We start from the raw sequence: 40402 nt of genomic DNA on the forward strand, positions 1-40402 counted from the left end.
CGGTGAATCGCGACGACCTCGCCGACGGCGGCGCCGCCCATTTCGCCACGACCACCCGAGCAATCCGCCGGCACGCGCCGCCCTGCCGGATCGAGCTCCTCATCCCGGACTTCCAGGGCAGCGCGGCCGCGCTCGAGACCGTCATCGAGGCGGGGCCCGATGTGCTCAACCACAACACCGAGACGGTGCCGCGGCTCTACAAGGTCGCCCGCCACGGCGGCCGCTACGAGCGGACGCTCGAGCTGTTTCGTCACGCGCGCCGGGTCGCCCCGTCGCTGGTGACGAAGTCGGGCATCATCCTGGGGCTCGGCGAGGAGCGGGAGGAGCTGCTGGCCACCATGGCCGACCTCCGCGCGGCGGACGTGGCCATCCTCACCCTCGGGCAATACCTCCGGCCCTCCGCGAAGCACCTGCCGGTCGCGCGCTTCTACCACCCGGACGAGTTCGCGGAGCTCGCGGAGCGCGGCCGGGAGATGGGATTCGCCCACGTGGAGTCGGGGCCGCTGGTCCGCTCCTCCTATCACGCCAAGCGGCAGACCGATCACGTGACGCAGCCGCAGGCGAGCCGAGCGGATAAGTAAATGGACTACGTCTCCATCCTGATGGTCTTCGCGGTCTCGGCGGTGGTGGCGGGCGCCCTGCTCGGCATCCCGGGCCTCATCGCGCCCAAGCGCATCAGCGCGGTCAAGCAGGCGCCGTTCGAGTGCGGCAAGGATCCGGTCATGCTCCCGGAGGGCCGGTTCGCCATCAAGTTCTCCACCATCGCGATCTTCTTCATCCTGTTCGACATTGAGCTGGTGTTCGTCTGGCCCTGGGCGGCGATGTTCCGGCATCTGGGCTGGTTCGGCTTCGTGGAGATGATCGTCTTCCTGGGCATCCTGATGCTCGGGTTCCTCTACATCTGGAAGAAGCGAGGGCTCGAATGGGAGTAGGAACCTTCTTCACCTCCAAGCTGGATGAGGCCATCGGCTGGGCTCGGAAGTATTCCATCTTCCAGTACCCGTTCGTCACCGCGTGCTGCGGCATGGAGTACATGGCGACGGCGTGCTCGCACTACGACGTCGACCGCTTCGGGGCCGGGCTGCCGCGCTTCTCGCCCCGCCAGGCGGACGTGCTCTTCGTCGTCGGCACGATCAGTCACAAGATGGCGCCGGTGCTCAAGCGAATCTACGACCAGATGTGCGAGCCCAAGTGGGTGGTCGCCTTCGGCGTCTGCACCTGCACGGGAGGGTTCTACGACAACTACGCGACGGTCCAGGGGATCGACACCATCATTCCCGTGGACGTCTACATTCCCGGCTGCCCCCCGCGTCCCGAAAGCGTCATCGACGGCTTGATGAAGCTCCAGGACAAGATCGCGGCGGGCACCCAGCGCTTCTGAGCGGATCGCTCGCCTCCATGGACGGAGCCGCCATTCTCGCTCGCCTGCGCGAGCACCTGGGTGACCGCGCACTCGCGACCCACGACTACCGGGGCGACCACACCGCGGTCATCTCGCGCGAGGGCATCTCGGCCGGGCTCGCGCTGTGCCGCAACGACGCCGCGCTGGGATTCGACCTGCTCGTGGACATCACCGCGGTGGACTACCTGCGCTTCCCGGGCCGGGAGGACGGGCCTCGCTTCGAGGTCATCTATCATCTGTATTCGGTCGCTCACAACCACCGGATCCGGCTCAAGGTGCCGCTCGAGCAAGACGACGCGGTGATCCCGACCGCCTGCGGACTCTGGCCGATCGCCAACTGGCTGGAGCGCGAAGCGTGGGACATGTTCGGCATCCGCTTCGACGGCCACCCGGACCTGCGCCGCTTGCTGATGTACGAAGAGTTCGAGGGCCACCCGCTGCGGAAGGACTACCCGATCAACCGCCGCCAGCCCCTGATCGGGCCGAAGGTGTAGGGCGAGGTGCAGCCGAAGGCGAGCCGAGCAAATACGAGGAAGGGGCGCGCGGAAGCGCGCCGGGGCGAGGTGCAGCCGAAGGCGAGCCGAGCGCACTGGAAAGAGGGCCCAGGGTCGTGATGGCCGACACGAGAGAGCTGTTCCTGAGCGAGGGCGCCACCGCCGGCAGTAGCAGCGGCAGCCAGCACCTCTACGTCAACATGGGGCCGGCGCATCCCGCGATGCACGGCATCGTGCGGATCTTCGCGGAGCTGGACGGCGAGACGGTGGTGAAGGCCGACGTGGAGATCGGCTATCTCCACCGGGCCTTCGAGAAGGACTGCGAGGCGGGCCCGTACAACAACGCGATTCCGTACACGGACCGGCTGAACTACGTCTCCCCGCTCATCAACAATTTCGGCTACAGCTCGGCGATCGAGAAGCTGCTCGGCATCGAGATCACCGACCGCTGCAAGTACATCCGGGTCATCATGAGCGAGATCTCCCGGATCTGCGACCACCTCACCTGCGTGGGCGCGGGGGCGATGGAGGTCGGGGCCTTCACCGTCTTCCTCTACATGATCAAGGCCCGCGAGTTCTTGTGGGAGCTGGTGGAGGACGTCACCGGCGCCCGGCTCACCATCTCCTACGGGCGGGTCGGCGGCGTGAAGGCGGACCTGCCGACCGGCTTCGACCTGAAGGTCAAGAAGGCGTTCGCGGAGACCAGAGAGGTCCTGCAGGAGGTCCACACCCTCATCACCGGCAACCGGATCTTCATGGACCGGCTGGTCGGCGTCGGCGCGCTCTCGAAGGAGGACACCATCGCGTGGGGCATCACCGGTCCGCTGTTGCGTGCCGCCGGCGTGCCCTTCGACCTGCGCAAGGCGCAGCCCTACTGGGCCTACGACCGGATCCCGTTCGAGATCGCGCTCGGCAAGAACGGCGACAACTTCGACCGCTATCTGGTCCGCATGGCCGAGATGGAGCAGTCCATGCGGATCGCCGAGCAGGCGCTCGACGGGCTGCCAGGCGGAGCCATCCAGGTGGACTGGGAAGGCCGCGCCATCGATCCGGCCACCTACGTGGACCTGGGCAAGCAAGGCAAGACCGAGGGCCTGCTGCTCCTCCCGATCAAGCTGTCCCCGAACCTGCTGGGCCAGGATCGGAGCGCCCACGATCGCGTCAACACTCAGGACAAGCGCGTGGTCCTCCCCCCCAAGTCGGACGCCTACGGCTCGATCGAAGGCCTCATGAACCACTTCATGCTGGTCATGGAGGGCTACGGGATCCGCCCGCCCGCCGGCGAGGCCTACTACGCCGTCGAGGGCGCCAACGGGGAGCTGGGATTCTACGTGGTGTCGGACGGCAGCGACCGGCCCTATCGCGTCCATTGCCGCCCGCCCTGCCTGCCTCCGGTGGCCGCGCTGCCGAAGATGATCGAGGGCGAGATGGTCGCCGACATCATCCCCACCTTCGGCTCGGTCAACATGATCGGTGGCGAGCTCGACCGCTAATCTCATGGCCGACGCCAGGCGTCCAGAGTTCAATTCCGACCAGCTCGCCGAGGTGCGGCGGCTGCAGGGACTCTACCCGGACAAGCGCGGCGCGCTCCTCCCGGTGCTGCGACTGGCCCAGGAAACCTTCGGCTACGTGTCGCTCGAGGTCGAGGAGTACGTGGCCGGTCTGTTCGACCTGTCGGCGGCTCACGTCCACGAGGTCGTGACCTTCTACACCCTGTTCTTCCAGCAGCCGCCGGGCCGCCACGTGGTCTCGGTCTGCCACAACCTCTCCTGCCATCTGATGGGCTCCAAGGCCATCGTCCAGCACCTCAGCCAGCGCCTCGGCGTGGCGGTGGGGGAGACGACCGCCGATGGCCGGGTCACCCTCCTCACGGTGGAGTGTCTCTGCGCGTGCGAGCAGGCTCCGATGATGCAGGTGGACGACCGTTACGAGGGGCTGCTCACCCCCGAGAAGGTCGACCACATCCTCGAGGGACTGCGCTGATGGCCGAGAAGGTCTTCACCCGCAACTTCGATCGGCCGAACTCGCACACCCTCGCGGTCTACCGCGAGACCGGCGGCTACACCGCGCTGCCCAAGGCGCTCGCGATGGAGCCGGCCGCGATCACCGAGGAGGTGAAGAAGTCGAACCTTCGCGGACTCGGGGGCGCCGCCTTCCCGACCGGGATGAAGTGGAGCTTCATCCCGAAGGGCTCGACGGACCCGAAGTATCTCGTGATCAACGCCGACGAGGGGGAGCCGGGCACCTTCAAGGATCGCTACCTGCTCGAGCGCGATCCCCACGCCCTGATCGAGGGCATGATCATCGCGGCCCGCGCCATCGATTCGCACCGAGGCTTCGTCTACATCCGCGGCGAGTACGTGCAGCCCTGGCGTGTCTTCAGCGGGGCGGTGAAGGAAGCCTACGAGGCCGGGCTGCTCGGCCAGAACATCCAGGGCTCGGGCTTCGACTTCGACATCGTGGTGCATCGGGGGGCCGGCGCCTACATCTGCGGCGAGGAGACCGGGCTCCTCTCCTCGCTCGAAGGCAAGAAGGGCTGGCCCAAGATCAAGCCCCCGTTCCCGGCGGTGAAGGGCGCCTTCGGGCATCCCACCATCGTGAACAACGTGGAAACGATCGCCGCGGTGCCGCACATCATCAACCGGGGGGCGGCGTGGTTCGCGGGGCTCGGGACCAAGACCCAGGGCGGAACCAGGCTCTACTCGGTGTCGGGCCACGTGGTGAAGCCGGGCGTGGTGGAGGCGCCGGTGTCGGTCACGCTGCGCTCCCTGATCCACGACCACTGCGGCGGCATCCGCCCCGGTCATCGCCTCAAGGCGGTGGTGCCCGGCGGCGGCTCGGCCCCGATCCTCACCGCCGACGAGATCGACGTCACGATGGATGCCGACGGCCTCAAGGCGGCCGGCACCATGATCGGGTCCGCCGGGGTCATCGTCATGGACGAGACCGTGTCCATTCCCGAGGCCCTGATGGTTCTGGCGCGCTTCTACGCCCACGAGTCGTGCGGGCAGTGCACGCCGTGCCGCGAGTCCACCGGCTGGATCTACAAGATGAGCGAGCGGATCGTGGAGGGGAAGGGCCGCAAGGAGGACCTCGACACGATCGTCGACGTCTCCAAGCGCGGGGCCGGCACCACCATCTGCGCCTTCTACGACGGGGCGGTCGGCCCCTACGTGAGCTACATCGAGAAGTTCCGCGAGGAGTTCGAGGCCCTGATCCCCCGTGACAATGAGCCCACATGCCCAAGCTGACGATCGACGGCAAGGAGATCGAGGTCGCCCCGGGCACCAATCTCATCGAGGCGGCTCGCCAGGTTGGCGCGGAGGTGCCCCACTACTGCTATCACCCGGGGCTCAGCATCGCGGGCCAGTGCCGGCTGTGCATGGTGGACATCGAGAAGAACCCACGGCCCCAGATCGGCTGCAACACCCAGGCCGCCGACGGGATGGTCGTCCACACCCGCACCGAGCGGATTCTCGAGACGCGCAAGTCGATCATGGAGTTCCACCTCGTCAACCACCCCCTGGACTGTCCGGTGTGCGACCAGGCGGGGGAGTGCTGGCTGCAGATCTACTACATGCGCCACGGGCTCTACGACCCGCGCATGGTGGACGAGAAGGTTCACAAGCCCAAGGCGGTGCCGCTCGGCCCCCACGTGATCCTGGACGCGGAGCGCTGCATCCTCTGCTCGCGCTGCGTGCGCTTCTGCGACGAGATCACCCACACCGGCGAGCTCGGCATCTTCAACCGCGGCGACCACTCCGAGATCGGCCTGTTCCCGGGCAAGACGCTCGAGAACAAGTACTCGGGTAACGTGATCGACATCTGCCCGGTGGGGGCGCTCACCGACCGAGACTTCCGCTTCCAGGTGCGGGTGTGGTATCTCGACACCGCGCGCTCGATCTGCAACGGTTGTGCGCGGGGTTGCAACGTCGAGGTCCACACCAGCCGCCGGCGCCTGCATCACAACGAGGGCCGGCGGATCGCGCGCATCAAGCCGCGCCACAACGCCGAGGTCAACCAGTGGTGGATCTGCGACGAAGGCCGCTACGGCTTCCGCTGGATCGATGACGACACCCGGCTGCTGACTCCGGTCCGGCGCGAGGGCGGCCGTGACGTCGCGATCGGCTGGGACGACTCGCTGGCCGCCATGGCCGCCGCGCTCAAGCGCTACCGGCCCGAGGAGATCGGCATCCTGGCTTCCCCGAAGATGTCCAACGAAGATCTGTTCGCCCTGCAGCGGATCGCGAGCCACCTCGGGGTGCGGGCGGTGGATCACCGCGTCCCGCCGCAGGCCCCGGGGGACCAGGACGATTTCCTGATCCGCGCCGACAAGAACCCCAATACGCGGGGTGCCGAGCTGATCGGGCTCGGCCAGGCCGAGGCCGCCACGATCCTCGAGGGCGCCCGGCAGGGGCGGATCAAGCTGTTGTGGATCTTCCAGCACGACCTCTTCGACTCGGCGCTGTCCGCCGCCGACGTGACCGCCGCCCTCTCCGGGGCGGAGATGGTCGTGTTCCAGGGGACCAACGCCAACGCCACCAGCGCGGGCGCGCATCTGGTCCTGCCGAGCGCGGCCTACGTCGAGCGCGAAGGCACCTTCACGAACTTCCAGGGGCGCGTGCAGCGGTTCCGCACCGTCGTCGAGCCGCTGGGGGAGGCGATGGCCGACTGGCAGAGCCTGGGCCGCCTGGGCCGCGCGCTGAGCGGCGCCGATCCGGCCTTCGCGGCCACGCGCGCCGAGCAGGTGTTTGCGAGCCTGTCGGGCCAGGTGCCGGCCTTCTCGGGCATGACCTATCGCGGGCTCGCGGACGCGGGCCTCGTCGCGAAGGCCTGATGAGCGGCCTCGCGCTGGACCTGCTGCTGCAGGCGATTCCGGTCGGGTTCGTCATGTTCGTGGTGTTGAACTTCGGCGGCCTGCTCACCTGGGTGGAGCGCAAGCAGTCGGCGATCATGCAGGACCGTATCGGGGCCAACCGGGCGTCGATCTCAATTCTGGGGCTTCGGATCCGCATCCTGGGGCTGCTCCACCCGCTGGCCGACGCGCTGAAGATGCTGACCAAGGAGGACTTCACGCCCGCCCACGCGGACCGGCTGATGTTCAAGCTGGCCCCGTTCGTGTCGGTGTTCTTCGGCCTGGCCGCCTTCGCGTCGATCCCGTTCGGCGACACCCTGCGGATCATGGGGCGCGAGATCCAGCTGCAGGCGGTCACCCTCAACGTGGGTATCCTCTACGTCCTGGCCATGATCTCGATGGGCATCTACGGGCTCATGATGGCGGGCTGGGCGTCGGCCAACAACTACGCGCTGCTCGGCGGGCAGCGGGCGGCTGCCCTCATGATCTCGGCCGAGATCGCGATCGGGGCCTCGATCATGGGCGTGGTCATGGTCTACGGCTCGCTGAACATGCAGGACATCGCGCGGGGCCAGGGACAGCCGCTGCTGCCGCAATACTTCGGCGCCTGGATCCCGGCGTGGGGCGTGCTCACCCAGCCGCTGGCCTTCGTGCTCTTCCTGACCGCGGGCATCGCCTCGACCAAGCGCATTCCCTTCGACACGCCGGAAGGCGAGTCGGAGATCATCGGCTACTTCGTCGAGTACAGCGGGATGAAGTTCGGCATGTTCGCGATGGCCGACTTCCTCGAGACGGTGGTGATCGCGGGCATGACCACCGCCCTGTTCCTGGGCGGCTGGCAGGTGCCGTATCTGCAGCCGACCGGTTTCGTGTTCCCGTGGGGCGCCACCCTCGACCTGCCGCACCTGGCCGTCGTGGCCTTGCAGGTGGGCGCATTCCTGACCAAGGTCGCGGTGATGATCTGGTTCCTGATGCTCATCCGCTGGACGCTGCCGCGCTTCCGCTACGATCAGGCGATGCGCCTGGGGTGGCTGGCCCTCTTCCCGCTGTCGGTGCTCAACATCCTGATCACCGCCGTCGTCCTGCTGACGGTGGGGAAGGCCTGAGCGGTGACGTCCTACCAGACCACCAACACGCCCGCCGATCCGCGTCACTCGAGCCGGCTGAGCCTCCGGCAGCGCTTCTACGTGGTCGAGGTGCTGGCGGGTCTCGCGCTCACCGCGGTGCACTTCTTCGGCAACATGTGGCGCCACACCCTGCGGGTGGTCTTCCGGGTGAAGAGCGCCCGCGGCGCGGTCACCATCCAGTACCCGGACGAGCGGCGGCCCTATTCTCCACGCCTGCGCAGCCTGCACCGGCTGGTCCGGCGCGAGGACGGCTCACCCCGCTGCGTGGCGTGCATGATGTGCGAGACGGTGTGCCCGGCCCACTGCATCTACATCGTGGCCGCCGAGCACCCGAACCCCGAGATCGAGAAGGTGCCCCAGCGGTTCGACATCGATCTCGGCAAGTGCGTGTTCTGCGGCTACTGCGTCGAGGCCTGCCCCGAGGACGCCATCCGCATGGACACCGGCATCCTCGAGTTCTCGGCCTACGACCGCCGCAGCATGATCTACACGAAGGAGACGCTGCTGGCCCTGGAGCCGGCGGGCCCCCACGGGGTGCCGACCTCCCCGATACCGATGCCCCCGTTGCGGAGGCCATCGTGAGCCTGGTCACCTTCTTCGTGCTGGCCGCGCTCGCGGTCGGCTCGGCAGCCGGGTTGCTGCTGCGGCGCAACCCGATCCACAGCGCGCTGTTCCTGGTGGTCAACCTCGGCACCATCGCGGCCCTGTTCCTGACCCTGCGCGCGGAGTTCCTGGCTGCGGTGCAGGTCATCATCTATGCGGGGGCCATCGCGGTGCTGTTCGTCTTCGCGATCATGGTCCTGATCCCGGGCAAGGTGGAGACGGGCCCGGACCCGCTGCGCGGCCAGCGCCTGCTCACGATTCCGGCGGTGGCGGCGCTCCTGATCCTCCTGGCCCTCGTGCTCGGCTCGGCCACCTTCCGGGGCGCGGTGAAGCCGCCGCTGCCCGGGGGGGCGGATGCGGTCGGACGGGTGCTCTTCACCGACTATTTGTTTCCGTTCGAGGTGACCTCGGTGCTCCTCCTGGCCGCCATCGTGGGAGTGATGGCCCTGACGAAGCGGCGGGCGTAGCATGGTTCCCGAGTCGTACTACGTCGCGCTCTCGGCGGTGCTGTTCAGCATGGGCGTGCTGGGGGTTCTGATCCGGCGCGATCCGCTCGTGATCTTCATGTCGATCGAGCTCATGCTCAACGCGGCCAACCTGGCGCTGGTCGCGCTCGGACAGCGGCACGGCACCATCGAGGGACAGGCGCTCGTCTTCTTCGTGATGTGCGTGGCCGCCGCCGAGGTGGCGGTGGGCCTGGCGATCATCGTGGCGATCTTCCGCCTCCGCCGGCGCCTCTCGGTCGACGAGCTCAGCACGCTGCGTGGATAGTCAGGCGGTAGCAAGGAGACAGCAGATGGCCCAGACCAAGACGGCGACTCCGCCGACCCGGCTCGATGCCGAGCTGGCCCGGCGGCTCCTCACCCAGATGGCCCTGATTCGGCGCTTCGAGGAGAAGGCGGCCGAGATGTACGCGCTCGGGAAGATCGGCGGCTTCCTGCACCTCTACATCGGGCAGGAGGCGGTGGCGGTCGGCGCGACGTCGATCCTTCGCCCGGACGACTACGCGGTCTCGTCGTATCGGGAGCACGGCCACTGCCTGGCCAAGGGATCGGACCCGCGCCGGGTCATGGCCGAGCTGTTCGGTCGCATCGACGGGCTCTCCAAGGGCAAGGGCGGGTCGATGCACCTGTTCGACAAGAGCGTGAACTTCCTGGGCGGCCACGGCATCGTGGGCGCGCACCTGCCGCTGGCCGCGGGCGCCGGCTTCGCGATCAGGTACCAGGGCGGCGACCAGGTCGTGCTGTGCTACTTCGGCGACGGGGCGGTGCCCCAGGGCGAGTTCCACGAGTCGATGAACCTGGCCGCGCTCTGGAAGCTGCCGGTGATCTTCATCTGCGAGAACAACCGCTACGCGATGGGCACCGCCATCCACCGGGCGCTCGCCCAGACCGAGATCTGGCGCTTCGCCGAGACCTACGGGATCCCGGGCGAGGCGGTGGACGGCATGGACGTGCTGGCGGTGCGCGAGGTGGTGGGCCGGGCGGTGGAGCGGGCACGCCGGGAGAAGATCCCGACCCTGGTGGAGGCGCGCACCTACCGCTTCCGCGGGCATTCCATGCGGGATCCGGCCGGGGCGGTGTACCGCACCAAGGAGGAGGTCGAGCGGGAGAAGCTTCGCGATCCGATCGCGCTCTTCACCGACCGCTGCCTGAAGGACGGCGTGCTCAGCGAGGCCGACGTCCGGAACGTGGAGAAGGCGGTGAACGACCTGGCCGACGAGGCGGTGGCCTTCGCCGACGCCTCGCCCGAGCCGTCGCCCGAAGAGTTGTTCACGGACGTCTACAAGGACTGACGCCATGGCGGTCATGACCTATCGCGAGGCCCTCAACGTGGCGCTCCGCGAGGAGATGCGGCGGGACCCCCGCGTGTTCCTGATGGGCGAGGAGGTCGGCCTCTACGACGGCGCCTACAAGGTCACCCAGGGGCTGCTCAAGGAGTTCGGCGACAAGCGGATCATCGACACCCCGATCTGTGAATCGGGGTTTACCGGGGTCGGCGTCGGCGCCGCGATGCTCGGGCTGCGGCCGGTGATCGAGATGATGACCTTCAACTTCTCGATCCTCGCTCTCGATCAGATCGTGAACTCGGCCGCGAAGATCTGCTACATGTCCGGCGGCCAGTACAATATTCCGCTGGTTGTTCGCGGGCCGGGCGGGCCGGCCGCTCAGCTCGCGGCGCAGCACTCGCAGTCGATGGAGACGTACTTCTACCACGTCCCGGGCCTCAAGGTGGTGCGCCCCTCCACGCCCGCCGACGCCAAGGGGCTGCTCAAGTCGGCGATCCGCGACGACAACCCGGTGATCTTCATCGAGGCCGAGACGCTGTACGCGGTGAAGGGCGAGGTTCCCGACGATCCCGACTTCCTGATCCCCCTCGGGCAGGCGGTGATCCGACGCGAGGGCACGGACGTGACGGTGGTGGCCTACATGGGCATGCTCTACCGCGCCCTCGAGGTGGCCGAGGAGCTGGCCAAGGAAGGGATCTCGATGGAGATCGTCGACCCGCGGACGCTGCGGCCGATGGACACCGAGACCATCATCGGGTCGGTGCGCAAGACGCACCGGGCCGTGGTGCTCGAAGCGGGCGCCGGCTTTGCGGGCATGGGCTCGGAGATCGCGGCCGAGATCCAGGAGGAGGCCTTCGACGACCTGGACGCGCCGGTCGAGCGGGTGACCGGCGAGAACGCGCCGATGCCCTACGCCAAGAACCTGGAGCTGCTCAAGACTCCGTCGAAGGCCAAGATCGCCGAGGCGATCCGCCGGGTGTGCAACGCATGATCACCAAGGTCTTGATGCCCAAGCTGTCGGACGCCATGGAGACCGGCAAGGTCATCAAGTGGCTCCGCAAGGAGGGCGACACGGTCAAGGGCGGCGACGTCATCGCCGAGATCGAGACCGACAAGGCCAACGTGGAGATCGAGGCGTTCGGCTCGGGTGTGCTCCGGAAGATCGTGGTTCCCGAGGGGGACTCCGTTCCGGTCGGCGACTTGATCGGGGTCATCGCGGATCCCTCCGACGACATCGCGAATCTCGCCGCCGCGCCGAAGCCGGCTGCGCCGAAGCCGGCCGCGGCGCCCCCGGCCACCGCCAACGCGCCGGCCGCCGGCCGGCCGGCGGCGCCCGCTGCCGCCACCGGCCCGCTGCCGGCCATGGAGAGCTATCAGTCGGTGCCGGCGACCACGCAGGTGGTGCCGATGGCTCCCGCGGCGGCCGCGACCGTCCAGCCCGCGGACGGACGCGTCAAGGCCTCGCCGCTCGCCCGCAAGATCGCCGGACAGACCGGCGTGGACCTCCGGCTGATCCAGGGCACGGGGCCGGGGGGGCGCATCATCCGTCGCGACGTCGAGGCCGCGCAGGCCGCCCCGCGTCCGGCCGCCGCGGCGGGCGTCTTGCGCCCCGCGGCCGCGCCGAGTCGCCCGGACGCCGCGGCCTTCGTCGTTCCGCCGCGGCCCGAGGCCGAGTTCGAGGACGTGGCGATGACGCCGATGCGCGCGGCCATCGCCAAGCGCATGCCGATGTCGAAGGCGCCGGTGCCCCACTTCTACGTCACCTCCGAGGTGGACATGGACGCGGCGTGGAAGCTGCGCGAGCAGCTCAACTCGCTCGAGGGGCAGCCGAAGATCTCGGTCACCGACATGGTGGTCAAGGCCACCGCGCTGGCCCTGCGGAAGAATCCGGGGGTCAACGCCCAGCTCAACGGCCAGGCCATCCGGGTGCACCATCGCGCCCACATCGGCCTGGCGGTCGCGCTGGAGCAGGGGCTGATCACGCCGGTGCTCCGGGACTGCGACGTCAAGCCGCTCGGCCGCATCGCGGTCGAGTCGCGCGATCTGGCCGAGCGCGCGCGCGGCGGCAAGCTCCGGGCGCAAGAAATGTCCGGGGCCACGTTCTCGATCTCCAACCTCGGCATGTACGACGTCGAGGAGTTCTCGGCCATCATCAACCCGCCCGAGGGCGCGATCCTGGCGGTGAGCTCGGTGCGGCAGACGCCGGTGGTGGCCGAGGGCGAGATCCGCGTCGGGCGGCGGATGAAGGTGACGATCTCGTGCGACCACCGGGTGATGGACGGGGCGATGGGCGCCCGGTTCCTGCAGGACGTCAAGCGGCTGCTCGAAGAGCCGCTGCGGCTGCTGGTCTAGACGATGGCCGCGCAGGCGTTCGACGTCGTGGTGGTGGGCACCGGTCCGGGCGGCTACGTGTCGGCCATCCGCTGCGCCCAGCTCGGTCTCTCGGTGGCCACCGTGGAGGACGACCGTCCGGGCGGCGTCTGTCTCAACTGGGGCTGCATCCCGACCAAGTCGCTGCTCCGCAATGCCGAGGTCGTGCACCTCTTCGAGCGGGCCGCGGAGTTCGGGATCGCGGTGAACGACTGGAAGGCGGACTACGCCCAGGCGGTGCAGCGCTCGCGCCGAGTCGCCGACCGCATGGCCAAGGGCGTCGAGTTCCTCTTCCGCAAGAACAAGATCACCCTATTCCGGGGCCGGGGCGCGCTCACGAGCGCGAAGGGGGTCGAGGTCACCGGCGGCGCGGACGGCGCCCACACCCTCGAAGCCCGCCGGGCGGTCATTCTCGCCACCGGATCCGAGCCCCGGTCGCTACCCGGCGTCACCATCGACGAGAAGCGGATCATCTCGTCCACCGGCGCGGTCACCAACGAGGGCCGGCCCGGCTCGCTCGTGATCATCGGGGCGGGCGCGGTGGGCATCGAGTTCGCCGACGTCTACGCCACGTACGGGGTGAAGGTCACCGTGCTGGAGGCGTTGCCGCGCGTGCTGCCGGTCGAGGACGAGGAAGTCTCGGCCCTCATCACCCGTCTCTTCTCCCGTCGGGACATCGCCATCCGCACCGGCGCGAAGGTGAAGTCGGTGACGCCGGGCGCCTCCGGGATCGCGGTGGCGGTGGAGGCCGAGGGCAAGACCGACACCGTCCAGGCGGATCAGGTGCTGATGGCGGTGGGACGCGCCGCGCGAACGAAGGGACTCGGGCTCGAGGCGCTCTCGGTCGCCACCGAGCGGGGCTTCGTGACGGTGTCGGCCGCCATGGAGACGTCGGTGAAGGGCCTCTACGCCATCGGGGACATGGCCGGCCACCAGATGCTCGCGCACAAGGCCATGGCCGAGGGCGTGGTGGCCGCGGAGGCGATCGCGGGCCAGAGCCCACGGCCGGTGGACTACGGCAACGTGCCGTCGTGCACCTATTGCCGGCCGCAGGTGGCCTCGATCGGCGTCTCGGAGGCCACCGCGCGCGCGGGCGGGCGCGAGATCGCGGTGGGGAAGTTCCCGTTCACCGCCAGCGGGAAGGCGGTGGCGCTGGGCGAGACCGACGGCTTCATCAAGGTGGTGGCGGACAAGACCACCGGCGAGCTGCTCGGCGTGCACATCGTCGGCCCCGAGGCCACCGAGCTGATCCACGAGTTCGCGGTGGGACGGACGCTCGAGGCCACGCTGGAGGAGATCGTCCACACCATCCACGCCCACCCCACGCTCTCCGAGGCGGCCCTCGAGGCGACGCTCGCCGCCCTCGGCCATCCGATCCACATCTAGCGATCTCTCGCCAGTCTCCCTCTCCCCACCGGGGAGCGGGCAGGGTGAGGGGAGGCCGAGACCATGGACTTCACGCTGACCCCCGCGCAGGAAACGCTGCGGCGCTCCGCGCGCGAGCTGGCCGATCAGGTCTTCCGCGCCCGGGCCGCGCGCTGGGACGCCGACGAGGAGTATCCCTGGGACAACGTCAAGGACCTGGTGAGCGCCGGCTTCATGGGGCTCACCATCCCGAAGCAGTACGGCGGACCGGGCGCGTCCATCCTCGAGGTGCTCCTGGTCGTCGAGGAGATCGCCCGCGTGTGCGGCGTGACCGCCCGGATCGTGGTCGAGGGAAGCCTCGGTGTGGTGGGCGCGCTGGCCGCCTACGGCAGCGAGACGCAGAAGCGCCGGTACTTTCCCTGGGTGCTGGAGGGCGACAAGCCGGCCATCGCGATCACCGAGCCGGAGGCCGGCTCCGCCGCGACCGATCTGGCGACCCGCGCCGACGAATCTCCGGAGGGCTACGCGCTCACCGGGGAGAAGCGGTGGATCACCGGCGCCGGTACCTCGCGGCTCTATCTCGTGTACTGCCGAATGAGCGGTGCTCCCGGAGCCGGCGGCATCGGGGGCATCCTGGTCGAGCGAGACACGCCGGGCTTTCGCATCGGAGAGCGGGACCGGACCATGGGATTGCGCGGCATCCCGGAGGGCCGACTCCACTTCGAGCGCTGCCACGTGGGCAAAGATCAGGTGCTCGTGGGGCCCGGCGACGGATTCAAGAAGCTCATGCAGGCCTACAACGGCCAGCGCCTGGGCGCGGCCACCGTCGCGCTCGGGCTCGCGCAGGGGGCGTACGAGCTGGCGCTGGACTACGCGGGCCGGCGCCGCCAGTTCGGCCGGGCCATCGGTGACTTCCAGGGCATCCGCTGGAAGCTGGCCGACATGGCGATCCGCCTGGACGCGGCCCGTCTGCTCATCCATCGGGCCGCGGTGAATGCGGGCTCCGGCTTCCCCGACGCGCTGGAGGCGGCCAAGGCCAAGACCTTCGCGGCCGAGACGGCGCAGGAGGTGACGGGCCAGGCGCTGCAGATCCACGGCGCGGCCGGGTACGGGCGCGGCCTGCCGGTGGAGCGGATGGTGCGCGACGCCCGCATGTTCGCGATCGGCGGCGGGACGGTGGAGATGATGCGCAACCTGATCGCCGACCGGCTGCTGCCGACCCGGGCCGACTTCCGGCGCTAACGCGCGGGCCCGGGGCGAACCCCCCGGCTCGGAGCGGCGGCGCGTCAGTGGAGCGGCGGCGCGTCAGTGATGACCGCCGTGCAGGAAGGACAGCTCGAAGAAGCTCCAGTACCCGTTGGCGGTGAGCACCGCGCCCACCACCGCGACCACCAGGCTGAACGAGAAGATCAGGCGCGAGCGCGCCAGGATCGACACCGACGACATCACGATCGCGATCTGCAGGAGTGCCTCCGCGATCAGGAAGTAGGGATCGCGGGCCTGGTACGAGTCGCGCACGTTCTCGAGCTTCTTGGCCTCCTTCTCGATGTCCTTCTTCTCGGCGCCGTAGCGCTGCTCCTCCTCATCGAGCTTGGCCAGGAGCGCCTCGAGCTTCCGCCGCGCTTCCGGCTTCATGGTGGCGTCGCGCTCGGCGAGCTCGGCCTCGAGGCGCAGCTTCTGGCCGCGGTAGAGGTGCTCGCGGATGACCTTGGCCTGGTAGAAGGCCCACTGATCGGAGGACTGCTGCTGGGCGAGCAGCATCTCCTTCATCGCGTGGTTGCCGCCGAGGGCCGCGATGGCCAGGACCACCGCGAAGATGGCCGTGACCAGCGCGACCCGCCGGCTGAAGTGACTGACCGAGTGCTCGTGCAGCTCTTCGGGATTGGGTAGCTCGACCTCGGCCATTCGCGGGGATCGGTTCTAGTTGCTGGTGGACCGACCCCGAGTGATCTCGTCCTTCATCGCGGAGCGGCCCGCCTCGAAGGCAGAGCTCAGCCGTTGCGCCTGCTCCTCGAAGTACTCGCGGCCGCGCTCGAAGAGATCGCCGGCCCGATTCTGCGCCTGGCCCGCCGCGTCCTGGGCCCGCTTGAAGAGATCACCGCCGTGCTCGGCGAGCAGCTCGCGCGCCTCGCGTCCGGTCTTGGGAGTGAGCAGGACGGCGGTGGCCGCGCCCGCGATGGCCCCGAGGAAGAACCAGCCGAGATAACCCGCCGCGTCGATTCCGCGCTCTTCACTCATGGTCTTGTTCTCCTTTGTGGCTCGTGTTGTCGATCCGGTCCTCTGGTCAGTGTCGCCGATCCTTGATCCGGTCGAGGAAGGCCTCGACGCCGCGCTTGAGGCCGACCGCGAGGCCCGCGTACTGCCCGACGCGGGTCAGCCCGCCGACCGCGGTGGCGACTCGCGCGACCGCGACCGAGATGTCCTCCACCCGGTCCACGACGTTCCCGATCCGATCGATGCTGTCGTTGGCCTTGTGCGAGAGCTTCTGCAGCTCCGCGGTCAGGCGCTCGAGCTCGCCGGCCATCGGTCGGATCTCGCGCTCCACGACCGCCAGCACGCTCTCGGCCCGCTGCGCGGTCCTCCTGAACGCGAGCAGCGTGGAGATCACGACCGCGGTGAGCGCCACCATGCAGGCGAGGATGACGCCGACAGCCAGAGGGCTCATCGGAGGGTCAGTATGGCAGGCGGGATGCGGCAAGTCAATGAAACCGCCCGAGAAGCGCCCGCATTCATTGACTTTCCCGGTCGGCGGCCCCTATACTCCGCTACCACAGGTAGCCTGCCATGCCCCTCCAGGATCGCTTCGACGAGCTCCGGCGCCGCAACGAGGCGGCCGACCTTGCCGGCGGTGCCGAGCGCATCGCGCGCCAGCACAAGGCGGGCAAGAAGACGGCCCGCGAGCGCGTCGAGCTGTTGCTGGACAAGGGCTCCTTCGCCGAGATCGATCGCCTGGTCGTGCACCAGAGCCACGATTTCGGGATGGACGATCAGCGAATCCCGGGCGACGGGGTGGTCACCGGCTCCGGGCGCATCCACGGCCGGCCGGTCTTCGTGTTCGCGCAGGACTTCACGGTGTTCGGCGGCTCGCTCTCCGAGGCCTACGCGCGGAAGATCTGCAAGATCATGGACCTCGCCATGAAGACCGGCACCCCGATCGTGGGGCTGAACGACTCGGGAGGCGCGCGGATCCAGGAGGGCGTGGTCTCGCTGGCCGGGTATGCCGACATCTTCCTGCGCAACACGCTCGCCTCGGGCGTGGTGCCCCAGATCTCCGCGATCATGGGCCCGTGCGCGGGCGGCGCGGTCTACTCGCCCGCCATCACCGACTTCGTGTTCATGGTCAAGAACAGCTCGTACATGTTCGTGACCGGCCCCGATGTCATCAAGGCGGTCACCCACGAGGAGGTCTCGTTCGAGGATCTGGGCGGGGCCTCCACCCACGGAGCCACGTCGGGCGTCGCCCACTTCGCGGCCGAGAACGAGGAGGAATGCCTCGCCCTCATCCGGGAATTGCTCACGTTCCTGCCCCAGAACAACGCGGAGGATCCTCCGATCCGTCCCTCGCTCGACCCGGTGGATCGGGTCGACGAGGAGCTGCAGACGGTGGTGCCCGACCAGCCGAACCGACCCTACGACATCAAGGACATCGTGCGGCCGGTGCTCGACGACCGGTACTTCTTCGAGGTCCACGCCGACTACGCGCCGAACCTCGTGATCGGGTTCGGACGCCTCGGAGGACGGCCGGTGGGCATCGTGGCCAACCAGCCCGCCCATCTCGCCGGCTGCCTCGACATCAACGCCTCGCTCAAGGGCGCGCGCTTCGTGCGCTTCTGCGACTGCTTCAACATCCCGATCGTGACCTTCGAGGACGTGCCCGGCTTTCTCCCCGGCACCGCCCAGGAGTTCGGCGGTATCATCAAGCACGGCGCCAAGCTGCTCTTCGCCTTCTGCGAGGCCACGGTGCCGAAGCTCACCGTGATCACGCGGAAGGCCTACGGGGGCGCCTACTGTGTGATGTCGTCCAAGCACATCCGGGGTGATGTCAACTTTGCGTTTCCCACCGCCGAGATCGCGGTGATGGGCCCGGACGGCGCGGTGAACATCCTCTACCGACGCGAGGTGGACGGGGCGACCGATCCCGCGGCGCTCAAGGACGAGAAGGTGCGCGAATACCGCGAGAAGTTCGCGAATCCCTACGCGGCGGCGGAGCGCGGCTACATCGACGAGGTGATCGAGCCGCGGGATACCCGCCGGCGGCTCATCCAGGCCCTCGAGGTCCTGCACACCAAGCGCGACGTGAACCCGCCGAAGAAGCACGGCAATATCCCGCTATGACCCCGGACGAGCAGGCGCGGTTCCAGCAGGCCCGCCGGACGTGGGAGGAGCGCGTCCTCCGGCCCTCGCTCGCCCGCTCCCCCGAGCGGGCGAACTTCGCGGACTCCAGCGGCGCCCCCCTGGACGGTCTGAACACGCCGGCGGACACCGCGGCGGTGGACTACGTGCGGGACCTGGGCTTCCCGGGCGAGTTCCCGTTCACGCGCGGGGTCCAGCCCACCATGTACCGCGGCCGCTTCTGGACGATGCGCCAGTACGCGGGCTTCGGCTCGGCGAGCGAGACCAATCGCCGCTTCCGCTACCTGCTCGAGCAGGGCCAGAGCGGGCTCAGCGTGGCCTTCGACCTGCCGACCCAGATGGGCTACGACGCCGATCACGAGGTGGCCCGCAGCGAGGTCGGCAAGGTCGGCGTGGCCATCTCGAGCGTCGAGGACATGGCCGCCCTCTTCGAGGCCATTCCGCTCGACCGCGTCTCCACCTCGATGACCATCAACGCCACCGCCTCGATCCTGCTCTGCCTGTACATGGCGGTGGGCGAGCGTCAGGGCGTGGCCGCGGACCGGCTCTCCGGCACCGTCCAGAACGACATCCTGAAGGAGTACGTCGCGCGCGGCACCTACGTCTTCCCGCCCGGCCCGTCCATGCGGCTGATCACCGACATGTTCGCGTTCTGCCGCGAGCGGGTGCCGCGCTGGAACACGATCTCGATCTCCGGCTACCACCTGCGCGAGGCCGGCTCCACCGCCGCGCAGGAAGTCGCGTTCACCCTGGCCAACGGCATCGCCTACGTGACCGCGGCCCAGGAGGCCGGCCTCAAGGTCGACGAGTTCGCGCCCCAGCTCTCCTTCTTCTTCAACGCCCACAACAACCTGCTCGAGGAGGTGGCCAAGTTCCGGGCCGCCCGGCGACTGTGGGCGCGGATCATGAAAGACCGCTTCGACGCGAAGGACCCGCGGTCGCAGATGCTGCGGTTCCACGCCCAGACCGCGGGCAGCATGCTGACCGCCCAGCAGCCCGAGAACAACATCGTGCGGGTCGCGGTGCAGGCGCTCGCGGCGGTGCTGGGCGGCTGTCAGTCGCTGCACACCAACTCGATGGACGAGGCGCTGTCGCTGCCCAGCGAGGCCGCGGTGCGCATCGCGCTCCGCACCCAGCAGATCCTCGCCCACGAGTCCGGGGTGGCCGACATCGTCGATCCGCTCGGCGGCTCCTACACCATCGAGCGGGCCACGAAGCGGATCGAGGAGGAGGCGGAGACCTACATCGCCAAGATCGACGGCATGGGCGGCTCGGTGCACGCGATCCCGTTCATGCAGCGCGAGATCCAGGAGGCGGCCTACCGCTACCAGCAGGAGGTGGAGGGCAAGCAGCGGGTGGTGGTCGGCGTCAACGAGTTCGCGATGGACGAGGCGCCTCCCGGGAACCTCTTCCAGGTGGATCCCGCGGTGGGCCAGGCCATCATCGAGCGTCTGAGCGAGCTGCGCCGCAACCGTGACGCCTCGGCGGCGGCGCGTGCCCTCGAGGCGGTGGACCGCGCCGCCCGCGGTCGCGACAACCTGATGCCCCACATCCTCGCCGCGGTGCGGGTCCAGGTCACGCTCGGCGAGATCTGCGACACCGTGAGGCGCGTCTTCGGCATGCACCAGCCCTCGGTGGTCTTCTAGGTGGCGACGCGCTGGGCCGGACTGCTCCTGCCCGCATTCGTCCTCGGGGTGGTATCCACGACAGCGGCCGGGACCGCGGACCAGGTCGGCGCGACCTTCACGCTCATGCTCCCGGAAGTGGTCGGCGCGTTCCGGCCCGCCGAAGGCATGGTGGCCCAGGTCGACGGTGACCGTCTCTTCATCGACCTCGCCGAGAAGGACGGCGTCCAGCCCGGTCAGGAGTACTCGGTCTACCGAAAGGGCGATGTCTTCCGTCACCCGGTGAACGGACGGCCGCTGGGCCGACACGAGAGCGTGCTCGGCTACGCCCAGATCCTCCGCGTGCACCCCCAGTACTCCGAGGCGCTGTTCGTGCCCGAGGATAGCCGAACCCCGCCGCCCCAGCCCGAGGACGGCGTGCGCATCACGAAGGGCCGTATCCGCGTCGCGGTCGCCCCCGCCACGGACCTGACCAAGGCCAAGGCGGATCTGCGACGGGTGCCGTTCATGATGGCGCATGCGCTGGAGCTCACCAAGCGCTTCCAGGTCGCCGACCCCGCCGCGGTGCAGGAGTACCTGCTCGGCCAGAAGACGCGGAGCGAGGAGCTGCTGGTGAGCCCGGCCAAGGCCAAGGCCTCCGGCCGAAGCCTGGAAGTGGCCGGCTGGCTGGTGCCGGTGCTCATCGAGCGGCGCGGCATCACGTATCTCGACGTCACCTGGGTGTCCGCGGTGACCGGCACCGCCCTCTTCTCGCGGAGAGCGGCCCTGAGCCGGTCGGAGGGTGCCGCCGAGCAGCGCTTCCCGTGGGAGCCGGTGCCGACGGACTAGCCGGCCAACGTGGAAGTCCGGGTAGAGACAGCAGTTCTGGTATGCTGGTGGTCGTCATGAACACCCTTCGGTGCTGCCACCGGTTCGCCCTCGCGGGTCTCATCCTGATCGCGGTCTCCGGCTGCGGCGGCCGGAGCTGGCGAGAGTACGCCGGGCTCACCAGTCCGAGCGATCCGTCGGTGTCCTTACGGGCCACCGAGCCGAAATGGCTTCTGATCAAGAACCCGCGGTGCTGCGACATCGCCAGCGAGCCCGAGTACATCTGGGTCGAGGAGGACAAGGTCCCCACGACCATGAAGTCGTTCGTGTTCGGCCAATCGACGCTCCTGGCGTCGCCCGAGATCGTATCGAAGTACGGCTCGCCCCCCGGCGGTGGTCGGGTCAGCCCGCGGCAGGGCGGAGCCTACAAGCTCGAGAACACCGTACCGACGGTGCCGACCTCGCGCAGCGCCGCAGTGGTGGCGGCGCCCACCACCCGGACCGACGCGGCCGCCGCGATCCCGGCCCAGCCGGCCACCCGCGGCTACGTGGTGTTCGTGGACACGTCTCGCGTCATCATCGACCTGGCTGCGGCCGACGGCGTCAAGGTCGGCACCAACGTGAGCGTGAGGCGCGACAAGATCGCCATCGTCCATCCCATCACCGGCGAGATGCTGGGTGAGCTGGACGAGGAGGTGGCCGCCGGGCGGGTCGTGGAGGTGAAGGACAAGTTCTCGGTCGTCGAGGTCCAGAAGGCGGCCGCGGGAGCGCAGGTCCAGGTCAAGGACCGGGTAGTGCTCCGGTAACCAGCGGGTCGCTGTCTCACCCGGTGAAAGCCCCCACGCCACTCGAGGCACTCCTCAAGGATCGTGTCGCCCTCGCGATCGGCGCCGAGCTCGGCGCGATCGAGGCGGCCATCGGGCGCGAGATCGAATCGCCCGTGCCGCTCATCCACGAGATGGGCGAGTTCATCGCCGGGGCCGGCGGGAAGCGGCTACGGCCGATCCTGCTCCTCATCGCGGCCCGGCTCGCCGGGTATCAGGGGCCGCGCGCGGTCCGCATGGGCTGCGTCGTGGAGCTGCTCCATACCGCCACCCTCATCCACGACGACGTGGTCGACCAGGCCCCGCTTCGTCGCGGCCGGCCGTCCGCCAACGCGCGCTGGGGAGACGACGCCTCGATCCTGGTGGGTGACCACCTCTACTCGAAGTCCTTCGCCTTGATGGTCCAGGACGGCGACGCCCGCGTGCTGGAGACGCTCGCCCGCGCCACCGTGTCGATGACCGAGGCCGAGGTCTTCCAGCTCGAGCGCAAGCGCGGCGGAATCACCGGCGAGGCCGACTACCTGCGGATCATCACGCAGAAGACCGCATCGTTCATGTCGGCGTGTTGCCGCATCGGGGCGCTCCTGGGGCGGGCCGACGAGGGGCAGATCGAAGGGTTGACCCGCTATGGCCTGGACATCGGGATCGCATTCCAGATCAGCGACGACTCGCTCGACTTCGTCGCCGACCAGGCACGGCTCGGCAAGGCGGTCGGCGCCGATCTCAAGGAAGGCAAGCGGACGCTGCCGCTGATCGCCACCGTAGAGCGCGCCGGCCCCGCCGACCGCGATCGCATCCAGACCCTGTTGAAGCGCCCCGCGCTCGAGCCCGACGAGATCGAGGAGATCCGGCGGCTGGTGGTCAAGCACGCGGGGGTCGAGTACGCGCTCGACCGCGCTCACCAGTACGCGCAGAGCGCCAAGGCCGCGCTCCGCCCGTTTCCGGATTCCGAGGACAAGGAGACGCTGGTGCTGGTCGCGGATTTCGTCGTCGACCGGGACCGCTAGCCCGGAGTCCGGCTCTCTGGGCTCGCCTCTCGTCACGCTCACCACCGATTTCGGGCTGCGCGATCCCTTCGTGGGGATCATGAAGGGCGTGATCCTCTCGATCTGCCCTTCCGCCCGGCTCGTGGATCTGACCCACGACCTGCCGCCCCAGGACATCGTGGCCGGGGCGCTGGCTCTGGAGTCCGCGGTGCCGTTCTTTCCGCCCGGCACCGTGCACCTGGCGGTGGTGGATCCAGGGGTCGGGACGGCGAGGCGTGCCCTGGCGGTGCGCGCCGATGGCCGGTACCTCGTCGGCCCCGACAACGGCCTCCTCACCCTTGCGCTCGGGCGGGCGCAATGGAACGCGGTGTCGGTCACCGCGCCGGAATACCGGCTGCCCGAAGTCAGCCAGACCTTCCATGGACGTGACATCTTCGCTCCGGCCGCGGCGTACCTGGCAGCCGGGGTTCCGCTGGAGCGATTGGGTTCGCCCGTGACCGACCCGGTGCGGCTCTCGCTGCCCGGCTGTCGGATGGATGGCGGCTGGCTCGTCGGCGAGGTCCTCGACGCCGATCGCTTCGGCAACCTCGTCACCTCGATTCCCGGCGTCCGCCTGGAAGCACTGGTCGGTCACGGCTCCGCCGTCTTCGAGGTGTCCGGGCGATCCCTGCGCCTGGTGCGCTCCTACGACGAGGGAGACGACGGCACTCCCGCGGCCATCGTGGGCTCGACGGGTCGGCTCGAGGTCTTCGTGAGGGGAGGTAGCGCGAGCGACGCCCTGGCGGCTCGGCGTGGTACCCCGGTGCGTGTCACGCGGGGCGCATAGAGCGAGGCGTCAGGAGGGCTTGGTCGTCGAGGATGCGGGGGCCGCGGCGCCGTCCGTGCTAGACTTGCTCTCCGATGACGCCGCCGGCTTGGATTCGGCGCTTCCGCCATCCTTCGCAGAAGAGGTTTCCTTCGCCGGCGCTTCCTTCCCGCTCGATTCGGTGCTCGTGGCCTTCTTCCGCGCGTCCGACGGGTAGTCCGTGACGTACCAGCCCTCGCCTTTCAGGATGAATGGTGCGGCCGACAGGAGCCGATGGATCGGACCGCCACAGCGATCGCACGTCTCGAGCGCAGGCTCTGTGATCCGCTGCCTGACCTCGAAGACGCGTGGGCATTTGGGGCATTCGTACTCGTAGGTGGGCATGAAACAAAGGAATACATGGCGATCATGAGAGTGTCAAGGCACGGCGTCGGGCTGGCACTGCTGCTCGCTGTGGCGTGTCTGCCCGCGTGCGCCAATATCGCGGCCCAGGAAGAGATCCGCCGGCTCGAAGCGCGCTCGGCCTACGAATCGGGCGTGAAGTCCATTGCCGAGAACCGCGTTTCCCTCGGATTGTCCTCCCTCCGCATGGCCGCGGAGATCGAGCCCCAGAACCCGCTCTATCACAATGCGGTCGGCGCGGTGCTCCTGAACGTGGGCCGGTATCCGGAAGCTCAGGCCGAGTTCCAGAAGGCGGTGGAGCTCGATCCGACCTACGCCGACGCCTTCCACAATCTGGGATCTGCCTATGCCGAGCAGGCCAAGTGGGAGGACGCCATCCTGGCCTATCGCAAGGCCCTCGCCCAGACCATCTACGCCAGCCCCGAGAACACGTACAACAATCTCGGGTACGCGTACTGGGCACTCGATCGGCGGAAGGAAGCCGAGGAGGCCTTCCGCTCCGCGCTTCAGTTCGAGCCCAAGCTGGTTCCCTCGCACTTCTGGCTCGGGGTGATCCTCGAAAAGGACGGGCGCAAGGACGAGGCCCGGCTGCACTTCCAGGCGGCTCGGGATCTGGAGCCCGGATCCATGCTCGGAAAGCGGGCCGCCGAGGTGCTGAAAGCGATGGGAGATAGCAAGTAAGTAGTTGTTTTGATTAGCCGCTTGCAAGTGTCAGATTTCCGGCTTTTTTCTTGACCCGCGAAATGGGTTCGCGGTAAAAAGGTCAAGCATTTTCCTATTCTTTTTCTCCCAGGGAGGTGACAGCGCAAGACATACGCTTCTCCAGTCGTACCGTCGTTGCGCACATCGTAGGCATTCAGTAAGCACAAGCAGTCAGAACGAACGTCATCAACCTGATTGAGGAGAGCCTAATGAAAAGGACGACTCTGGCCGTCCTGATGATCGCCTTGGCCATCCTGGCCATGGCGGCGCCGATGGCATACGCCCAGGCGCCCGCCCCGAAGGTGACCATCAACGGCCTCATCGACAACGTCACGTCCTACTCCGAGAACATGGCCAACTACAACGGTGGCGTGTTCAACCGGAAGGACCAGATGTGGTACCTGCGGACCCGCGGCCGGTTCGACTTCATCGGTGAAGTCGGCAAGGCCAAGGGCGTGCTCGGTATCGAGCTCGACCACGTCTATGGCCAGGCCGGGTCCAACGACTCGACCATCGTCAGCGCCGGCGCTGCCGCCACCACCGCGGTGCAGAGCGGCTTCGGCACGGACGGCAGCTTCGACCTCAACACGGACTCCCGCGGCATCATCGAGATCAAGTGGTTGTACGTCGAGTTCCCGGTGCCGCTGATTCCGATTCCGACCACGGCCCGGCTCGGCGCCCAGCCGTTTGGCGCGATCGCGAGCTACAAGCTGGCCGCGTACGCCACCGGTGATTTTCCGGGGGTGAACGTCAGCTGGCAGTTCACTCCGAACGTCAAGCTCATCACGACCTACGTCCAGGTAGAGGAGAACCTCACCGGACCGACCACGAAGACCGGGCTCGCGTACGCCGGTATCGCCAACACGCAGAACCGTGGCGACGACTGGGCGGCGATCATCTCGCCCGAGATCACGCCGTTCAAGGGTCTGGACATCAAGCCGTTGCTCTCGGTCTTCTCGGCTCAGGGCACCACCAACGGCAGCGCCCGCGCCGGTCGCGGTGGTATCGGCACCGGCGCCGGGTTCTTCTCGAACCCGGACGGCACCATGCGCGGTGGCATCAATGAGACGCGCTACACGGTGGGTCTCGATGCCCGGCTCCGGATGGGGCCGTTCTCCTTCGATCCGACCGTCATGTATCAGTTCGGTAACCGCTCCGTGATCGGGAATACGACCGGTGCGGCGGCAGGCTTCGCCAACGCTGGTATCGTCAATGGCCGCAAGTACTATGCAGGCATCGATGCCTGGCTCGTCGACCTGCGCGCCGGGTACCAGCTCGGTCCGCTCCTCATCGAAGGGGTGGGCGTGTACAGCACCGGTAACAAGGCTCGGAGCACCACCCTGACATCCGTCGGCTACTACCAGCCGCTGACGACGGATACGAGCTACCTGGCCGACTGGGGCACGCAGCTCACGTCGCTGGGCCTGGACTACCTCAACGCCTACAACGAGGCGGCCGGCCGGATCGCCTATGCCGGTAACCAGATCGGATGGGACAAGTACGGCCGTGGCCAGGTTGGCATCAAGGCCACCTATGCCTTCACGCCGGCGCTCAGCGTCATGGGCGGTGTGAACGGGCACTGGACGGCCGAGGCGGTGGATCGGAACAGCACCGCGGTGGCGGGTGCCGGTCTGCTGCCCAGCTTCACTGGTGGTCCGCGTGACAACAGCAACTTCGTCGGCACCGAGTTCATGGCCCTCGTGAGCTGGCGGTTCGCCGACGGCCTCGTGTGGGACAATGCGGCCGGTTACATGATCAATGGCCGGGCGTTGGATGCCGTGACCGACCCCGCGGTGGGCGGCCGCAACACCAACAACCCGTTCATCCTCACCTCTCGCGTCCGCTTCACGTTCTAGCGCGCGAGAACGCAGGACCTTCGGGCCCGGGGCATCCCCCCGGGCCCGTTGCTTTTACCCAGTTCCTTGCTGGCATCGGGGAGCCCACGTATAGTCACCCCATGGTCGTGGCAGCCCTGGGGCTGTCCGGTGTGGCGAGAAGTGGCCCCGGTGTTCGCCGTGTCGGTATATAGTGGTCCAGCACCCTCCGCGGCCAACGACGGAGGAGCGTTGAGGGCTTGATGGCACGTCTTCGAGAGGTCGTTCCCGCCGTGCTGCTGGCGATCCTGGTAGCCGGCAGCGCCGCCGCCCAGTCCCAGACCCCACCGCAGGCTCCGAACGGGCAGAGCGGCCCGACCGGCCCCACCAGTTCCGCGCCCATGACCGCGCTGGTCGATCAGCTGATGGATCTCTTTCCGAAGGTGGAGGGCGAGGTCCTCGAGGTGCGTGACACCTCACTGACCTTGGGTGCGGGCGCCAAGGAAGGGGCGCGCCCCGGTCTCGAGGTGGAGCTCTATCGCCAGGGACGCGAGATCCGGCATCCGAAGACCGGCGAGGTGCTGGGTCGGGCGGAGGACTCACTCGGAGTCACCCGAATGGTCCAGGCCGGCGACAGCTTCTCGACGGCGACCGTTCCTTCCGGCAGCACGGTCCAGGCCGGCGACCGGTTCCGGGTGTCCTCGGCCAAGGTCACCATCGTACTCGTGCCGCTCCTCGGCAGCGTGAAGGACACGCTGGTCGAGACGGCCACGCAGGAGCTGGTGGAGCGTCTCGGCGCCACCGGCCGCTTCAAGATCACCATGGGCGACTCGATCAACGTGTTCCTCGCCCAGCAGCGACTGACCGCGCCCGACTTCCTCGCGGGCAAGGGAGTCCCGGAGGCCGCGGAGCGCTTCAAGGCCAACAACATCCTGGCCGTGTACTTCACGAGGATGCAGGGACGGCCGTTCATGGACGTGCGCTTCTTCTCGGCGCCCCGCGCCGACGCGGCGGTGACCACCTCGTTCTTCGTGCCGCCGTCCACCTTGCGGGCCGCCCAGCCGGCTCCCAGATTCTCGCAGGGCGGCCCGGCCAATCCGCCCCAGGCCAAGCCGCGCTCGCTCCTGTCCCGGCTGCTCGGTGGTGATCTGGAGGCGGGCAGCTATTCCACCGGGGACAACTCGCTGCCGCTCCGAGAGGTGGCCAAGTTCAAGTTCGCGGTCCTGGCCATGGACATCGCGGTCGCTCCCAAGGACAAGATCCCGCGCATGGTGGTCAGCGACGGCGACCAGATCTACATGTACCGCATCGTGAACCAGAAAGTGGAGCCGGAGTGGAGCAAATCGGTGCGGAGCCTGGGGCGAGTATTCTCGCTGCAGCTCGCGGATCTCAACGGGGACGGCAACCTCGAGGTGATCGGCAACCGCTACGTGCCGAGGCTCGGACTCAACTCGTTCATCCTCGGGGCCCATGACGGCAAGCCCGAGATGATCGTCGAGTACGTGTCCGATTTCCTCTTTGCGGTGGATCTCAAGGGCGAGGGCGTGAAGCAGACGCTGTGGACCCAGCGCTACAACCAGGAGAACTTCTTCACGCCCGGTCAGGCCGACCAGGTGTCCCTGAAGGACGGCAAGCTCACGACCGAAAAGTCGGTGCGCGTGGCCAGCTCCTTCCGCCCGATGGGCGCCGCGTTCTCGAACGTCATGGGCAAGGATACGCGCGCGCTGGCGATCATCGACGAGTTCAACCGGTTGCAGATCGCCAACGAAGGTGAGGAGCTGTGGCGCTCCTCGACCTCGGTCGGTGGGGGGTACCTGACCGTGGAGCTCATCGGCGCCACCCAGTCTTCGAGGAACGACCGCAGCAAGTTCTTCAAGATCGAGCCCACGCCGCTCGCGGTCGATCTGGACGGTGATGGGCTCGACGAGCTGATCGTGCCGCAGAACCAGATCCGGGAAGGGCTGCTCGCGGTGGTCTTCAAGGGGCCCGCCGGCTTCCGGCTGCAGACGATCAACTCCGGCTTCGAGGGCGGCATCACCTGCCTCGGCGCCTACAAGACCGAGGATGCCGTCCAGCCCACCCTGATCGCCTCGGTCGTTCGCTACAGCAACCACCTTCTCAAGGCGGGCGGTGAGACGCAGATCATCATGACCGTGCCGCAGGACTAGGCCTCCTCTGACGATCCCGGAAGAGAACCGGGGCCGGGAGCCCCGGCTCGACCCCGCGCCGCCCCGCGGAATGCGGGACGTGCTGCCCGACGAAGTGGCGCTGCGCGACTGGGCCATGACCCAGATCGTAGCCGTCTATCGCCGCCACGGCTTCGTGCGCATCGAGACCCCGGCCGTCGAGAGCCTCCGCTTGCTGCTGCGCAGTGACGGCGGCGAGAACGAGAAGCTCATCTTCAAGATCCTCAAGCGCGGCGAGAAGCTGTCCACCGCGGGCCACCCCGACGATCTGGCCGACCTGGGCCTGCGCTTCGACCTGACCGTGCCCCTCGTCCGCTACTACGCCCAGAACCATGCACGCCTGCCCCAGCCGCTGAAGGCCATCCAGATCGGCCCGGTCTGGCGCGCGGAGCGGCCGCAACAGGGCCGGTACCGTCAGTTCACCCAGTGCGACATCGACATCCTGGGCGTGGGGGCCGAGGTGGCCGAGATCGAGCTGATCCTCGCCACCACCGAGGCGCTGACCGCGCTCGGGCTGAAGGACCTCACGGTGCGCTTGAACGATCGGCGCCTGCTCGGCGCGTTGGTGGCCCACTGCGGCTTCGACGTGGCGCGGGCCGGGTCGGTGTTCATCGGGCTGGACAAGCTCGACAAGATCGGTCGGGAGGGGGTCGCCGAGGAGCTCCGCGCGGCCGGGCACCCGCCTTCCGCCATCGAGCGCCTGCTCGACCTGCTGGGCTCGAGCGTGACGCCGGCGGCGCTCCGGACATGGCTGGGACCGGCGGCGGACGACGTGGTCTGGCGCGCCCTTCAGCGCATCCTCGAGACGGTCGAAGCGCAGGCGGCCGGCCGCTTCCGACTCGCCTTCGATGCCACCCTGGTGAGAGGCATGGGCTACTATACCGGCCCGATCTTCGAGATCCAGCACGGGGACTCCACGTCGTCCATCGCGGGAGGCGGGCGATACGACCGGATGGTGGGGCGTTTCACGGGGCGGGACGTTCCCGCCACCGGCTTCTCGATCGGCTTCGAGCGGGTCGTCGGGATCCTGATGGAGCGGGGGCCCTCCGCGGTGGCCGACCCCGAGCGGGTCGCGCTGGTGTTCGACGAGGCGATGCCGGCGCTGGGACCGGTGCTGAACCTGGCGCGCGATCTGCGCGAGCAGGGCCGGCACGTGCTCCTGGAGACGCGGGCCAAGCGGCTCGGCAAGCAGCTTCAAGATCTGGAGGCGAGGGGATTCCGGCGGATCGGCGTGGTGGGACCCGATGGAATGATCGAGTGGCGCGCGCCTCGTACGGGAGGGGCGGGGGAGACGACGCAGTGACCGAGACGCTGGGCGGATGGCGGCGCACCCACACCTGCGGGGCGCTACGCGGCGAGCACGTCGGACAGCCGGTGACGCTGATGGGCTGGGCCTTCCGACGTCGAGACCACGGCGGGCTCGTCTTCATCGACCTGCGCGATCGTGAAGGGCTCACCCAGTGCCTGTTCGACCCCTCGAAGGCCGGCGACGCGCACGCGAAGGCCGAGGCGGTGCGCGCCGAGTTCGTGCTCGCGGTGCGTGGAACGGTGGCCTCACGCCCGGCCGGGACCGAGAATCCGAAGCTCGCGACCGGGGCGATCGAGGTGCAGGTCACCGAGGTGAGGATCCTCAACGAGTCGCGGCCGCTGCCCTTCCAGCTCGACGACGACGCGGAGGTCGACGAGACCCTGCGGCTCAAGTACCGCTATCTCGACATGCGCCGTCCGCACGTGCTCCACGCCTTCCAGGTGCGGGATCAAGTCTGTCGAGCCACCCGCGACTATCTGCACGCCCAGGGCTTCCTCGAGGTCGAGACCCCGGTGCTCACCCGGTCGACGCCCGAGGGCGCCCGCGACTTCCTGGTGCCGAGCCGGCTGCAGGCCGGCAGCTTCTACGCGCTGCCCCAGTCGCCGCAGCTGTTCAAGCAGCTGCTGATGGTGGCCGGCTTCGAGCGCTACTTCCAGATCGTGCGCTGCTTCCGTGACGAGGACCTGCGCAAGGATCGTCAGCCCGAGTTCACCCAGATCGATATCGAGACCTCGTTCCTCGATCGTGACGACTTCCTGCCGATCGTGGAGGGGCTAACCGCCGAGATCTGGCGCCGCGTGAAGGGCGTGGAGGTCCCGCGACCCTTCCCGCGCCTCCCCTACGACGAGGCCATGGCCCGCTTCGGCTCGGACAAGCCCGATCTGCGATTCGGCCTCGAGCTGGCGGACTGCTCCGCGCTGTTCGCGGGCGGCGAGTTCCAGGCCTTCGCGCAGACCCTGGCCGGCGGCGGGGTCGTGAAGGGTTTGCGCATGCCGGGAGCCGGCGGCATGAGCCGCAAGGAGCTGGATGACCTCACCGCCGAGGCCAAGCAGGCGGGCGCGAAGGGGCTCGTGTGGATCAAGGTGAATGCCGACGGCGTGCAGTCCCCGGTGGCCCGCTTCATTCAGGGCGTGCAGGCGCGCCTCCTGGAGGCGCTGGGCGCCGCTCCGGGTGATCTCCTGCTGCTGGTCGCCGACGCGCCCGCGATCGCGGCGACGGTGCTGGGGCGCTTGCGGGTCGATCTCGCGCGCCGGTTCAACCACATCCCGGCCGATCGGGACGTGTTCTCGTGGATCGTCGATTTTCCCCTCGTCGAGTGGAACGACGAGGAGAAGCGCTGGGACGCCGTGCATCACCCGTTCACCGCGCCGCGCGACGAGGACCTGCTCCTCCTGGAGTCGGATCCCGGGCGCGCCCGCGCCAAGGCCTACGACCTGGTGCTGAACGGCCAGGAGGCCGCGGGGGGCTCGATCCGTATCCACCAGCAGAGCGTGCAGGAGCGCCTGTTCGCCCTGATCGGCATCTCCAAGGAGGACGCGCGCGCCCGGTTCGGCTTCCTGCTGGACGCGCTCGAGTTCGGCGCCCCCCCGATGGGCGGTATCGCCTTCGGGCTCGACCGCCTGGTCGCGAACCTGGTCGGCCAGGAGTCCATCCGCGAAGTCATCGCGTTCCCGAAGACGCAGAAGGGGACGTGCCCGCTGACCGACGCGCCCGCGCCGGTCGACGCCAAGCAGCTGCGCGAGCTCGGGATCCGCGTCGTGGAAGGGCCTGGAACCGCGTGATATGCTGGCGCCTGGAGGCATGAGCACTCGTTGACCGAAGCCACCGGCGTCACCCGGCGTGTCGTCCTGCCTCCGGACCTGAATCACCTCGCCCTGCTCGGCCGTCACGACGAGCACCTGCGCGCGCTTGAAGCCCAGTACGACGTCCGCATCACCGCCCGAGGCCACGACGTCACCCTGCGCGGCGAGGAGCGGCAGGTGGCAGAGGTGGAGCGCGTGTTGCGCGAGCTGGTGGCGATGCTCCGCGAGCGACCGTCGCTGAGCGCCGCCGACATCCGATCGGCGCTGCGCATCGCGGGCAACGAGCCGGGTGCGGACGTGAAGTCGGTGCTGGCCGACGCGATCGCGGTGCCGTCGCGCCGACGCTTCATCACCCCGAAGACCGCCAACCAGAAGCGCTATCTGGAGGCGGTGCGCGGCCACGACCTCGTGATCGCGATCGGTCCGGCGGGCACCGGCAAGTCCTACCTGGCGGTCGCGATGGCGGTGTCCGCGCTGCTCAAGCGTGAGGTCGCGCGGATCATCCTGACCCGTCCCGCGGTGGAAGCGGGCGAGCGCCTGGGGTTCCTGCCCGGCGACCTCGTGGAGAAGGTGCATCCCTATTTGCGGCCGCTCTACGACGCGCTGTACGACATGCTCGAGCCCGAAAAGGTCGGCGCGCTGTCCGAGAAGGGCGCCATCGAGATCGCGCCGCTCGCGTACATGCGCGGACGCACCCTCAATGACGCCTTCATCATCCTCGACGAGGCTCAGAACACCACCTCCGAGCAGATGAAGATGTTCCTGACCCGGCTGGGGTTCAACTCCAAGATGGTGGTGACGGGAGACATCACCCAGGTGGATCTCCCGTCGAGCCGCCCCTCCGGTCTCATCGAGATCCAGACGGTGCTGCAGGGCATCGAGGGTATCCGCTTCATCTATTTCGATGACCGCGACGTGGTGCGCCACGATCTCGTCTCCTCGATCGTGCGCGCCTACGACCGGGTCCAGAAGCCTCCGGCACGCGGGGCGGGCTGAGGCTCGGCCCCGGCCGTGCCCGTCGCGGTGTCCAATCTCCAGCGGCGCTCCCGCATCTCGTCGCCGCGGCTCCGCGCGGTGGCCCGGCGGGCCCTCGCCGCGCTCGGACGGGCGGACCGGGAAGTGCACGTCACGGTCGTGGACGACCGGCGCATCCGAGCGCTCAACGCGCGGTATCTCGGCAAGCGGTGCGCCACCGATGTGCTCGCCTTCGACCTGGCGGGTCCCGGACCCGCGCGTCTCTGGGGTGAGGTGATCGTCTCGGCGGAGACCGCGGCCCGGCAGGCCCGGCGGGTTGGCGTTCCTCTCGCGGCGGAGCTCGATCTGCTCGTGGTGCACGGGCTCCTTCACCTGGCCGGCTACGACGATCACGGACCGCGTCGGGCCCGCCGGATGCACGAGCGCGCGCGCGAGATCCTGGCCGGGCGGACGGGTGCGGTTCCGCCGCGTCTCTGGACCGGCCTCCTCGAGCGCTGATGGCGTCGCATCGCGCCGGGTTCGTCGCCCTGGTCGGCCGCCCCAACGTGGGGAAGTCCACGCTGCTCAACCGCCTGGTGGGCGAGAAGATGGCCATCGTCTCGCCGCGTCCTCAGACGACCCGCACCCGTATCACCGGAATCCGCCACCTGCCGTCGGCGCAGATCGTGTTCGTGGACACCCCGGGACTCCACATGGGCGCCGGCCGCCTCTCCCAGCTCATGGCCCGGACCGCGGAGAAGGCGGTGGAAGACGTGGACCTGGTTTGCTTCGTCGCGGAGGCGACCGAGGATCCGACCCGGCTGGATCGCGCCGCGCTCGATCAGCTCAAGGCGGTTCGCGCGCCGGTCTATTGCTGCCTCAACAAGACCGATCTGGTGTCGGCGAAGTCCCGGCTGCTCCCGCTGATGGCCGCGTATCGGGTGGCCCACTCCTTCGCGGAGATCGTGCCCCTCTCGGCGGAGCGGGGCGAGCACTGCGAGCGCCTGCTGGAGCTGATCGTGGCCGCCCTGCCCGAGCGGCCCGCCTACTTTCCTCCGGACGCTCTGACCGATCAACCCGAGACCTTCTGGGTGGCCGAGGCGATCCGCGAGAAGATCTTCCGCCTGACCCACCAGGAGGTGCCGTACTCCTGCGCGGTCCGGGTGGAGGAGCTCACCGAGCGGCGGCGCCCCGAGTGCCTCTACATTCGCGCCACCATCTTCGTGGAGCGTGACTCGCAGCGCGGTATCGTGATCGGCAAGGGCGGGGCCATGTTGAAGCGGATCGGGGCGGCGGCCCGGGTCGACCTGGAGCGCTTCTTCGGCATCAAGGTCTATCTCGATCTGACCGTCCGGGTGCGCGCGGAGTGGCGGAAGGACGACAAGGCCTTGCGTGAGTTCGGGTTCCTGCTCACCTCCTGATCGGATCGGCGGACCATGGCGCTTCACAAGACGCGAGCGGTGGTGATCGGACGCCGCGCGTTCGGCGAGAGCGATCGGCTCGTCGACTTCTATACCCGCGACCACGGCAAGGTCCGGGGGATCGCCCGCTCGGCCCGCCGGCCCCGCTCGCGCTTCGGCAGCGCGCTGGAGCTGTTCACGCTCGGCGAGATGGTCTTCTTCGATAGCGGTCGCAGCGAGCTGGTGCAGGTCGACCACTTCGACATCGTGCGGCCGTTCGTCGGCGTGCGGGAGCACCTCGAGCGGCTCGGCCAGGCCGCGTGGTCGGTGGAGGTGGTGGCCCGGCTCTCGGCCGAGCGGGATTCGAACCCCGCCCTGTTCGCGCTGCTGCTGCGGACGCTCGCCGCGATGGAGGTGAGCCACCGGCCCACCCGGGTTTCGGTGTGCTTCGGCCTGCGCGCGGTCGACCTGCTCGGTCACCGGCCGCGGATCGACCGCTGCGTGGCGTGCGGCCGTCTCCATCCATTCCCGGATGCCGCGCTGGACATGACCGCGGGCGGCCTGATCTGCTCGGCCTGCCGTGCGGGCGCGGACGCGATCCCGCTGTCGGGCGGCCTGGTCGGCGCCCTCAAGCGTCTGCGCGCCCTGTCGTGGGAGGAGTCGCTGCGGCTCAACCTCGCCGGGTCGCTGGACACGGAGCTGGCCGCGGTGCTGGACGGCGTGGTCGCCCGCTTGATGGGGCGCTACCCGCTCTCGTCACGCTTCCTCACCCAGACGCGTCGCTTCCTGTCCGTGGTCGCCGAGCCCCCGCCCTCGGAGTAGCCCCGCGGCCGCCCGGGGCCCTCGCGGCCCTGTGCTATCCTGACCGCCATGGTTTCGATGGACACCCTCGTCTCGCTCTGCAAGCGACGCGGGTTCGTCTTCCAGTCGAGCGAGATCTACGGCGGGACCGGCTCGTGCTGGGACTACGGGCCGCTCGGCGTGGAGCTGAAGAACAAGATCAAGCAGGCCTGGTGGCGGGACTTCGTGCAGCGGCGCGCGGACATGGTCGGCCTCGACGCGTCGATCCTGATGCACTCCATGGTGTGGAAGGCGAGCGGACACGTCGATCACTTCACCGATCCGATGGTGGACTGCCGCGAGTGCCGTCACCGCTTCCGCGCCGATCAGCTCGAGGAGACGCCGTGGGTGCACTACTGCCCCGCCACCAAGGGCAACAAGTTCACGATCCCGGCCGGCGAGGCCTGCACGCACTGCGGGAGCCGCCGCAGCCTCTGTCCCGACTGCGGCAAGGGCGAGCTGACCGCGCCGCGGCAGTTCAACCTGATGTTCAAGACGTTCATGGGGCCGGTGGAGGAGGACGCCGCCGTCACCTACCTCCGGCCGGAAACCGCCCAGGGCATCTTCGTGAACTTCGAGAACGTGCAGCAGTCGATGCGGCGCAAGCTGCCGTTCGGCATCGGCCAGATCGGCAAGGCCTTCCGCAACGAGATCACGCCCGGCAACTTCATCTTCCGGACGCGCGAGTTCGAACAGATGGAGATCGAGTACTTCGTGAACCCGCACGACACGGTGGACGGACGGCCCGCCGACGAGCACTGGCACGATCGGTGGATCGCGGATTGCCTGGCCTGGTTCCAGCGGTACGGCCTGGCCGCCGAGAACTTGCGGCTGCACGAGCACGACCGCGCCGAGCTGGCGCACTATTCCAAGCGCACCGCCGATCTGCAGTACCGCTTCCCGATCGGCTGGAGCGAGCTGATGGGCATCGCCAATCGCACCGACTTCGATCTCAAGCAGCACGCCAAGTGGAGCGGCAAGGCGCTCACCTACTTCGACGAGGAGCGCAAGGAGCACGTGGTGCCCTACGTCATCGAGCCCTCCGCGGGGGTGGATCGCGCGCTGCTCGCGTTCCTCGCCGACGCGTATCGCGAGGAGGAGGTGCGCGGCGAGAAGCGGGTGGTGCTACGCTTCCATCCCGAGCTGGCCCCGATCTCGGTCGCGGTGCTGCCCCTGCTCAAGAAGCGCGGCGACATCGTGCGGACCGCGCTCACGATCCGCGACGAGCTCTCGCGCCGCTTCACCACCGTCTACGACGACACCGCGGCGATCGGCCGGCTCTATCGTCGGCAGGACGAGGTGGGGACTGCCTATTGCGTCACGGTGGACGTGCAGACGGTCGGCGACACCGACAAGGGAGAGGCCGCCGACGGCAAGGTCACCATTCGCGATCGCGATTCGATGGAGCAGATCCGGGTGACCGCATCCCAGCTGGGCGGGGTGGTCGGCGATCTGCTCGGTGGCCAGCGCTGGGCCGAGGTCGCGGCCGAAGTGGGACGCGCCTAGGACTGCGGCGGCTGGGCGGCGCTCGGCCGAGGCGGCAAGGCGGGCCCCGCGGGAGCGGCCGGCCCCGTGGAAGGGGCCGGCGCAATGGGCACGGCCGGTGAGACGGAAGCCCCCGGAGTGGCAGGTCCCGGGAGGACCGGCGGCTCGATGCGCGGGGGGGAGACGCCCGGAGCGTAGCGGACCGGCCCGCACGTCTCCTTGGGCTCGGTCCCCGCGATGAATGCCATCGTCACTGGCCGTTGACAGCCGCCGCCGGCGCTGAGATCCACCGGCACCAGCACCACGCGCTCTGGAATCGGGAAATCCTCCACCGGAGTTCCGGTCAGGGCGTTCTGCATGAAGGCGGTCCAGATGGGCACCGCGACCCGGGAGCCCGTCTCGTCCTTGCCGAGGCTCCGGGGCCGATCGTAGCCCACCCACACGCCCGTCACGAGCTGGGGCGTGAAGCCGATGAACCACGCATTCGAGTAGTCGTTGGTGGTGCCGGTCTTGGCCGCGGCGGGCCGGGCCAACGCACGCGCGGCCGCTCCGGTCCCTCGCTCGATCGTGCCCCGGAGCATGTAGGTCATGACGTAGGCGAGCTCCGGGGAGACGACCTGCTTGCCCTGCGGAGTGTTCTCCTCGAGCAGCTTGCGCTGCGAGTCCAGGACGTAGCGGATCGCGGTCGGCCGCATCCACGACCCGTGGTTGGCGAGGGCGCCGTAGGCCGACGTGATCTCGAGCAGGGTGAGGTCGGAGGTCCCGAGCGCGATCGACAGGTTCTCGCCGAGCGGGCTTTCCACGCCCATGCGGCGGGCGATGTCCACCGCGCGGCGGATGCCATTCTTCTCCAGCACCTTCACCGCGGCCACGTTCACCGATTCCTCCAGGGCCTGCTGGTAGGTGATGGGGCCGCGGAACTTGCGGTCGTAGTTGTCCGGCTTCCACGGCTTGCCGTTGCGTCCGGCGGGAAACTCGATCGGGGAATCGTCGACGACGCTGGCCGGCGTCTGCCCGGCTTCGAGCGCGGCGAGATAGACGAAGGCCTTGAACGCCGAACCGGGCTGACGCCGGGCCTGGACCGCGCGGTTGAACTCGCTCTTGAAGAAGTCGTAGCCGCCGACCATCGCCTTGATGTAGCCGGTCTGCGGATCGATGGCGAGCAGCGCGCCCTCGGGACGCTCGGGGACCCGCTCCGGAGCGGCCGGAGTCTTGTCCTTGGTCGCCGCGACCCGCCGCGACTCCAGCGCCTTGAGCCCCTCGCGGAGCGAGCGCTCGGCCTTGACCTGCATCACCGGCGACAGCGTGGTGTAGACGTGCATGCCGCCCTTGAAGACCAGATCGGCGCCGTACTGGGCCTCGAGCTGCTGCTGCACGTACTCGAGGTAGTACTGGCCGGTGGTGCGACGGCGCTCGGGCGGGATGAGCCCGAGGGCGGAATCGGCCGCCTTCTTCGCGGCGGGCTGGGCCAACATCCCCACGTCCACCATGCGGGCGAGCACGGTGGCGCGGCGTCGCTTCGCGGCCTCGGGATGCTCGAACGGCGAGTAGGTCGACGGCGCCTTCGGCAGGCCGGCGAGCAGCGTGCACTCGGAGAGAGTCAGGTCGCTGACCGACTTGCCGTAGAAGGTCCGGGCCGCCGCCTCGACGCCGAAGGCACCGTGGCCGAAGTATATCTGGTTCAGATACATCTCGAAGATGCGGTCCTTCGAGTAGCGCCGCTCCAGCTCGAGCGCGAGCACCGCCTCCTTCAACTTCCGTTCGAGACTCTTGTCCGGGGTGAGGAACAGGACCTTGGCCAGCTGCTGGGTGATGGTGCTGCCCCCCTCGACGATGCGGCCCCGGCGGAAGTTCTGGTACACCGCGCGGGCGATGCCCATCGGGTCCACCCCGTGGTGGGAATAGAAGCGGGAATCCTCGGTGGCGAGGACGGCTTCACGCAGCGACTTCGGGATCTGGGCGAGCGGCACGAAAATCCGGCGCTCGACGTGGAACTCGGTGATCAGCTCATCGTTGTCGTCGTAGACCTTGGTGCCGTCGCTCGCATTGAAGCTCTCGAGCTGGGAGACCGACGGGAGAGAGCCGGGCAGGATAGTGAGCACCCAGAAGGCGGAAGCGGCGATGGCGAGGCCGCTCACGAGGACGAGGACCAGCAGCCCCATCAGCGTCCAGCGAAGCCAGCGCCGCCCCCGGACCGCGGCGCGTTTGGAGGGTCGGCCTCCCGCCATGGATTGTTATTATACAGGCGTGAAGATACCTGCCAGCGTCGATCAACAGCTCGCCCGCATCCGGCGGGGCGCAGCCGAGATCATCGTCGAAACAGAGCTGCGCGCCAAGCTGGAGCGCTCGCTGAAGACCGCGACGCCGCTCCGGGTCAAGCTGGGTCTGGATCCCACCGCGCCGGATCTGCACCTGGGCCACACCGTGGTCCTCCAGAAGCTGCGCGACTTCCAGGATCTCGGGCACCAGATCATCATCATCATCGGCGACTTCACCGGGATGATCGGCGATCCCACCGGACGCTCGGAGACGCGGCGGCCGCTGACGTGGGACGAGATTCGCGAGAATGCGGAGACGTACAAGGCCCAGCTCGGCAAGGTGCTCGACATGGCGCGCACGCAGGTGCGCTTCAACTCGGAGTGGCTGGGCCCGCTCAGCTTCGAGCAGATCATCCGCGAGACGGCGCACCTGACGGTGGCGCGCATCCTCCAGCGCGAAGACTTCGCGGCACGCTACGCCGACGGCCGGCCCATCAGCCTGCACGAGTTCCTCTATCCGCTCGCACAGGGTTACGACTCGGTGGCGCTGGGCGCCGACGTGGAATTGGGCGGCACCGACCAGACCTTCAACCTGCTCGTGGGGCGGGATCTGCAGCGCGCCCACGGCCAGGAGCCGCAGGTCGCCCTGACCGTGCCGATTCTCGAGGGCCTGGACGGCGTGCAGAAGATGTCGAAGAGCCTCGGCAACTACGTGGGCGTCAACGAGTCACCCGCCGACATGTACGGCAAGCTGATGTCGGTCTCCGATGCGCTGATGTTCCGCTATTTCGACCTCGCGACCCGCGTGCCCGAGGACGAGATCGAGGCGCTGCGCCGGCTGCATCCGATGGAGGCCAAGAAGCGTCTCGCACGCACGGTGACCGCCATGTACCACGGCGACGCGGGCGCGGCGGAGGGGGAGGCCCACTTCGCCCGGGTGGTGCAGCACAAGGAAGTGCCTGAAAATATTGACGAGATCACGATCCGGACCTCGGTGGGCGGGCAGCCGATCTGGAGGGTACTGGCCCAGACCGGCCTGGTCCCCTCGAGCTCCGAGGGACGCCGGCTCATCCAACAGGGAGCCGTCGAGCTGGACGGCGAGCCGATCGTCGACCTGAACTACACGGTCTCCCCCGGAAACACTCATTTGCTGAAGGTCGGCAAGCGGCGCTTCAAGAAGTTCACCCTCGTCAAGGAATGACTTGACAGCCTCGAAGGCTGTCCGTATTATCACACCTTGCCCATCCTTCCGGCTCAGCCGGGTAGGGGGCGTTGAGAGAAGTCAGCCGGTCCGAATCAGTCCGCTGGCCTCGATTCAACCCGAGGGGTTCACGCCCCGCCGCTCTTTGAAAATCGCATATGTTACTGGCTCACCGAGAAGTGTGAGCACCATCCGTAACTACTGAGTACCTTGCGCCCGACCGAAGCAACATCTTGGTTGGGCTTTAGGGACCAGGCTTCAGATTTGTCGATTCATTCATGGCGAGTTTGATCCTGGCTCAGAGCGAACGCTGGCGGCGTACTTAACACATGCAAGTCGAACGAGGATCTTCGGTGTAGCAATACATTGGCGGTCCTAGTGGCGCACGGGTGAGTAACACGTGGGTGACCTGCCCTGGAGTTCGGGATACCCCCTCGAAAGGGGGGCTAATACCGGATACGTTCCTCGGTTGAAAGATCGGGGAGGAAAGGTGGCGCAAGCTACCGCTCTTGGAGGGGCTCGCGGCCTATCAGCTAGTTGGCGGGGTAACGGCCCACCAAGGCTATGACGGGTAGCTGGTCTGAGAGGACGACCAGCCACACGGGGACTGAGACACGGCCCCGACTCCTACGGGAGGCAGCAGT

39 protein-coding genes and 1 rRNA gene are annotated in these 40402 nt (G+C 68.5%); 35 read left to right on the forward strand and 5 right to left on the reverse strand.

Going from position 1 to position 40402, the window contains the following annotated elements; translation table 11 throughout:
• The 17 genes from VKN16_18400 to VKN16_18480 form a co-directional block, all read left to right on the forward strand.
• Window positions 1-581 (forward strand): lipoyl synthase (locus VKN16_18400; protein HME96183.1); only part of this gene is annotated, 581 nt, incomplete at its 5' end.
• Window positions 582-932: an NADH-quinone oxidoreductase subunit A gene (ndhC, locus tag VKN16_18405; protein HME96184.1), complete on the forward strand. Its 351-nt coding sequence runs from the start codon at window positions 582-584 to the stop codon at window positions 930-932. It abuts the gene before it with no gap.
• Window positions 923-1381, forward strand: coding sequence for an NADH-quinone oxidoreductase subunit B (locus tag VKN16_18410; protein ID HME96185.1), 459 nt, complete (start codon window positions 923-925; stop codon window positions 1379-1381). Before ndhC ends, VKN16_18410 begins: the two co-directional genes overlap by 10 nt.
• Before the next feature lie 17 nt (window positions 1382-1398).
• Window positions 1399-1896 (forward strand): NADH-quinone oxidoreductase subunit C, encoded by a 498-nt coding sequence (locus VKN16_18415; protein ID HME96186.1) that lies wholly within the window; start codon window positions 1399-1401, stop codon window positions 1894-1896.
• Window positions 1897-2015: 119 nt separating this feature from the next.
• Window positions 2016-3389: an NADH-quinone oxidoreductase subunit D gene (locus VKN16_18420; GenBank protein HME96187.1), complete on the forward strand. Its 1374-nt coding sequence runs from the start codon at window positions 2016-2018 to the stop codon at window positions 3387-3389.
• Between the two features lie 4 nt (window positions 3390-3393).
• Window positions 3394-3879 (forward strand): NADH-quinone oxidoreductase subunit NuoE, encoded by a 486-nt coding sequence (gene nuoE, locus VKN16_18425; protein HME96188.1) that lies wholly within the window; start codon window positions 3394-3396, stop codon window positions 3877-3879.
• Window positions 3879-5147 carry an NADH-quinone oxidoreductase subunit NuoF gene (gene nuoF, locus VKN16_18430; protein ID HME96189.1) on the forward strand — a complete coding sequence of 423 codons (1269 nt, stop codon included), beginning with the start codon at window positions 3879-3881 and terminating at the stop codon, window positions 5145-5147. Before nuoE ends, nuoF begins: the two co-directional genes overlap by 1 nt.
• Window positions 5135-6733: a molybdopterin-dependent oxidoreductase gene (locus tag VKN16_18435; protein ID HME96190.1), complete on the forward strand. Its 1599-nt coding sequence runs from the start codon at window positions 5135-5137 to the stop codon at window positions 6731-6733. Before nuoF ends, VKN16_18435 begins: the two co-directional genes overlap by 13 nt.
• Window positions 6733-7857 carry a complex I subunit 1 family protein gene (locus VKN16_18440; GenBank protein ID HME96191.1) on the forward strand — a complete coding sequence of 375 codons (1125 nt, stop codon included), beginning with the start codon at window positions 6733-6735 and terminating at the stop codon, window positions 7855-7857. The genes VKN16_18435 and VKN16_18440 overlap by 1 nt, the downstream gene beginning before the upstream one ends.
• A 3-nt stretch (window positions 7858-7860) precedes the next feature.
• Window positions 7861-8460 (forward strand): NADH-quinone oxidoreductase subunit I, encoded by a 600-nt coding sequence (locus VKN16_18445; protein HME96192.1) that lies wholly within the window; start codon window positions 7861-7863, stop codon window positions 8458-8460.
• Window positions 8457-8948 (forward strand): NADH-quinone oxidoreductase subunit J, encoded by a 492-nt coding sequence (locus VKN16_18450; protein HME96193.1) that lies wholly within the window; start codon window positions 8457-8459, stop codon window positions 8946-8948. Before VKN16_18445 ends, VKN16_18450 begins: the two co-directional genes overlap by 4 nt.
• A gap of 1 nt (window position 8949) precedes the next feature.
• The gene (gene nuoK / locus VKN16_18455) at window positions 8950-9252 is read left to right on the forward strand and encodes an NADH-quinone oxidoreductase subunit NuoK (protein ID HME96194.1); all 303 of its coding nucleotides are present in this window, start codon (window positions 8950-8952) and stop codon (window positions 9250-9252) included.
• A gap of 25 nt (window positions 9253-9277) precedes the next feature.
• Complete coding sequence (pdhA, locus tag VKN16_18460; GenBank protein HME96195.1) at window positions 9278-10276, forward strand: pyruvate dehydrogenase (acetyl-transferring) E1 component subunit alpha; 999 nt, start codon at window positions 9278-9280, stop codon at window positions 10274-10276.
• 4 nt (window positions 10277-10280) lie between these two features.
• Window positions 10281-11261, forward strand: coding sequence for a pyruvate dehydrogenase complex E1 component subunit beta (locus VKN16_18465; protein HME96196.1), 981 nt, complete (start codon window positions 10281-10283; stop codon window positions 11259-11261).
• Window positions 11258-12622, forward strand: coding sequence for a dihydrolipoamide acetyltransferase family protein (locus VKN16_18470; GenBank protein HME96197.1), 1365 nt, complete (start codon window positions 11258-11260; stop codon window positions 12620-12622). Before VKN16_18465 ends, VKN16_18470 begins: the two co-directional genes overlap by 4 nt.
• Before the next feature lie 3 nt (window positions 12623-12625).
• Window positions 12626-14026, forward strand: coding sequence for a dihydrolipoyl dehydrogenase (gene lpdA, locus VKN16_18475; GenBank protein HME96198.1), 1401 nt, complete (start codon window positions 12626-12628; stop codon window positions 14024-14026).
• A 63-nt stretch (window positions 14027-14089) separates the two neighbouring features.
• Window positions 14090-15247, forward strand: a complete 1158-nt coding sequence (locus VKN16_18480) for an acyl-CoA dehydrogenase family protein (protein ID HME96199.1) — start codon at window positions 14090-14092, stop codon at window positions 15245-15247.
• 63 nt (window positions 15248-15310) lie between these two features.
• Here the strand turns inward: VKN16_18480 and VKN16_18485 are convergent, their stop codons facing one another.
• The 3 genes from VKN16_18485 to VKN16_18495 are packed head-to-tail and all read right to left on the reverse strand — an operon-like array spanning window position 15311 to window position 16670.
• On the reverse strand, window positions 15311-15910 hold the full coding sequence (locus VKN16_18485) for a DUF4337 domain-containing protein (GenBank protein HME96200.1): 600 nt from the start codon (window positions 15908-15910) through the stop codon (window positions 15311-15313).
• A gap of 15 nt (window positions 15911-15925) precedes the next feature.
• A complete protein-coding gene (locus VKN16_18490) occupies window positions 15926-16243 on the reverse strand; it encodes a YtxH domain-containing protein (GenBank protein ID HME96201.1) in 318 nt (105 codons plus the stop codon).
• 46 nt (window positions 16244-16289) lie between these two features.
• The gene (locus tag VKN16_18495) at window positions 16290-16670 is read right to left on the reverse strand and encodes a DUF948 domain-containing protein (GenBank protein HME96202.1); all 381 of its coding nucleotides are present in this window, start codon (window positions 16668-16670) and stop codon (window positions 16290-16292) included.
• 119 nt (window positions 16671-16789) lie between these two features.
• Here VKN16_18495 and VKN16_18500 point away from each other — a divergent pair, with 119 nt between their 5' ends.
• The 6 genes from VKN16_18500 to VKN16_18525 are packed head-to-tail and all read left to right on the forward strand — an operon-like array spanning window position 16790 to window position 23426.
• A complete protein-coding gene (locus tag VKN16_18500; GenBank protein ID HME96203.1) occupies window positions 16790-18340 on the forward strand; it encodes an acyl-CoA carboxylase subunit beta in 1551 nt (516 codons plus the stop codon).
• On the forward strand, window positions 18337-20004 hold the full coding sequence (locus VKN16_18505; GenBank protein HME96204.1) for a methylmalonyl-CoA mutase family protein: 1668 nt from the start codon (window positions 18337-18339) through the stop codon (window positions 20002-20004). The genes VKN16_18500 and VKN16_18505 overlap by 4 nt, the downstream gene beginning before the upstream one ends.
• Window positions 20005-20811, forward strand: a complete 807-nt coding sequence (locus VKN16_18510; protein ID HME96205.1) for a hypothetical protein — start codon at window positions 20005-20007, stop codon at window positions 20809-20811. It begins immediately after the preceding gene.
• Between the two features lie 56 nt (window positions 20812-20867).
• Window positions 20868-21596 carry a FlgT C-terminal domain-containing protein gene (locus VKN16_18515; protein HME96206.1) on the forward strand — a complete coding sequence of 243 codons (729 nt, stop codon included), beginning with the start codon at window positions 20868-20870 and terminating at the stop codon, window positions 21594-21596.
• 23 nt (window positions 21597-21619) lie between these two features.
• Window positions 21620-22621 carry a polyprenyl synthetase family protein gene (locus VKN16_18520; GenBank protein ID HME96207.1) on the forward strand — a complete coding sequence of 334 codons (1002 nt, stop codon included), beginning with the start codon at window positions 21620-21622 and terminating at the stop codon, window positions 22619-22621.
• Window positions 22622-22637: 16 nt separating this feature from the next.
• A complete protein-coding gene (locus VKN16_18525) occupies window positions 22638-23426 on the forward strand; it encodes an SAM-dependent chlorinase/fluorinase (GenBank protein ID HME96208.1) in 789 nt (262 codons plus the stop codon).
• A 9-nt stretch (window positions 23427-23435) separates the two neighbouring features.
• Here the strand turns inward: VKN16_18525 and VKN16_18530 are convergent, their stop codons facing one another.
• The gene (locus tag VKN16_18530; GenBank protein HME96209.1) at window positions 23436-23789 is read right to left on the reverse strand and encodes an FmdB family zinc ribbon protein; all 354 of its coding nucleotides are present in this window, start codon (window positions 23787-23789) and stop codon (window positions 23436-23438) included.
• 24 nt (window positions 23790-23813) lie between these two features.
• On the opposite strand from VKN16_18530, the gene VKN16_18535 reads away from it, so the two are divergent.
• From VKN16_18535 to VKN16_18580, 10 genes are all read left to right on the forward strand, one after another.
• A complete protein-coding gene (locus VKN16_18535) occupies window positions 23814-24488 on the forward strand; it encodes a tetratricopeptide repeat protein (GenBank protein HME96210.1) in 675 nt (224 codons plus the stop codon).
• Between the two features lie 266 nt (window positions 24489-24754).
• Window positions 24755-26365 (forward strand): hypothetical protein, encoded by a 1611-nt coding sequence (locus tag VKN16_18540; GenBank protein HME96211.1) that lies wholly within the window; start codon window positions 24755-24757, stop codon window positions 26363-26365.
• Between the two features lie 221 nt (window positions 26366-26586).
• Complete coding sequence (locus VKN16_18545; GenBank protein ID HME96212.1) at window positions 26587-28491, forward strand: VCBS repeat-containing protein; 1905 nt, start codon at window positions 26587-26589, stop codon at window positions 28489-28491.
• 70 nt (window positions 28492-28561) lie between these two features.
• Complete coding sequence (gene hisS, locus VKN16_18550; GenBank protein HME96213.1) at window positions 28562-29812, forward strand: histidine--tRNA ligase; 1251 nt, start codon at window positions 28562-28564, stop codon at window positions 29810-29812.
• On the forward strand, window positions 29809-31599 hold the full coding sequence (aspS, locus tag VKN16_18555; protein ID HME96214.1) for an aspartate--tRNA ligase: 1791 nt from the start codon (window positions 29809-29811) through the stop codon (window positions 31597-31599). The genes hisS and aspS overlap by 4 nt, the downstream gene beginning before the upstream one ends.
• Window positions 31600-31629: 30 nt before the next feature.
• Complete coding sequence (locus VKN16_18560; protein HME96215.1) at window positions 31630-32616, forward strand: PhoH family protein; 987 nt, start codon at window positions 31630-31632, stop codon at window positions 32614-32616.
• A 15-nt stretch (window positions 32617-32631) separates the two neighbouring features.
• The gene (gene ybeY / locus VKN16_18565) at window positions 32632-33093 is read left to right on the forward strand and encodes an rRNA maturation RNase YbeY (GenBank protein ID HME96216.1); all 462 of its coding nucleotides are present in this window, start codon (window positions 32632-32634) and stop codon (window positions 33091-33093) included.
• Window positions 33093-33995 (forward strand): GTPase Era, encoded by a 903-nt coding sequence (era, locus tag VKN16_18570; protein ID HME96217.1) that lies wholly within the window; start codon window positions 33093-33095, stop codon window positions 33993-33995. Before ybeY ends, era begins: the two co-directional genes overlap by 1 nt.
• Window positions 33996-34010: 15 nt before the next feature.
• On the forward strand, window positions 34011-34796 hold the full coding sequence (gene recO, locus VKN16_18575; protein ID HME96218.1) for a DNA repair protein RecO: 786 nt from the start codon (window positions 34011-34013) through the stop codon (window positions 34794-34796).
• Window positions 34797-34853: 57 nt separating this feature from the next.
• Window positions 34854-36320 (forward strand): glycine--tRNA ligase, encoded by a 1467-nt coding sequence (locus tag VKN16_18580; protein HME96219.1) that lies wholly within the window; start codon window positions 34854-34856, stop codon window positions 36318-36320.
• On the opposite strand, the gene VKN16_18585 is transcribed toward VKN16_18580, so the two are convergent.
• Window positions 36317-38527 (reverse strand): PBP1A family penicillin-binding protein, encoded by a 2211-nt coding sequence (locus tag VKN16_18585; protein ID HME96220.1) that lies wholly within the window; start codon window positions 38525-38527, stop codon window positions 36317-36319. The two genes, VKN16_18580 and VKN16_18585, sit on opposite strands and share 4 nt — an antisense overlap.
• A 19-nt stretch (window positions 38528-38546) precedes the next feature.
• Between VKN16_18585 and tyrS the strand changes: the two genes are divergently transcribed.
• Both tyrS and VKN16_18595 read left to right on the forward strand, forming a co-directional pair.
• Window positions 38547-39758, forward strand: coding sequence for a tyrosine--tRNA ligase (tyrS, locus tag VKN16_18590; GenBank protein HME96221.1), 1212 nt, complete (start codon window positions 38547-38549; stop codon window positions 39756-39758).
• Between the two features lie 275 nt (window positions 39759-40033).
• Window positions 40034-40402 (forward strand): 16S ribosomal RNA (locus VKN16_18595); the annotation flags it as partial.

Source organism: Candidatus Methylomirabilota bacterium (genome assembly GCA_035315345.1).
Taxonomy (GTDB): domain Bacteria; phylum Methylomirabilota; class Methylomirabilia; order Rokubacteriales; family CSP1-6; genus CAMLFJ01.

Coding starts and splice junctions, on each gene's coding strand:
- VKN16_18495 (HME96202.1), bottom strand. CDS start 16,670: ATGAGCCCTCTGGCTGTCGGCGTCATCCTCGCCTGCATGGTGGCGCTC.
- VKN16_18585 (HME96220.1), bottom strand. CDS start 38,527: ATGGCGGGAGGCCGACCCTCCAAACGCGCCGCGGTCCGGGGGCGGCGC.
- VKN16_18535 (HME96210.1), top strand. CDS start 23,814: ATGAGAGTGTCAAGGCACGGCGTCGGGCTGGCACTGCTGCTCGCTGTG.
- VKN16_18580 (HME96219.1), top strand. CDS start 34,854: ATGGACACCCTCGTCTCGCTCTGCAAGCGACGCGGGTTCGTCTTCCAG.
- VKN16_18515 (HME96206.1), top strand. CDS start 20,868: ATGAACACCCTTCGGTGCTGCCACCGGTTCGCCCTCGCGGGTCTCATC.
- VKN16_18470 (HME96197.1), top strand. CDS start 11,258: ATGATCACCAAGGTCTTGATGCCCAAGCTGTCGGACGCCATGGAGACC.
- lpdA (HME96198.1), top strand. CDS start 12,626: ATGGCCGCGCAGGCGTTCGACGTCGTGGTGGTGGGCACCGGTCCGGGC.
- VKN16_18420 (HME96187.1), top strand. CDS start 2,016: ATGGCCGACACGAGAGAGCTGTTCCTGAGCGAGGGCGCCACCGCCGGC.
- VKN16_18440 (HME96191.1), top strand. CDS start 6,733: ATGAGCGGCCTCGCGCTGGACCTGCTGCTGCAGGCGATTCCGGTCGGG.
- VKN16_18530 (HME96209.1), bottom strand. CDS start 23,789: ATGCCCACCTACGAGTACGAATGCCCCAAATGCCCACGCGTCTTCGAG.
- VKN16_18410 (HME96185.1), top strand. CDS start 923: ATGGGAGTAGGAACCTTCTTCACCTCCAAGCTGGATGAGGCCATCGGC.
- nuoE (HME96188.1), top strand. CDS start 3,394: ATGGCCGACGCCAGGCGTCCAGAGTTCAATTCCGACCAGCTCGCCGAG.
- VKN16_18465 (HME96196.1), top strand. CDS start 10,281: ATGGCGGTCATGACCTATCGCGAGGCCCTCAACGTGGCGCTCCGCGAG.
- era (HME96217.1), top strand. CDS start 33,093: ATGGCGTCGCATCGCGCCGGGTTCGTCGCCCTGGTCGGCCGCCCCAAC.
- ndhC (HME96184.1), top strand. CDS start 582: ATGGACTACGTCTCCATCCTGATGGTCTTCGCGGTCTCGGCGGTGGTG.
- VKN16_18545 (HME96212.1), top strand. CDS start 26,587: ATGGCACGTCTTCGAGAGGTCGTTCCCGCCGTGCTGCTGGCGATCCTG.
- recO (HME96218.1), top strand. CDS start 34,011: ATGGCGCTTCACAAGACGCGAGCGGTGGTGATCGGACGCCGCGCGTTC.
- VKN16_18415 (HME96186.1), top strand. CDS start 1,399: ATGGACGGAGCCGCCATTCTCGCTCGCCTGCGCGAGCACCTGGGTGAC.
- VKN16_18435 (HME96190.1), top strand. CDS start 5,135: ATGCCCAAGCTGACGATCGACGGCAAGGAGATCGAGGTCGCCCCGGGC.
- pdhA (HME96195.1), top strand. CDS start 9,278: ATGGCCCAGACCAAGACGGCGACTCCGCCGACCCGGCTCGATGCCGAG.
- VKN16_18505 (HME96204.1), top strand. CDS start 18,337: ATGACCCCGGACGAGCAGGCGCGGTTCCAGCAGGCCCGCCGGACGTGG.
- nuoK (HME96194.1), top strand. CDS start 8,950: ATGGTTCCCGAGTCGTACTACGTCGCGCTCTCGGCGGTGCTGTTCAGC.
- hisS (HME96213.1), top strand. CDS start 28,562: ATGCGGGACGTGCTGCCCGACGAAGTGGCGCTGCGCGACTGGGCCATG.
- VKN16_18485 (HME96200.1), bottom strand. CDS start 15,910: ATGGCCGAGGTCGAGCTACCCAATCCCGAAGAGCTGCACGAGCACTCG.
- VKN16_18480 (HME96199.1), top strand. CDS start 14,090: ATGGACTTCACGCTGACCCCCGCGCAGGAAACGCTGCGGCGCTCCGCG.
- VKN16_18500 (HME96203.1), top strand. CDS start 16,790: ATGCCCCTCCAGGATCGCTTCGACGAGCTCCGGCGCCGCAACGAGGCG.
- VKN16_18490 (HME96201.1), bottom strand. CDS start 16,243: ATGAGTGAAGAGCGCGGAATCGACGCGGCGGGTTATCTCGGCTGGTTC.
- nuoF (HME96189.1), top strand. CDS start 3,879: ATGGCCGAGAAGGTCTTCACCCGCAACTTCGATCGGCCGAACTCGCAC.